This window comes from Aeromonas sp. FDAARGOS 1402 (assembly GCF_019046925.1).
Classification (GTDB): Bacteria; Pseudomonadota; Gammaproteobacteria; order Enterobacterales; family Aeromonadaceae; genus Aeromonas; species Aeromonas caviae.
The window spans coordinates 114,337-172,007 of record NZ_CP077201.1 but is presented as its reverse complement, the minus strand read 5'-3'; the positions used below and the strand labels follow the sequence as shown (position 1 = coordinate 172,007).

Genomic DNA, 57,671 nt, shown 5'->3' with positions numbered 1-57,671 from the left:
CTGCGCCCGGTGCGGCGCGTGTAATAACCTTGGATCTGGATCAGCGCGGTCCGGCGCTTCAAGGTGTAGGGTAAAAGCCCTTTTTCAGGTGTGATGCCGATGATCCCTTCCTATTCCCGCATGACGACGCTGTTGTTCTGGTGCCTGCTGGCGGCGAGCCTGCTGGCCATGGTGTTATTCGAATTCGGACCCGAGCGGCGGCTCGACATCCTGAGCCAGGCCGGTTTGTCCGTGCGTGCCCAGGATGACAGGGCCCACAAGGGCTCCTCCGTTGCCACCCTGAGTCAGGGGGGCGACAGACCCGCCATCCAGTGCACCCTGCGAAGCCAATATGCCTATCCTTTCTGCGAGCTGGTTCTGACCCTGACCGATCCCGAGCAGGGGCTGGATCTCTCCGGCTTCACCGGGGTGCGGGTGAGGCTGGATGTAGAAGGGCAGGGGGTACAGGCCTGGCGCCTTTATCTGCGCAACTACGATCCCGTCTACTCGACGCGGGAAGACGAGAGTTCCCACAAGTTCAACGAAGTGCTCTTCACCGCCAGGGATTTTGGTCGTGAGCAGGATGTCCCCCTGAATGTCTTTGCCCCCAGCTCCTGGTGGGTGCAGCAGTACGACATCCCGCTGGTCCAGCAGGGGCCGGATCTGCACCATGTTTACGCCATCGAGATCGCCTCCGATGACAAGATGCTGCCGGGGGAGTACCGGTTGCGGCTCGAGCGACTGGAGTTCTATGGCCGCTGGTGCAAGCCGGGGGACTTCTATCGCTATCTGCTGCTGGGGTGGCTTGTCTACGGCGTGCTGCTCTTCCTGGTCCAGAATCTGATGTTTGGCGATCGGCTGCGCAAGGCCAGGGAGGCGCGCCTCGCGGCTGAAGCCCTGAGTGCGAGCTTGTGCGAGCAGAACCGGCGCACCGAGGAGGAGGCCCGTTACGATCCCCTGACCGGGGCCCTCAATCGGCTCGGCGGCGAAAAGCTGCTCGGGGAGCTCGGCGAGATGCCGCTCTCCTTCATCTACATCGACATCGATCACTTCAAGGGGGTCAACGACGGTCACGGCCACCCGGTGGGGGACGAGGTGCTCAAGCACATGGTGAGCGAGCTGCTGCGCCATTGCGACAGCCTGTGCCGACTAGTGCGCTGGGGCGGGGAGGAGTTCGTGCTGGTCTGCCTCCATTACGACGAGGGACGGGCCGCCGCCCTGGCGGAGCGGCTGAGAGGGGCGCTGGAGGGGTACAGGCACTGGCCGCTGGGGCTCGGGATCACCGCCTCCTTCGGGGTGGCCGAGCGGCGCAAGGATAGCCTGGAGCAGGCGCTCAAGCGGGCCGACGAGGCGCTCTATCAGGCCAAGCAGAATGGTCGCAACCGGGTGGAGGTGGCGCCCGACTGATCCGGCGCTGGAGCCCATGGCCGTGCGGGGCTATCATGCGCCCCATCATTTATCTGAGGAGAGATGCCATGGCACAACACATTGGCGCCCTGACGCTGCTGGTGGCGGATTACGACGAGGCCATCGCCTTCTTCACCCGGGGAATGGGCTTCGAGCTACTGGAAGACACCCCCCTCGACGAGCCGGGCAAACCGGGCAAACGCTGGGTGCGGGTCGCTCCCAAGGGGGCTCCCGGCTCCGCCCTGCTGCTGGCCCGCGCGGCCAACGAGGAGCAGCGCGCCGCCATCGGTCGCCAGGGGGGCGGTCGGGTCTTCCTGTTCCTTGAGACCGACGACTTCTGGGGCGATTACGAGCGGATGCAGGCCTATGGCGTTCATTTTTGTGAACAGCCGCGCCTCGAACCTTACGGTACCGTGGTGGTGTTCGAGGACATCAGTGGCAATCGCTGGGACCTGCTGCAACTCGCTGCTGCCAACTGAATCTGAAAACGTTTATCATCCCGCCCGTCATAAAGTCATAAAAGTGTCACAGAAAGTTCTAATAATTGGCGCACCCATCTTCACAGAGGAGAGAGAAGGGATATGGCTAAGCGAATTCTGGTGGTCGAGGACGAGGCACCGATCCGCGAAATGCTCTGCTTCGTGCTTGAGCAGAAGGGATATGAAACAGTAGAAGCAGAAGATTACGCCGATGGACTGGCAAAGGTGCGCGAACCCTACCCTGAACTCATCGTGCTGGACTGGATGATGCCAGGCGGCAGCGGTATCCAGTTCCTCAAGCAGCTCAAGCAGGATGAGATGACTCGCCAGATCCCGGTGGTGATGCTGACCGCCCGGGGCGAGGAAGAGGACAAGGTGCGCGGGCTCGAGGCCGGTGCCGACGACTACATCACCAAACCCTTCTCCCCCAAGGAGCTCACCGCCCGCCTGCACGCCGTGATGCGCCGTGTCTCTCCCACCTCGGTGGACGAGGTGATCGAGGTGCAGGGGCTCAAGCTGGATCCCGTTTCCCACCGGGTCAGTGCCGAGGAGAAGGCCCTCGACATGGGGCCGACCGAATTCAAGCTGCTGCACTTCTTCATGACCCACCCCGAGCGGGTCTACAGCCGCGAGCAGTTGCTCAACAACGTCTGGGGTACCAACGTGTATGTCGAGGACAGGACGGTAGACGTACACATTCGCCGCCTGCGCAAGGCCATCGAAGAGACGGGGCACGACAGATTGATCCAGACGGTGCGCGGGGCCGGCTACCGCTTCTCGACCCGTCTCTAGGCCAGGGCCAGTGCCGCCAGCGCCTGCCGGCGGGCATTGGACCCGGCTCTTTGCTGTCTCTAGGAGATCTTAATGTTGCAACCTTACGCCTGGCGGCGACAGTTGTGGCGAATGGCGTTCTTCTACAGCCCCTTCGTCTTGGTAGGTTGGTTAATCGATCATCTCGTTCTCTGCCTGCTGGTGGCCACTGTGGTGCACCTGGTCTGGCACTACCGCTTCCAGAAGCGGCTGTCGGACTGGCTGTGGCACGATCGCAGCCTGGTGCCGCCCCACGGCAGCGGCAGTTGGGAGCACATCTTCAACGGCATCTACAAGTTGCAGCAGCGTCACCGGGCCCGGCGCCGGGAGCTGGCGGGCCTCATCCGCCGCTTTCGGGAAGGGGCGGAGGCGCTGCCCGATGCGGCCGTGGTGTTTCGCACCGACGGCAGCATCCTCTGGTGCAACCGGCTGGCGGAGCAACTGCTCGGCTTTCGCTGGCCCGAGGATGCCGGCCAGCACATCGGCAACCTGATCCGTCACCCCGCCTTCGTCGCCTATCTGGGCAAGGGGCAGTATGACGAGCCGTTCGAGATGCACTCCCCCATCAACGAGGAGAAGTTCCTCGAATTTCGCATCATGCCCTATGCGGAGGACCAGGCCATGCTGGTGGTGCGGGATGTGACCCGGCTGCGCAGCCTGGAGAAGACGCGCAAGCACTTCGTCTCCAACGTCTCTCACGAGCTGCGCACCCCCCTCACCGTGCTCAAGGGGTATCTGGAGATGACCGAGGAGCCGCCGCCCCCCGCCATGTGGGCCAAGGCGCACAAGGTGATGATGGAGCAGACGATCCGCATGGACAATCTGGTCAACCAGCTGCTCACCCTGTCGCGCATCGAGGCGGCGCCCACCGTGGATCTCTCCCATCTGGTGGACATGCCCGCCATGCTGGGGCTGCTGGAGCAGGAGGCGCGGGCGCTCTCCGGCGAGCGGGCCCACGAGATCGTCTTCATGGTCCAGCCCAATCTGCTGGTGCGCGGGGATCAGGATCAGCTGCGCAGCGCCGTCTCCAACCTGGTCTACAACGCCATCCACTACACCCCGGCGGGGCGCAAGATCACCGTGGAGTGGCGCAAGCAGGGGAGCATGGCGCTGTTTGCGGTGCAGGATGAGGGGGAGGGGATCCCCCCCGAGCATCTGGCGCGGCTCACCGAGCGGTTCTATCGGGTCGACAAGGCCCGCTCGCGCCACACCGGAGGGTCCGGGCTCGGCCTTGCCATCGTCAAGCATGCCCTGAGTCATCACGATGCCCATCTCGATATCGAGAGCCGGGTCGGTGCGGGCAGCCGCTTCAGCTTTCTCATTCCCGCCCGCATGGTGCTGGTGAAATAATATTTTGTGTCAATGTGTTAGCAACGAGAGAAGGGCTGCATCGCAGCCCTTTTTTCATCCGGGCCACTCTCGGCCCATGTCATCAAAGTGTCATATAAATTCCATAAATTTGTCACTGCCAGGCCAGATACTGGCGCCGTCTTAAAGAACGGACCTTCTGTAACACTGGAGAAGGAGTGGTGCTGGCCCACGGATCATTGCGATCGGGTGTCAACCACGTTTAGACGTCAACCTGACGATTGCCTTCTGCAACCTTGGACTTGGAGAGATTGGATGAAACTCAACAAACTGGCTGGTGTCATCGGATTCACCGCAGCAACCCTGTTTTCTGTCAGCGCTCTGGCTGCCGGTGTGGATAAAGACCTGCCGGAATACACACCGACCAGCGGCATCTCGGGCAACCTGTCCTCTGTCGGCTCGGACACCCTGGCCAACATGATGACCCTGTGGGCCGAAGAATTTAAGCGCATGTATCCCAACGTCAACGTGCAGATCCAGGCCGCCGGTTCTTCCACCGCACCGACTGCCCTGACCGAGGGCGTCGCCCAGTTTGGCCCCATGAGCCGTGCCATGAAGGCTGGTGAAGAGGAGGCATTCGAGAAGCGCTACGGCTACAAGCCGACCGCCATCCGCGTCGCTGTCGATGCCCTGGCCGTGTTCGTCAACAAGGACAACCCCATCAAGGGGCTGACCATGTCGCAGATCGACGCCATCTTCTCCAGCACCCTCAAGTGCGGCGAAGCCAAGGCGGCCACCAAGTGGTCTGATCTGGGTCTGGACGGCAGCTGGTCCGGCAAGGATCTGCAACTGTTCGGTCGCAACTCCGTGTCCGGTACCTACGGTTACTTCAAGGAACACGCCCTGTGCAACGGTGACTTCAAGAGCGGCGTGAACGAGCAGCCGGGCTCCGCCTCCGTGGTACAGTCCGTCTCCTCCTCCCTGAACGGCATCGGTTACTCCGGTATCGGCTACGTCACCTCCGGGGTGCGCGCCGTTCCGCTCTCCAAGGATGGCAAGACCTTCATCGAGGCGAGCTCCGACAACGCCATCACCGGCAAGTACCCGCTGTCGCGCTTCCTGTACGTCTACGTGAACAAGCATCCGAACAAGCCGCTCTCCCCGATGGAGCAGGAGTTTGTGAAGATGATGCTCTCCAAGGCGGGCCAGACCATCGTTGCCAAGGACGGCTATGTGCCGGTCCCGGCCAAGGTGGTTCAGGCCGACCTGAAGAAGCTGGGCATCATGTAACAACATGCCCTTGCAGAAAAACGAGCCCCATGCGGGCTCGTTTTCATTGGTGCGCCCCAGGATCTTTTTGGTCGCAGGGCGCAGCGCCCGGCTTGCGCCGGGCGGCGGCATTTCCGAGAATAGGGCAACTTCACGGCAAAGGACCCTCTCATGCGCGCATCTTCCCTCTCCAGACTGGCCCTGACGGCCTTGTGCAGCGCCCTGCTGGCCGGTTGCGCCCAGTCACCGACCGGTCGCAACCAGATGCTGCTTTTCTCCCCCCAGCAGATGAACCAGCTGGGCGCCGACTCCTTCACCCAGATGAAGCAGCAGGAGAAGGTGAGCACGGATGCCAGGATGAATGCCTATGTGGGCTGCGTGGCCAAGGCGGTGACCGCCCAGGTGCCTGCCAGCTATGGCATCACCAGCTGGGAGGTAGTGGTGTTCGACTCCAAGGAGATCAACGCCTTCGCCCTGCCCGGCGGCAAGATAGGCGTGTACAGCGGCCTGCTGAAAGTTGCCAAGAATCAGGACCAGCTCGCCACCGTCATCGGTCACGAGCTGACCCACGTGCTGGCCCAGCACTCCAACGAGCGCCTCTCCCGGGATCAATTGACCGGTATCGGGCTGGCGGTGGCGGACGCCGCCATCGGCAGCAGCGACAGCCTCGGGGGCGCTGCCACCATGGCCGCCCTGGGCCTCGGGGTCCAGGTGGGGATAGCCCTGCCTTATGGCAGAACCCAGGAGAGCGAGGCGGACCGGCTCGGTCTCGAGCTGATGGCCCGCGCCGGGTTCAACCCGGCCGAAGCCGTCACCCTGTGGCAGAACATGAGCGCCGCCTCCGGTGGCAAGGCACCGCCCCAGCTGCTCTCCACCCACCCCAGCGACCAGAGCCGGATCGCCAACCTGCAGGCCCAGCAGGCCGAAGTGCAGCCCCTGTACCAGCAGGCGAAAGCATCAGGGCTGGTTCCCCAGTGCAAGGCGTAAGCCTGCGCCTGGCGCGTCCCGCCGATGCCGCCGCCATGACGGTGATGCAGCGGGCGAGCTGGCTGGCGGCCTACGGGGAGGTGCTGGGGGCCGACATGCTGGCCCAGTTGGCGGTGACCGACCACCTGCAGATCTGGCGACATCGGCTCGCCGAGCCCGGCCCCGTTCCCATGCTGGTCTGTCAGGACGACGTGGTCATCGGCCTGCTCTACTGGCAGCCCTCCTTGGAGGAAGGCTTGATGACGGCGCGGATCCGGGCGCTCTACCTTCATCCCGATCACTGGCGTCAGGGTCATGGCAAACGGCTGTGGCAGGCGGTGGCGGTGCAGATGCGCCGGGCCGGTTGCGAGTGCGTCAGGCTCTGGCTGCTGGATGGCAATCACATCGGCGAGGGATTCTACCTGCGCCGCGGCTTCATGTTCGACGGTCAGGAGCGCACCCTGATGAGCCTCGGACAACCTTGCCAACAGCGACAAATGTTCCGTTTGCTTTGAGCTGGCTCCCGTTTTTCGTCCCCGGTCACTTTATTTTTTTTGCGAATTAATACAATGTGCCCCATCTGGACAGACTGAGGTGGCCGGGTCCACCACAAGGGAGTGTGGCATGTACTACGGATTTGACATTGGCGGCACCAAGATAGCGTTCGCTGTGTATGACGGCGCCTTGAATCTCTGTCACGAGGAGCGCATGAGCACTCCCGGCAATGATTACGAAGGGTTGCAGCAGCTGATCCGCGAGCGGGTCGAGGCGGCGGATGCGCGCTTCGGGGTGAAAGGGGCCGTCGGCATCGGGTTTCCGGGGATCCTCAATCGCCTCGACGGGAGCATAGTGGCGGCCAACCTGCCCGCCATCCATGGCCGCCATCTGGGGGCGGATCTGGCCGAGCTGCTGGGCCGACCGGTCAAGGTCGACAATGACGCCAACTGTTTCCTCTGGTCGGAAGTGCATCAGGGGGCCGCAGACGGTGCTGGCAGCGCCCTCGGCGTCACCATAGGTACCGGCATCGGCGGCGCCGTCTATCTGGCGGGCAAGCTCATCCAGGGGCGCAACTGGCTGGCGGGGGAGATAGGTCACTACCCGCTGCCCGCCACCATCCTGATGAAATACCCGGATTTGCCCCGTCCTCGCTGTGGCTGCGGGCGCCTGGTCTGTTTCGAAACCTATGCGTCGGGTACGGGCCTGGAGCGGCTATACCACCATGTTCATGGGGAACGGGTGAGCGGCCACCATATCGTCGCCCGTGCCGATGCCCGTGAGGCGGCGGCCCTCTCGACCATCGACTGCTGGCTCGAGATCATCGCCGCTGGCCTCGCCACCGCCATCTCGGTGATTGATCCCGATGTGGTGGTGCTGGGGGGCGGCCTGAGCGCCCTGCCAGCCCTCTATGAGGAGTTGCCCAAACGTCTGCCCGGCCACCTGCTGCCCGGTGTCGCCCTGCCGGCGATCCGCGAGGCCCGCTTCGGTGGAGCCGGCGGTGTGCGCGGTGCAGCCCTGCTCAATCTGTGAGATCGGACAGAGGGTCTGATCTCCCCGAACAAGGAGTCATCATGACCCGTCTTGAAATCTGTATCGACAACCTCGAATCCCTGTTCACCGCCCAGGCGGCCGGCGCCGATCGCATCGAGCTCTGCTCTGCGCTGGGGCTGGGTGGCCTCACTCCCTCCTATGGTTTCATGCAGCAGGTGGCGCGCCACGCCACCATCCCCGTCTACGCCATGATCCGGCCCCGTGCCGGGGATTTCTGTTTTGGCGAGGGGGAGTTCGACATCATGCTGCAGGATATCGCCGCCGCACGTGCCGCCGGCCTGCAAGGGGTGGTGGTCGGTCTGCTGGATGAAGATGGACGGGTACCCGAAGGCAAGCTCCGGCAACTGGTCGAGGCGGCGGGGCCGCTCGGCGTCACCTTCCACCGGGCCATCGATCTCTCCTCCGACTGGCGGCTGGATCTCGAGACGATCGTCGCAGCGGGTTGCGAGCGCATTCTGAGCTCCGGCCATGCGCCGACCGCGCTGGCGGGGCTCGAAACCCTGCAGGCCATGCACCAGGCGCTGGCGGGACGGGCCAGCCTGATGCCGGGGGCCGGGGTCAACGCCGACAACGTGCGCACCATCATCGAATTCACCGGCGTCAATGAAGTGCACATGTCCGGCATGGGCTGGCGCGGCGGCATGGTGCCCCATGGTGTGAACATGGGCACCTCTGACGATGGCCGGGTCAATATCACCGACGGCGCCAAGGTCGCAGCGGTGCGGGCACTGCTGGACAAGGCCTGATGCAGACCGTGCGGCGCCATGGTGCCCCTCTCTGTGACGACAACATGGGCACCTCTAACGACGGCCGGGTCAACATCACCGACGGCGCCAAGGTCGCGGCGGTGAGGGCACTGCTGGACAGGGCCTGATACAGACCGTGCGGCGCCATGGTGCCTCTCTCTGTGACATCAACATGGGCACCTCTGACGATGGCCGGGTCAACATCACAGACGGCGCCAAGGTTGCGGCGGTGAGGGCACTGCTGGACAAGGCCTGATACAGACCGTGCGGCGCCATGGTGCCTCTCTCTGTGACGTCAACATGGGTACCTCGGACGGATGGCCGGGTCAACATCACCGACGGCGCCAAGGTCGCAGCGGTGCGGGCGTTGCTGGACAGGGCCTGATAGAGACTGTGCGGCGATATGGTGCCTCTCTCTGTGACGTCAACATGGGCACCTCGGACGACGGCCGGGTCAATATCACCGACGGCGCCAAAGTTGCAGCGGTGCGGGCTCTGCTGGACAGGGCCTGATGCGGGCCGTGCGGCGATATGGTGCTCTGTTTTGCTCCCTTCTCCCCTTGCGGGAGAAGGGGTGGGGATGAGGGGGCCGATGTGAGGCGTCTCCCACCGGCGGGCAATTGAGGGGCGTCTTGGCAGCACGGTGCAAAAAAGTCTGTTATCATCCCGTCTCTTTTACCATCAGGACCCGGAGCAACCTCTCAATGTCCCAATACGACTCTATCGAACAGAAGGCCAGCTACGGCATCGGCCGCAACATGGGCGACCAACTGGCTCAGCAAGCCTTCGCCGGTCTGGATATCCCGGCCCTGCAACAAGGTCTGGCAGATGCCCTGAACGGCCTGGAGTTCGCGGTCAGCCGTGACGATATCAACGATGCCTTCCAGGTCATCACCGCCCGCATGCAGGAAGAGCAGGAAGCTGCCGCCAAGGCCGCTGCCGCCGAAGGCGAAGCCTTCCTGGCCGACAACGCCAAGCGCGCCGAAGTGAAGACCACCGACTCCGGTCTGCAATATGAAGTCATGGTCGAAGGCAATGGCGCCGTGCCGGTTGCCGGTCAGTCCGTGCGCGTGCACTACCACGGTACCTTCACCCACGGTGGTGTGTTCGACAGCTCCGTTGCTCGCGGCCAACCGGCCGAGTTCCCGGTGACCGGCGTGATCGCCGGTTGGGTGGAAGCGCTGCAGATGATGCCGGTTGGCTCCAAGTGGAAGCTCTACATTCCGCAGGATCTGGCCTACGGTGCCCGTGGTGCCGGCTCCATCCCGCCGTACTCTGCTCTGGTATTCGAAGTGGAGCTGCTGGACATCCTGTGATCCGGCTGGCGTGATGCAAACGGCGACCCTGAGGTCGCCGTTTGTTTTTGGACCGCCCAAACGGGCCATGTGCCTTCGGCGGGGATTTGGATATAGTCAGAGCGTCGTCCATTCCGGCCATGTGAGGGAGACACGCCATGGCAGCCATCATCGAGGTCGTCGATCTCGTCAAGCACTTCCCCGGTGTCAAGGCGGTGGACGGGCTCAGCTTTGCCATTCCCGCCGGCAGTTGTTTCGGCCTGCTCGGCCCGAACGGGGCGGGCAAGACCACGACCATCGAGCTGCTGGAGGGGATCCTCACTCCGGACAGAGGCCAGATCCTGTTTCATGGCGCCCCGCGCGGCCCGGATTATCGCTCCCGCATCGGCATCCAGTTCCAGCACACGGCGCTACAGGATTTCCTGACGGTGCGCGATACCCTGCGCCTGTTCGCCAGCCTCTACCCCAATCCCTTGCCACGGGAGCTGCTCATCGATCTGTGCGCCTTGGGCGAGTTCATCGACAGGGACAGTCGCAAGCTCTCGGGGGGCCAGCGTCAGCGCCTGCTGCTGGCTCTGGCCCTGCTCGGGGATCCCGAACTGCTGTTTCTGGATGAGCCCACCACAGGACTGGATCCCCAGGCGCGCCACCACTTCTGGCAGCGAATAGAGGCGATCAAGGCCCAGGGCAAGACGGTGGTGCTCACCACCCACTACATGGACGAAGCGCAGCAGCTGTGCGATCTGATTGCCATCGTCGATCACGGCCACCTGCTCAGTCTGGATACGCCGGCTGCCTTGCTGGCGCAACACTTCGACGGCGTGCTGGTGCGCCTTGGGGGGCACCCGGCCCTGGCTGGGCTCGGCTATCCCCTGCGTCCGGTCGGCGATCAGGTGGAGCTCTGTTGCCCCGACGTGGCGACACTGCTGCCAGCCTTGCTGGATCTTGGTGTGCCGCTCACCGGCATGCAGGTGCGCTCCCCCAATCTGGAAGATCTCTTCCTGAACCTGACCGGCCACAGCCTGCGGAGCGGCGCATGAGAGGGATGACCGAGTTCTGTCTGACCGTGGCCTCCGGGCTGTGGTACGCCTTGCCGACATGTAATCCCGGGAGTGGACGATGAAGGGATCCCTCAAGCGCATCGGGGCGCTCTTCTATGCCCGCACCCTCGAGTTCGTACGCGATCGCGCGGCCCTGGTGTGGAACCTGCTTTTCCCGCTCCTGCTGGTCATCGGCTTCTCCCTCATCTTCTCCGGCCCGCCCAAACCGCTGGTGCAGATCGGGGTGGTGGGGGAACTGCCCGCAACCTATGCCCCGCTGCGCGCCGTGCCGCTGCTCAAGATCATCCCCTATGACGAGGCGTCGAGAGGCCAGCTCAAGGTCCGTCACCATCAGCTGGACCTGCTGCTCTCACCCGCCGGGGGGCGTTACTGGATAAACCCGGACGCCCCTCAGGGGGCCATGGCCGAGTATCTGCTGCGCCAGGCGGTGCAGGAGCCCTTGCAAAGAGAGTCCCTGAGCGGGCGCGCCATCCGCTACGGAGACTGGCTGCTGCCCGGGGTGATCGGCATGAACCTGATGTTCTCCGGCCTGTTCGGGGTCGGGTTTGTCATCGTGCGTTATCGCAAGAACGGGGTGCTGAAACGGCTGCGAGCCACGCCGCTCGGCGCGCTGGAGTTTCTCTTCGCCCAGTTGCTGTCACGGGTGCTGATCACCCTGGTGGTGAGCCTGCTGGTCTTCTGCGCGGCCTACTGGCTGCTGGATGTGCCCCTCATCGGTTCGGGGTGGCTGCTGCTGGTGATCGCCCTGGCGGGAGGAACGGCCATGGCCTCCCTTGGCCTGCTCATCGCCGCTCGCCTGCAGAACGAGGAGCTGGCGAGCGGTTTGCTCAATCTCATCAGCTTGCCCATGATGTTTTTATCCGGTGTCTGGTTCTCACTGGAAGGCGCGCCCACCTGGCTGCAGCAGCTTGCGGCCAGGCTGCCCCTCAGCCAGATCATCGAAGCAGCCCGCGCCGTGATGCTGGAAGGGGCGGGATGGCAGGAGGTGGCAGGCCCTCTGGGTCAGGTCATGGTGTTCGCCCTGGTGTGCATCTCGCTGGGCGCCATGCTGTTCAAATGGAGTGCAAAATGAAACCTGTTCTGTGGTTGTTGCTGGTGGCGGCCTTGCCTGTGCAGGCAGGCACCCTGCGTTGCAAGAACGCCTTGCTGACCGAGGGAGACACCACGGCAGAGCTGCTGGTTCGCTGTGGCCAGCCGATGCTCAAGGAAGATCTCACCCGCTTCGAGGAGAACGGCTTCGGGGCGAGAGTGACGGTCAAGTATGCCGAGCGCTGGACATACAACTTCGGCAAGCGGGAATTCATGCAGTTTGTCACCGTCGAAAACGGCGTCATCACCGACATTGCGGATGGTCCACGGGGAGGATGACCTCCTGGTTTTCTGAAGCCCAGCCTGCGGGAGATGAGGTCGCCATTTCCCCGCCTTTTACCTCCTTTTCTGTTGCTTTTCCCTGCCTGTTATCGCCATTTTTCCATATGGGGTCATGCTGCCTCACTCTGGTGCTTTTGGCATAAAACCGAATCTGATGAGTCAGTTGTCAGCAGAAATGGCTGCCCCAATGCGGTGCAGCCGATTTATTTTCGAAAAATAATCCTCATGCCAAGAAGGGTTTTAAGCAGCAGGCTATTTGGCAAATAAGGGTCTACTTTTGATTCTGAGAGTGCATATTCCCCCGTTTAGATATTTTGTTCTGTTGCACCATGGTTGGGCCGGATTGCACCGATTGACAGGTTTTTCTGCGGCTGGATAAGCTGCCAAAAAGCAGGGAAACGATGGCATCTCGCTAGATTTTGATGCCTGTTCGAATCAAACCACAGGGAAGAGTGACATGAAGCAGATACACAAGGCAGGTATGGTGATGGCGCTGTCGCTGATGGCAGCCAATGCGTGGGCGGACGGTACGCTGGATGCCGTCAAGAAGAAGGGATTCGTGCAGTGCGGGGTCGGTGACGGCCTGCCCGGGTTCTCCAACCCGGATGCCAAGGGAACCTGGACCGGGCTCGACGTGGACGTGTGCCGCGCCGTGGCCGCCGCGGTACTGGGGGACGCCAGCAAGGTCAAGTATGTCTCCCTCACCGCCAAGGAGCGCTTTACCGCCCTGCAGTCCGGGGAAGTGGATCTGCTCTCGCGCAATACCACCTGGACCCTGACCCGGGATGGGTCGCTGGGCCTCACGTTCGCCGGGGTGAACTACTACGACGGGCAGGGGTTCCTGGTCAAGCAGTCCCTCGGGGTCAAGAGCGCCAAGGAGCTTGACGGTGCCGCCGTCTGTATCCAGTCCGGTACCACCACCGAGCTCAACCTGGCTGACTATTTCCGCGCCAATGGCGGCATGAAGTACACCCCAGTGGTGTTCGATACCTCGGATCAGACCGTCAAGGGCTTCGAAGCCGGCCGCTGTGACGTGCTGACTTCGGATCAGTCCCAGCTCTATGCCCTCAAGATCAAGCTCACCAAGCCAGAGGAAGCCGTGGTGCTGCCGGAGGTCATCTCCAAGGAGCCGCTGGGCCCAGCCGTGCGTCAGGGTGACGATCAGTGGTTCAAGGTGGTGCGCTGGAGCCTCAACGCCATGCTCAATGCCGAGGAGGCCGGGGTTACCAGTGCCAACGTGGACGAGATGCTCAAGTCCACCAATCCTGACATCCGTCGCCTGCTGGGGCTGGAAGAGCCCAAAGGGACTGTGCTGGGGCTGGATGACAAATGGGCCTACAACATCGTCAAACAGGTCGGCAACTACGGTGAATCCTTCGATCGCAACGTCGGTGCCGGCTCCCCCCTCAAGATTGATCGCGGCATCAATGCCCTCTGGAACAAGGGCGGTCTGATGTACGCGCCACCCATCCGCTGAGTCGACAGTCACCGGGGGGCCTGGCCCCCCATGTTTTCCCTGGCTTTGTCGGAGTCATCCTCATGGCGTTACACGCATCAAACCATAGGAAAGAACAGGGCCGCTGGTGGTATGACGCCAAGGTGCGGGCGCTGCTCTTCCAGTGCCTGGCCATCGCGGCGGTTATCGGGTTTCTGTTCTACATCGTCAACAATGCCCTGACCAATCTGGCCACCCGTGGCATCACCACAGGCTTTGATTTTCTGGGCAACACGGCCGGTTTCGGCATCTTGCAGAGCCTCATCCCCTACGACGAGACCTACACCTTCGGTCGCACCTTCGTGGTGGGTCTGCTCAACACCCTGCTGGTCTCCGTGCTCGGCATCCTGTTTGCCACCCTGCTCGGGTTCGCACTCGGGGTCGCGCGCCTGTCGCGCAACTGGCTGGTGGCCAAGATAGCGGCCGTCTACATAGAGACGTTTCGCAACATCCCGCTGCTGCTGCAGATCTTCTTCTGGTACTTCTCGGTGCTGCGTACCCTGCCTTCCCCGCGTCAGAGCGTGGATATAGGCGGGCTCGCCTTCCTCAACGTGCGGGGTTTCTATCTGCCCAAGCCCCTGTTCGAAGAGGGATTCGGCTACGTGCTCTGGGCACTGGTGCTCGCGGTGCTGCTGAGCTGGGGGCTGGGCCGCTGGGCTCGCCGCCGTCAGGCCCTGACCGGCAGGATCTTCCCGTTCTGGCGCTGTGTGGCCGCCCTGGTCATGCTGCTCCCGGGCATCACCTTCCTGCTGGCGGGCAGCCCGCTCAGCTGGAGCGTGCCTGCGCTGCAGGGGTTCAACTTCCGGGGCGGGCTGACGGTGCTGCCGGAGCTCGCGGCCCTCTTGCTGGCGCTCACCATCTATACGGCGGCCTTCATCGCCGAGATAGTGCGATCCGGCATCCTGGCCATCAGCAAGGGGCAGACGGAGGCGGCTTCCGCCCTCGGGCTCTCGCCCACCAAGACGCTGCGGCTGGTGATCATTCCCCAGGCCATGCGGGTCATCATTCCTCCCTTGACCAGCCAGTATCTGAACCTCACCAAGAACTCCTCCCTGGCGACCGCCATCGGCTACCCGGATCTGGTCTCGGTGTTCATGGGGACGACTCTCAACCAGACAGGGCAGGCCATCGAGGTCATCGCCATGACCATGGGGGTCTATCTCGTCATCAGTATCACCACCTCGGTGCTGATGAACATCTACAACCGCAGAATGACGCTGGTTGAGCGCTAGGGAGCTGTCATGTTCGTGAATGAATTGCAGGAGGCGCTGCCGCCTCCCAACCACCGTCGGGGGCCGCTCGCCTGGATAAGGCAGAACCTTTTCCCCAACTGGTGGAACGGCCTGCTGACCCTGGTGCTGGCCTATCTGTTGCTGCCACTCATCTGGTCTGCACTGGACTGGGCGCTGTTCTCGGCCACCTGGCAGGGGAGCAGCCGCGAGGCCTGCGTCCAGGGCGGTGCCTGCTGGATCTTCATCGAGAGCCGGCTGGGGCAGTATCTCTATGGCTTCTACCCGGCTGATCAGTACTGGCGCATCAACCTGACCTTCGCCGGTCTGGCGGCGCTGCTGGCCCTGCTCATCTGGCCAAAGACCCCGCGCAAGGGGTGGCTGGCGCTTTTCACCCTGCTGGTGTTCCCTGTCATCGCCTTCTTCCTCATCCATGGGGGAGCGGGGCTGGAGGTGGTGGAAACGAACCGCTGGGGCGGGCTGATGCTCACCCTGGTGCTGGCGGTGGTGGGCATAGTCGTAGCACTGCCGTTCGGCATCCTGCTGGCACTGGGGCGTCGCTCCCACATGCCGGTCATCTCCAGCCTCTGTACCGTCTACATCGAGTTCTGGCGGGCGGTGCCGCTCATTACTGTGCTCTTCATGGCGTCCGTGATGCTGCCACTGTTCATGAGTACCGAGGTGGAGCTCGACAAGCTGCTGCGGGCGCTCATCGGCATCATCCTGTTCCAGGCGGCCTATGTGGCCGAGGTGGTGAGAGGGGGGCTGCAGGCGATCCCCAAGGGGCAATATGAGGCGGGGGATGCTCTCGGGCTCTCCTACTGGAAGGTGATGGGCCTCATCATCATGCCCCAGGCCCTCAAGATCACCATTCCTTCCCTGGTGAACACCTTTATTTCCCTGTTCAAGGACACCAGCCTGGTGCTGATCATCGGGCTGTTCGATCTGCTGGCCATCTCCAAGGTGGCCCTGGCGGATCCGGCCTGGCTGGGGTATTCCACCGAAGCTTATGTCTTTATCGCCATGATCTTCTGGATGTTCTGTTTTGGCATGTCCCGCTACTCCATCTATCTGGAGCGCAAACTCAACACGGGTCACAAGCATTAGGAGTCGTTCTGATATGAAAACGGACGCAGTTGTCGAACTGAAAGAGGTCAACAAGTGGTACGGTGAGTTTCACGTGCTGCGCAACATCAACCTGCAGGTGGGCAGAGGGGAGAAGATCGTCATCTGCGGACCATCGGGCTCGGGCAAGTCCACCATGATCCGCTGCATCAACCGGCTGGAAGAGCACCAGAGCGGGGACATCCTGGTCAAGGGCACGGCCCTGACCTCGGATCTCAAGAACATCGAGACGGTGCGCCGGGAGGTGGGCATGGTGTTCCAGCACTTCAACCTCTTCCCCCATCTGACCGTGCTGGAGAACTGTTGCCTGGCGCCCATCTGGGTCAAGCAGTTGCCGCGCAAGGAGGCCGAGGAGATCGCCATGAACTTCCTGCGCCGGGTGCGGATCCCCGAACAGGCGCTCAAGTATCCGGGGCAGCTCTCCGGTGGCCAGCAGCAGCGGGTCGCCATCGCCCGCAGTCTGTGCATGAATCCCCAGGTCATGCTGTTTGACGAGCCAACCTCGGCGCTGGATCCCGAGATGGTGCGGGAGGTGCTGGATGTGATGGTGGAGCTGGCCCACGAGGGGATGACCATGCTCTGTGTCACCCACGAGATGGGGTTTGCCAAGCAGGTGGCGGACAGGGTGATCTTCATGGACCGGGGCCAGATCATCGAAGAGAACGTGCCGGATCAGTTCTTTGACAACCCCCAGTCCGATCGGACCAAGCTCTTCCTCTCCCAGATCCTGCAGCACTGAGGCAGGGCACAACCTTCAGAAAAACAGCCCGCACGCTCGAATGAGCGGCGGGCAAATGTGTACATGGAAGTCGACGACAGACAGAAAGGAGTATGTCAGCCCGGCAACAGGGTGGTGGTGCGCAGATCGCGCACGGCCAGGTTGATCTGCCTGGCCAGGCTCAGCGCCTGATGACAGCTCAACGGCTTCACATCGATGATCCCCCCTTGAAACTCAAACCGCCCCAGTGCTTCAACAATGAAACTTCCATGATGGAAACTCTTGATATAGCGAGCAATTCGACGGGGAGACCACTGCTTGAATACCTTCATGGCAAGAGACCCTGTTGTTTGGACAGGGCACACTATGCCGACGGACCGTGACACTGATGTGACACTTGATAAAGATTTGTATGAATCTGTATTGTGATCGGCTGGCGTGCAGCCCCGGCGTTGAAAAAGTAGTGAGAGTCCGGGTCCGGGGCCCGATATACTGCGGCCATTGCAGAGATAACAAAGGTGCCGCACGTGGAGTGGGTGGACATAGTAGACGAGCAGGACAGGGTGATCGGGGTGGCCGAGCGCACCAGGGTGCGTCAGGAAAACCTGCGCCATCGTGCCAGCTACATCCTGGTGCTGGATGAGGCTGAGCACATCCTGGTGCAGCGGCGCACCCCGAGCAAGGATTTTTGCCCCGGCATGCTGGATGCCTGCGCCGGTGGCGTGGTGACCACGGGGGAGGCCATGGCCCTTTCCGCCCGGCGTGAGCTGGCCGAGGAGCTGGGGATCCGCGACGTGCCCCTGCAGGATTACGGCACCTTCTATGCCGAAGGGGAGGCGAGCGGCAGCCGCTACCGGGTCTGGGGCGGCCTGTTCAGCTGTCACTATCAGGGGCCGCTGCAACTGCAGGCCGAAGAGGTGAGCGAGGTGCACTGGATGAGCCTGGGCGAGATAGCCGATCGGGCGGACGAGTTCACGCCTGACTCCCTGCTCGCCATCGCCACCTGGCAGGCAAGGCGCCTGCCATCAGGCCAGAAATAGGGGCGACAGGCGTTCGCTCCCCGATCGCGTTGTTGCTGCTCGATGGACCCCTTCGCCTTCTGGAGGAATGGGGTAGACTGGGCCTCTTTGAACCACAGAAGGATGCGTCATCATGATCACGGTCGGTCAATCCCTGCCCGCAGGGGAATTTACCTTTATCACTGCCGAGGGCAAGCAGGTGAAGGATACCCAGGCCCTGTTTGCCGACAAGCGGGTGGTGCTCTTTGCGGTGCCCGGCGCCTTCACCCCCACCTGCTCCAACGCTCACCTGCCGGGCTACGTGGTGCTGGCCGATCAGTTCAAGGCCAAGGGGGTGGAACTGTGCTGTCTGTCGGTCAACGACGCCTTCGTGATGAAGGCGTGGCAGGAGGCACAGAACGCCGCTGACATCACCATGCTGGCGGACGGCGACGGCAGCTGGACCCGGGCACTGGGTCTTGCCAAGGAGACCGGGGCCTTCGGCGGCGTGCGGGCCCAGCGTTTTGCCCTCATCGCCAACGATGGTGTGGTGGAGCGGCTCTTCGTGGAGGCGCCAGGCAAGTTCGAGGTGTCGGATGCCCAGAGCCTGCTGGCGGCGCTGTGAAAGATTAATCGGTGTTTGATTACACCTTGAAATAGCAAGCGGCCCCGTTACACTGAGGCCGCGTTTGGATGGAGCCAGGCAACTTGCCTGGCTCTCGTGTATGCCGTGGATGAGATAGAACAATATGACCCTGGCTTTTGTTGCCCTGATTGCCGGACTGGCGTTGCTGGTCTGGAGTGCCGACAAGTTCGTGGACGGCGCCGCCGCCACCGCCCGTTACGCCGGTATGCCGCCGCTGCTGATCGGCATGGTGATCATCGGTTTTGGTACCTCGGCCCCTGAGATGGTGGTCTCCGCGCTGGCGGCTTCCCAGGGCAATCCCGGGCTCGCGCTCGGCAATGCCTATGGCTCCAACATCACCAATATTGCCCTGATCCTGGGTCTGACCGCCCTGATCAGCCCCATCGCCGTCGCCTCCCAGGTGGTGCGCAAGGAGATCCCCATCCTGCTCGGCATCACCCTGCTCTCCGGCGCCCTGCTCATCGATGGCAATCTGGGCCGGATGGATGCCGCCATTCTGGGGGCCGTGTTCGCTGTGCTGATGGGCTGGTCCATCTGGGCCGGCATGAACGGCAAGGGGGATGCGCTGGATACAGATACCGAGGAGGACATCGTCTCCGAGGGCATGTCTCTCAAGAGCGCCATCCTCTGGCTCATCGTCGGCCTGGTGCTGCTGATCGGGGCTTCCCGTCTGCTGGTGTGGGGGGCGGTGACCATCGCCCAGGGCTTTGGCATCAGCGATCTGGTGATTGGCCTGACCATAGTTGCGGTGGGGACCTCCCTGCCGGAGCTGGCATCGTCCCTCATCGCCATCCGCAAGAACGAGCACGATCTGGCCCTTGGCAACGTGCTGGGTTCCAACCTGTTCAACACCCTGGCCGTGGTGGGCATCGCCGCCGGCATCCACCCGCTCGAGGTGGCGCCCGAAGTGCTTTCCCGCGACTGGAGCATCATGATGGGGCTGACCCTGTTGCTGCTGGTGATGTGTCTGGGCCGCAAGGGGCAGGGGCGCATCAACCGGCTGGAGGGGGGCGTGCTGCTCGCCTGCTTCGTCGCCTACACCGGCTGGCTGCTGACCAGCCAGTTCATCTAGTCTGGTGATGAAATGAAAGAGGGGACGCCGCGGCGTCCCCTCTTTTTTGTGCGCGGGTCCTGGTCTCAGGCCACGGCAACCAGCTTCTGCCTCTGGGCGCTGTCCAGGATCAGGATGCTCGCCTTGGGGAAGAAGTTGAAGGTGGACGCGGAGGCCCAGGTGTAGGCCCCCATCACCCGACCCACCACCAGCTCGCCGATCTCGAGATCCGGCAGCATGATGCTGTCGCGGATGACGTCCACGCTGTCGCAGGTGGGGCCGGAGAGCACCGCATTGTGCAGTTCGCCGTGGGCATAGGGCGTGCTCACCGGGTAGGTGACGTGGTCGTAGAGCTGGCCGTTGTAGCTGCCGTAGAGACCGTCATCCAGGTAGTACCAGATCTTGTCGCCGCGGTGGGCCTTGCCCATCACGCTGGAGACCGAGGTCATGGCCGGCGCGCTGATGAAGCGGCCCGGCTCGGCAATCTTCTGCACCGTGGCGGGCAGCTTGGCCAGGGCCTCGCGGATCGGGGCGCAGAAACCGTCGATGTCGAACTCGCCGCCGTCATAGTCCACCGGGAAGCCGCCGCCGATATCCAGCACCCAGGGCTTGAGTCCGAGCTCCCAGGCCTGCTCCATGATCTCGCGGCAGGCGTCGATGGCCTGCACGTGGCGACGGGCGTGGGGTACCTGGGAGCCGACGTGGAACGACAGCCCCATCACCTTGATCCCCTTGGCCTGGGCCAGTTGCAGCAACGGCAGTGCCTGCTCCGGGGTGCAGCCGAACTTCTTGGAGAGATCGACCTTGGTCTCGGGGTTGGGGAAGCTGACCCGCAGCAGCAGTTTCACTTCATCCTTGTAGGGCAGGAACTTTTCCAGCTCCAGCGGGTTGTCATAGACAAACACGGTGCAGCCGAATTCCAGGGCATAACGGATGTCGCTGTCACGCTTGATGGGATGGGTATGGATGCAGCGTCCCGGGCGAACCCCTTGGCTGCGCACCAGATCCACTTCGCCATTGGTGGCCAGATCGAAACAGGCCCCCTCTTCCTTCAAGACAGAGACCACCGCCTCGTGGGGCAGGGGCTTGAGTGCATAATGCAAGCGCACATCGGGCAGGGCGGCCGCCAGGGCCCGATACTGTTTGCGGACGGCTGCCTTGTCGAGCAGCAGCAGGGGGGAGCCGAATTGTTCAACCAACTGACGGTAATCTTGTGCGACCAGGGTCTCGTTCATTCTCTTTTGATAGTCCTTAGGGGGCGTGATATGCCCAAGCCATATGCGATTGAACCGGCGACGGCCGGCTCAGGCGAGCGGTCCGGAGGGACCCACCAGGCACATTGCATAACTCCCTTGCAAAGTGCTTAGTTATGCGCGGGATTATCGGCTTATTGAGTTTGTGTGCAAGCATTTTGATTGGATATGTCGGCAAGTTTTTCTGGTCGAGACGAAACAGGCTCTTGATACGGGAAGCGATCAGGGCCGTGATGGGGAGCACCCCCTAAGGGAGCTTGATAAGCTATTGATAGTTAACGAACTAATAACATCAGGCCTGGGGGTTGCGGCCAGGTAAAAAGGGGGCGCCGGGGCCAGGGAGTGCGAGACAGCTCACATTTTTTGGATTACCATGCCCGCTTCCTAATCCAAACTAGTTCGGATGAAGGTAGCAGGAGAGCGATGGGCAACCATCCACCGAAGAAGTGAATCTTTCAGGTACCGGGCAACCGGTGTGGACTGCTACTGGACGATACTCTGGAGAGACCCGTTGAATCGGGCGCCGAAGGAGCAAGGCACCGTGATTGCATCGCAATCTGGCGCCGGAAACTCTCAGGCAAAAGGACAGAGGGGATGGGATGGTTGTACCTGAGCTTGGAACTGTTCACGGTCTGTCACGAGAGGTCGTCAGCAAGGTAAAGAGCAGCGCAGGAACCGGAGTGTATGTAAATACATGAGCCTCTCGGTCCCAGATAAGCGAGCTGCGCATAACCCTTGATCACGACCTCGCAGCAAGAGTGTGAACACGTTTTTGGCCCGCATCCGATCGCCTCTGGCCGATCGCGACACCTATGGGAAGATCATCCTTCTCCTCCTTAATCGTTGTTTTTTAAGGAGGATGCATGTCATCAATTCAATCGGCGCTCGCCGCCATCGATAGCTTTATCTGGGGTCCCCCCCTGCTGATCCTGCTGGTCGGGACCGGTATCTATCTCACCTGGCGATTGGGTCTGCTTCAGATCGTGCGTTTGCCGCTGGCCCTCAAGCTGGTCTTTGGCCGCGATCAGGGGCAGGGCAAGCAGGGGGATGTCTCCAGCTTTGGTGCCCTGTGCACCGCCCTCTCCGCCACCATAGGCACCGGCAACATCGTCGGGGTCGCCACCGCCATCAAGCTGGGCGGCCCCGGCGCCCTGTTCTGGATGTGGATGGCTGCCCTGTTCGGCATGGCCACCAAGTACGCCGAGTGCCTGCTGGCGGTGAAATATCGCCAGCAGGACGCCAACGGCCAGATGGCGGGTGGCCCCATGTACTATCTGGAGAAGGGGCTCGGCTCCAGGCCGCTCGCCAAGCTGTTTGCCCTGTTCGGCATCGGCGTCGCCTTTTTCGGCATCGGTACCTTCCCCCAGGTCAACGCCATCAGTGATGCCATGAGCCTCTCCTTCTCGGTACCCCGTGAAGTGACCGCCGTGGTGCTGACCCTGATCGTGGCGCTGGTGACCCTGGGGGGCATCCAGTCCATCTCCAGCGTGTCGAGCAAGGTGGTGCCCTTCATGGCCATCTTCTACATCGTCGCCTGTGCCGGGGTGCTGGTGAACAATGCAGGCGCCCTGCCCGATGCGGTCATGCTGGTGATCGGGAGCGCCTTCACCGGCCATGCGGCCACCGGCGGCTTCGTCGGCGCCGGCATCATGCTGGCGATCCAGTCCGGGGTGGCGCGCGGGGTCTTCTCCAACGAGTCGGGGCTGGGCTCGGCCCCCATCGCGGCGGCGGCGGCCAAGACCGATTCCTGCGTGGAGCAGGGGCTGGTCTCCATGACCGGCACCTTCATCGACACCCTCATCATCTGTACCATGACCGGCCTGACGCTGGTGGTGACCGGGGTGTGGAGCGGCGATGCAAGCGGTGCGGCCATGACCAGTCTGGCCTTTACCCAGGGGTTGGATGCCCATGTGGGCCAGTATCTGGTGAGCATCGGCCTCCTGTTCTTCGCCTTTACCACCATCCTTGGCTGGAACTACTACGGCGAGCGCTGCACCGAGTACCTGTTCGGGGTGAAGGCGATCAAACCCTACCGCCTCATCTATCTGGTGCTGGTGGCGAGCGGTGCCTTCCTCCATCTGGACCTGATCTGGCTCTTGGCCGACATCGTCAACGGCCTGATGGCGGTGCCCAACCTCATCGGCCTCATCGGCCTGCGCCACGTGGTGATTGCCGAGACCCGCGCCTACTTCAGCCGCGACCGGGATACGGAATCCGAGCCCGAGCCGCAGACGGCCTGATGAGAAGCGGGCCTGCGGGAAGTCCTGTCACCTGGCTCCTGTCCATGGTGTCAACCGGGATCCGGGCTGGGATGGCAAAACCCGGGGCTTGATCCCGGCTCCTCTGACAATATCTGTGCGAAATACGCAAAAGCCACGACGCTCATCGTGGCTTTTTTGCATTTTACGCAATGAATGGCGGCGCTTGTCACCCAAAGAGGGTCAGGGGGAGGGAATATCTCCGGTGAGCCGCTGCGCCAGCGCCCTGCTCACCCGGCTCACCAGGGCCGCCTCATCCCCCTGCCAGCCAATGGCGTGGGCCAGGGTGGTGGAGGTGCCCGGAGCAAAGCGCAGCTCGCCCCCGGCCAGTTCGTAGAAGCGGCTCGCCATCCGGGTGCCCTCGTCCACATCCCCCGCCACCAGCAGCATGGCCTGGGCCAGCACGGCGCCGTCGTGATCCCGGCCCGGCGCCAGCCAGCGCTGGGCTGTGCCGGTCACCTTGCGCCCTCCGATCACCAGGTTGTACTGGCCGTCGCAAAACGAGCCGGGCACGAAGTCGTAGCTGCCCGCAAGACCGTGTTCCTCCAGCAGGGCGAGCAGGGGCGCCCCCAGCAGCCGGTAGTAGTGGGCCAGATCCGTGGTGGTGCGGGGCAGCATGAGGGAGAGGTTGAGGATGCCGGCGCCGTGGGGCACGGCGGTGCCGCCGCTGTCGCGCACGAACACCGGCCAGTCCTCGGCGGCCAGCTGCTCGCAGGCTGCCTGGTAGCGGGGCAAACGGGTATCCTTGCGGGTGACGATGAGGCATTGGGGGCCCTGCCAGAGGAGGGCTCTGGGCTCGCCGTCACCGGCGCACTCCCGCAGCCAGCGCTGCTCCTCGGCCAGGATCTGGTCGGGTGTCTGGTGGGCGGGCGGCGGGGGCAGCAGGGTATAAGGCATGAGAGGCATCCTTTGGCAGAGGCTGCCAAGCACAGTACGCGCGGGGGCAAACAAGGTAAAGCCCCGCATGGCGGGGCTTTGGTGCAAGGATGGCGGAGTGTCAGGCCTGTGCGGCGGCGCGCCTGGGCAGCAGCAGATTGAGCAGGATGGCGGTGAGGCCGCCGGTGGCGACGCCGTAGGAGAGCACGCTCCTGGCCAGCTCCGGCAGGTGTTGCAGCACCTCGGGCACCTGGGCCACTCCGAGACCCATGGCGAGCGACACCGCCAGGATCATCAGGGCGCGGCGGTCCAGCTCCTCCCGGGAGATGATGCGCACCCCGGCGGCGGCGATGGTGCCGAACATGACGATGGTGGCGCCGCCGAGCACGGGCTCGGGGATCTGTTGTACCAGACTCGCCACCGCCGGGAACAGGCCGAGCAGGGCCAGCATGGCGGCGATGAAGAGGCCGACGTGGCGGCTGGCCACACCGGTCAGCTGGATGACGCCGTTGTTCTGGGCGAAGGTGGACATGGGGAAGGTGGAGAAGACCGCCGCCAGCATGGAGTTGGCGCCATCGGCCAGCACGCCCCCCTTGATCCGCGCCATGTAGACCGGCCCTTCCAGCGGCTCGCCGGAGATGTCGGAGGTGGCGGTCATGTCGCCGATGGCTTCCAGCGCCGTCACCACGAAGATGATGGCGAGCGGCACGAACAACTGCCAGTCAAAGCCGAGCCCGTAGTGGAGCGGAACAGGCACCATCACCAGGGGGCCGTCGAAGGTGGGGGCTGCCACCTTGCCCAGCAGCAGCGCCACCGCATAGCCCGCCAGCATGGCGATCATGATGGCGGAGAGGCGCAGCCAGGGATTGCGACTGCGCTGCATCAGCACGATGAGGCCGAGTACCAGCAGGGAGAGAAAGAGGTTGGTGTGGCTGGCGAAGCTGCCGTCCGCCAGGGCGCCATAGCCGCCCCCCATGCTGATGAGCCCTACCTTGATGAGGGTCAGGCCGATGAGCAATACCACGATGCCGGTCACCAGCGGGGTGATGATCCGTTTGACCAGGTGCAGGAAGCGGCTCATGACGACGATGGTGAGGGCCGCTGCCAGCATGGTGCCGAACAGGGTGCCCAGCAGATCCTCGGTGGGCATGGCTGCCTGCTTGAGGGCGAGGCCGGAGGCGATGATGGGACCGAGGAAGTTGAAGCTGGTGCCCTGTACCGAGAGCAGGCCGGAACCGAGGGGGCCGAAACGGCGGGTCTGGATGAAGGAGGCGATGCCGGACATGACCAGGGACATGGAGACGATGTAGCGGGTGTCGTCGGCGGGGAGGCCGAGGGCATTGGCGATGATGAGGGGCGGGGTGATGATGGCGACAAACATGGCGAGCATATGCTGCAGGGCGGCGAACAGGGTCTGGGGCAAGGGTGGGACATCCTCGATGCCGTAGACCAGTTCGCTGTGGGCTCGCCTGGGGGGATGGGCCTCTCGGATGGCGCTTGGGGCGGCAGCCTGTTCCATAAATACCTCGAATGTGTGGGGGAAGGGGAGAAAATTGGGCGCTATTTTAGTGATTGGCATCGCGCTTTCCAGCGCTAATTGAGCGCAAACTCGTTTATTTCCTGATGGGTTGAAACGTTTTCCTGTGGCGATTAAGATCCGCCGGTTTGTGTGAGACCGATCCCTCACAAAGGGGAGGGAGGCTGATGCATCAGGATGGGGACGGTGTAGAATGAGCCCTCGGTTCGAAGATGGAGACTCTGGATGCTGAAGCTGTCGGAGTTCTGGAGTGCCCGCGCCCACTCCGAAGATTTTACCCTGACCCGGATGGGCTTCATGACGGTGCGGCTGCGGCTGCTCACCTGTCTGCTGATGGCGGGGCTCCCGAGCTGGGCCCTGGTGGACTGGCTGACCCTGCCAGCCATCCAGTTCGAGGCGCTGTTCCAGGTCAGGATCTTCTGCCTGCTGGCCCTCTCGCCCCTCATCCCCCTCTCCTATCTCATCCACTTCAAGCGCGAGCGCATGAAGCTGGCGCTGGGCTACCTGATGGCGGTGATGATGCTCTTCTCCCTCATCTGCCTGCACAGCTTCGGCGCGGATCAGGAGATGCAGGCGGGCTACATGGCCTTCCCCTATCTGCTCATCAGCCTGTTCGCCATCTTCCCCATTCCCCTCTCCCTCAGCCTGCAACTGGCGGGGGGCATTCTGGCCACCATGCTGGCGGGCAACTGGCTGCTGGTGGGCCAGCCTCTTTGGAGCGTGCAGACCCTCAACCAAGTCTGGCTGCTGGGGCTCTTTGCCATCGCCAGCGCCTGGGTGCAGTGCGGCCAGCTCAACATGCTGCTGCAACTCTATCGGGAATCCACCACGGACGAGCTGACCGGCATGATGAACCGCCGCCTGCTGATGAAGCAGCTCGAGAAGGCGAGGGCCGCCATGATCCGCAAACAGGCCCCCTTCGCGGTGCTGCTGCTGGATCTGGACCGCTTCAAGCGCATCAACGACACCTTCGGCCATCTGGCGGGGGATGCGGTGCTCAAGGAGGTGGCGGCCACCCTGTCGGAGCAGCTGGAGCCCGGCATGGTGCTCGGGCGTTACGGCGGGGAGGAGTTTGCCATCCTGTTGCCCGGTTGCACGGATCTGGCACAGGCCAAGCGGGTGGCGGAGCGGCTGCGGGTCGCGGTGGAGACGCGGTTGGTGAAAAGCCCCACCTCCGACGAGCTGCTGGAGGTGACGGTGAGCATCGGTCTGACCCTGGCCCAGCGTGGCGAGGGGGTGGAGGATCTGCTCAACCGGGCGGACGAGTGCCTCTACATGGCCAAGATGGCGGGTCGCAACTGCGTGGTGGCCGAGGCCGGCAAACCCGCTGGCGATGCTGGGCGCACAAAAACGGATGCCGCCTGAGGGCGGCATCCGGTGATGACGGGGCTGGCGTCAGGCCAGGGTGTATTTGCCGGAGAGCTGCTGGGCCAGCAGCTTGAACATGTTGAACACCGCCATGGTCTTGCCGGTCGGGGTGCCGTCCTCTGCCAGGAAGAACTCCCCCTTGAACACCAGAATGTCCCCCTTCTGCTCCACCGAGTCGGCGCGCATGCCGTGGATGAAGTCCTCGTGTTCACGAATGATCTTGTTGGCCATCTCCAGCAGGGCAGTCTCGGTGATCCGCTCTTTTTGTGGTTGCATGCTCGTCTCCTTAAACGACTACTGGGCAGGGGCACAAGGGTCGGCATGGCCGGCGCACCCCGCCTCTGATTGAAGAGGGGGCCAGCATACTGCAAAGCGGGATTTTCTGTCATTGATATGACCCCGCATTTTCCCGCTTTGCGCTCTTCCCTTATCCCAGCACCAGATTGCGCAGCCAGCGCCGCTGGCGAATGCGGCGCTGCACCAGCAGCACCTTGGAGAGCTCCTCCAGCAGGACCACCGCCACCACCCAGGAGAGGGGCCAGCCCAGCAGGCTGACCGCCACCCAGGCCAGCGGCAGGCCGATGCACCACATGCCGACGATGTCGATGAAGATGCTGTAGTTGACGTCCCCCCCCGAGCGCAGCACCCCGACGATCCCCACCATGTTGAACACCTTGAGCAGCATGCCGAGGCACATGATGGCGAGCACCTGGCCGGCCTCAGTCATCAGCTCGCCCGGTAGGTTGCCGACCCATTGCAGCAGGCTGCCCTGCATCAGCCAGACGGCGGTCCCCACCAGCAGGGCGCCGACGGGGGCAAGCAGCAGGAAGAGCTGGGAGTGCTGCCAGGCCTCGTCATACTCCTCTGCCCCGAGCCGGTGACCGAGCAGGGTGGAGCAGGCCACCGCCAGCCCGAAGAAGAGGGAGATGAGGATGCTCTCCAGCGTGCCGAGGGTGGTCATGATGGCCAGGGCGTCGGTGCCGAGGTGCGCGTAGAGGAAGCCGTAGAGCAGCATGCCGAAGGCCCAGAGCCCGTCGTGCAGCAACAGCGGCAGGGCGATCAGGGTGAAGCGCACCACCTCCTTGCGCCTGAAGGCGGCGAGCCAGTCTTGCTTGCGCGGGATGAGACGGGGCTCGGCACGCCACACATAGGCAAGCAGCAGCGCGGTCTGCAGCAGGCGCGAAAGGGTGGTGCCCCAGGCGGAACCGGCTACTCCCATGGCCTCGGCGCCGAAATGGCCGAAGATGAGGGCATAGTTGAGGATGACGTTGGCGATGATGGCGATGATGCCGATGCGGGTCGGCGCCGCGGCATTGCCCACCGAGCGCAGGGCCGACTCCAGGGGCACCACCACGGCGGTGCAGAGGATGGTGGCGCCGGTGATCATCAGGAACTCGTCGGCCAGCTCGCGCAGCGCGGGCTCCTGGCTGGCAAACCCGAGCACGCTGCCCGGTGAGAGCACATAGACGAGGGCAAAGGGCAGGCTCACCGCCAGGGCGCCCACCAGGGCCAGGGCCAGGGAGCGGCGCACCCCGGCCATCTCGCCACGGCCGAAATATTGTGCCGCCAACACCGAGACCCCGCCCGAGAGCCCCGCTATCACCAGCAGATTGAAGAAGAAGACCCGGTTGCCCAAGCCGACCGCCGCCACAGCCGTGGTGCCGAGCTGGCTCACCATCATGATGTCGATGAGGCCGAGCAGGGAGAACATCATGGATTGCAGCGAAACCGGCAGGGCCAGTCGCCACAGTCGCGTCATGAACTCGCGATCGGTGGTTTGTTTTAAAATCGCTTGCCAATAATTCATTTATGTTAACCGGGTTGGTAAAAATCAGGGTTTGTCGTGGGTATGATAGGGGTGATATCGGGAGGCTTCACTGTGAGCCTCTCTCGGCTTTCTTGTGCAAAACTATCCTGTTGAGGTGCTATGCCATTTATCAGCGAGTGTCTGGAAATCGCCCCGGCCTGCGAAGAGCGGATGCTGGGACGCGAAGGGCTGCCCCTGCTTGGGGAGGCAGGCGTCTTCCTGACCGGCCTCTCGACGATACGGGAGCACTACCTTATCCGCCGCAACCGACCGGAGTTTCATATCCTGATGGTGAGCCATGACGAGGGGGGCGCCCTGCTCACCGATGGCGGGGAGCAGCCCATCCCGGCGGGAGCCCTGGTCTTTCTCCCGGCCGCCGTGCCGGGGGGCCTCAGGCTGGTGGGGGAAGCCTGGCATACCAGTTGGATCCTGCTGGACGACGTGCCGCGCTGGCAGCATCTGCACCGGCTTGGCCATCGCATCTGGCAGGGGGAGGAGGGGGAGCAGCTCTACCACCTGCTCAGCCTGATGCAGGGGGAGGGAATACGTTCGCCGCTCCAGCCCCAGCTGCTGAGCCTGCTGCTGGCGCTCTTGGAGCGGACCCTGCAGGGGGAGGTGCGCGGCACGCCGGAGTTGCGGCTACAGGCGCTGTTTCGGCGGGTGGAGGCACGTCTGGACGAGCCCTGGAGCGTGGCCCTGCTGGCCGACCAGATGGCCTGCTCGGTGCCCCATCTGCACCGGCTCTGCCAGCAGGTGTTCGGCATGGGCCCCATGGCCTGGCTCACCGGGCTTCGCATGAACAAGGCGCGCCAGTTGCTGCTCTACACCAACTGGCCGCTGGCCGAGCTGGCGGCCCGGGTCGGATACAGCGACGGCGCCAACTTTGCCAACCGTTTTCGGCGTCTGACGGGTCAGACTCCGGGGGCCTTTCGTCGACTGGGTCGCAAACCTTTCGCAAGGGAGGTGCAAACCCTTTGAAATTGTTGGCTCAAGCCCATAGGATCGACGGGCCACACAGTCAAGGTACCGATCCATGTTTGAAGATAATAATCAGAAACGTCCCCTCTACATTCCCTACGCAGGTCCAGCCCTGCTGGAGACGCCGTTGCTCAACAAGGGCAGCGCCTTCACCAGCGAAGAACGCAGCAGCTTCAATCTGGAAGGTCTGCTGCCCCAGAACATCGAAACCATCGAAGAGCAGGCAGAGCGTGCCTATCGCCAGTTCATGGCGTTTGGCAACGACATGGACAAGCACATCTATTTGCGCAACATCCAGGATACCAACGAAACGCTCTTCTACCGCCTGCTGAACAACCACCTCACCGAAATGCTGCCGGTCATCTACACCCCGACGGTCGGCAAGGCGTGCGAGGAGTTCTCCAACATCTATCGTCGTGCCCGCGGCCTCTTCATCTCCTATCCGGACAAGGACAGGATCGATGACATGCTGCAAAACGCCACCAAGCAGAACGTCAAGGTGATCGTGGTCACCGATGGCGAACGCATCCTGGGCCTCGGGGATCAGGGCATCGGCGGCATGGGCATTCCCATCGGCAAGCTCTCCCTCTACACCGCCTGTGGCGGCATCTCCCCGGCCTACTGCCTGCCGGTGGTGCTGGATGTGGGCACCAACAACCAGCAGCTGCTGAACGACCCCTTCTACATGGGGTGGCGCCATCCGCGCATCTCCGGCGAAGAGTACGACGAGTTCGTCGACGCCTTCATTCAGGCGGTCAAGCGCCGCTGGCCGGACATCCTGCTGCAGTTCGAGGATTTCGCCCAGGGCAATGCCACCCCGCTGCTCAACCGCTACAAGGATGAGCTGTGCTGCTTCAACGATGACATTCAGGGGACCGCCGCGGTGACCCTGGGCAGCCTCATCGCCGCCTGCAAGGCCTCCGGTGCCAAGCTCTCCGAGAAGCGGGTCGCCTTCCTCGGGGCGGGCAGTGCCGGGTGCGGCATCGCCGAGCAGATCGTGGCGCAGATGAAGGCCGAAGGGCTGACCGACGCCGAGGCGCGGGGCCGGGTCTTCATGGTGGACCGATTCGGTCTCATCACCGACAAGATCCCCAACCAGCTCGACTTCCAGCGCAAGCTCTCCCAGCCGATCGAGCGGATCAAGGAGTGGCCGGTGGGGGACAACATCTCCCTGCTGGAGGTGATGGAACACGGTCGCCCGGACATCCTGATCGGGGTCTCCGGCCAGCCGGGTCTGTTTACCGAAGAGGTGGTCAAGACCATGCACAAGCACTGTGCCCGTCCCATCATCTTCCCGCTCTCCAACCCCACTTCCCGGGTGGAAGCCACCCCGGCGGATCTCATTCGCTGGACCGACGGCCAGGTGCTGGTCGCCACCGGCAGCCCGTTCGCACCGGTGGAGTACAAGGGCAAGCGCTACGTCATCGCCCAGTGCAACAACTCCTTCATCTTCCCGGGGATCGGCCTTGGGGTGATCGCCTCCGGTGCCAACCGGGTGACCGATGCCATGCTGATGTCGGCCAGCCGCGCCCTGGCGGATTGTTCACCCCTGGTGAAGGGGGAAGAGGGCTCCTTGCTGCCGGATCTGGCGGACATCCATCAGGTCTCCCGCTACATCGCCAAGATGGTGGCCAAGACCGCCATGTTGCAGGGCAAGGCGGTGCAGACCCCCGATGATGTGATCGATCAGGCCATCGAGGCGAACTTCTGGCGCCCCGAGTACCGCCGCTATCGTCGTACTTCCTTCTGATCCCAAGGGGACAGACATGCAGAAGGGATGCCTCGGCATCCCTTTTTTGTGCACGGCTGTGAAGGAAGAGGAGGTTATTGTGCCGGTTGCTCGGCGGGGGCGGGCTCGGCGGGATTGCTGACACCGGTGACCCGGATTTCGACCCGGCGATCCGGGGCCAGGCAGTCGATGAGGGCAGCCCTGGCCTTGATGGCATCACACTGGGTGCCGGTGACCGGGTTGCTCTCGCCATTGCCCTGGATGCTCACCTTGTCTGCGGGCAGCCCCTTGCCAATCAGGAAGTTGGCGACCGTGCTTGCACGGGCCTCCGACAGTGCCTGGTTGTTGGCATCCGAGCCGATGCGGTCGGTGTAGCCCATCACCATGGCGTTGCCATCCTTGGGTTTGACGTCGACGATCTGCTGGTAGAGGGCGTCGAGTGCCTGCATCCCCTCCGGTTTGAGCTCCGCCTTGCCAAAGGCAAACAGCACATCCGAACTCAGGTTGAAGGTCTGATCCACCGGCTCGGGAGCCGGGGGCGGCGGTGCCACGACCAGAGGCGCGGCCACCGGCACTGCGGCGAGGGTGCGATTGGGGTGAAGCACCAGCTCGATGGTGGCGGTACTGATGTCGCTGACCCAGCGTTTGGTACCGCTGCCCACCTTGTCGTTGTCAGGATCGTCCCCGACTCGCACCATGTAGCGGTAGCGGGTCTGGATGTCTACCCAGTCGCTCAGTCTGGCGGTCAGGCCCAGACCCGCCAGGGGAGCAAGATTGTCATCTCCCCCGTTGACGGAGTCGACGTGATAGAGATAACCGCCCCCTTCGGCAAAGACAGAGAAGATGTCCCCCAGGGGCAAACGGCCAATGACCGAAAGGGTGGCCCCCTTGCTGTTGAAGTCCTGGCCGGCAATATCCCAGTCACCGGTGGAGAGGTAGCCGAGCTCTGCCCCCAGATTCTCGTTGTAGTTGTAGCCGACAAAGGCGTTGATGGCGGTTGCGTCCTTGCCGACGTCCTGGCTGAAATCATCGATGTCATGGGCAAAGGCCCAACCACCCCCAGCCCCCACATACCAGTCGTGAACAGGTGCCGCCTGGGCGGCACTCGTCGCCAGTGCCAATGCAATCCACACAGGTTTCAGTCTTATGTTCATCGCGTATCCTCGTCGATGTTGGGTGTTATAGGGCTCCCAGCCCTTTGCTATGTATAGCCAACATTATGTATAGGCGATGTGAGCGCTTTAACCATTTAAGTGACGCATCTGTATGGAGAATCGGTGGGGCAGGCAGGTGGGCAGCCCGCGTTGGTGGTGCCGTGCGGGCATTAAAAAAGGGGCCGGAATGGCCCCTTTTTGCAACAGGTGGTCAACCTCTTATTGCTGCACTTCCTGTACGCCGGTGACGCGCACTTCGACGCGGCGATCCGGTGCCAGGCAGGCGATCAGCTGAGCCTTGGCCTTGATGCCGTCACACTGGGTACCGGTGACCGGGTTGGCTTCACCACGACCTTCGATGGATACCTTGCCAGCCGGCAGACCCTTGCCAACCAGGAAGTCGGCCACGGTGCGGGCACGGGCTTCAGACAGCTTCAGGTTGTAGGCATCGGAGCCGATGCGGTCGGTGTAACCCACCACCACGGCGCTGCCATCTTTCGGCTGGACGTCGACGATCTGCTGATACAGGGTGTTGAGCGCAGCAGCCCCTTCCGGCTTCAGGGTGGATTTGCCGAAGGCAAACAGCACGTCCGAGCTCAGGGAGAAGTTCTTGTCGACCATGACGGGTTCGGGAACCGGCTCGGGAGCCGGTGCCGGGGCCGGTGCCACATAGGTGGTGCGGTTCGGGTGCATCACCAGTTCCAGGGTGGCGACGCTCATGTCGGTTTTCCAGGTTTTCTGATCGTCACCCAGATCCCACATGTAGCGGTAGCGGGCCTGCAGGTCGATAAGGTCGGAGAGCTTGGCAGTCAGACCCAGACCCGCCAGCGGCGAGGTCCCGTTGTCGCTCTGGCCGTTGCCGTTGACGTGGTTGAAGTAGGCACCCCCTTCGGCGAAGACGGAGAAGATGTCATTCATGGGCAGGCGTGCGATACCGGACAGGGTGGCACCCTGGGTCTTGAAGTCGACGCCATCGACGCCAGCCTTGCCGGCATAGAGATAGCCGAGCTCGGCGGCAAAGTTCTCGGTGAAGTTGTAACCGCCGAACAGGGAGAGCGCGGTGGCGTCCTTGTCAGCATCCTGGCCGAAGGTATCCAGGTCGTGGCCATAGGCCCAACCTGCACCCATACCCGTGTACCAGTCGTCGGCCGCCTGAGCGGTGGTGGTTCCCATGGCTGCAATGGCCAGAGCAATCAGGGTTGGTGCCATTTTCATTTTCATCGTTTTATCCTCGTTGAGTTGCCGTGCTATGGGCGTACTGCGCACTCTTTGTTATACCGGTCGCAGATGACACTTCATGTGCGACACCGTGAGCGGATCACGGACGGCTTGAATAAAAAATGGATGGAAACCTGGATTCTCATGAAGCTGTTTCTCCATGGACAACTAACCGGGCACTGAGCACTTTTAATAGTTCATCCAATGTCTTACAAGCGTTGCTACTGTATTCTTTTGAATCAGCGTGATCAAGTTTCTGCACAGATATGCAGCGCCGACACCGGTGTCGCGGGGCCGCAATACGGGGGTAAAGGGGAGAAAAGGTGAGACAGAGAGTGTCGCTGGGGGGAGGAGAGAGACAGCAAAAGGGGATGCCGTGGCATCCCCTTTTTTACGTTACCTGAGCGAAGTCAGATTACTTTTGAACTTCTTGTACGCCGGATACGCGAACTTCTACGCGACGGTCCGGAGCCAGGCAGGAGATCAGCTGAGCCTTGGCCTTGACGCCGTCACACTTGGTGCCGGTGACCGGGTTGGCTTCGCCGCGACCTTCGATGGCAACCTTGCTGGCAGCCATACCCTTGCTGACCAGGAAGTTGGCAACGGTGCGGGCACGAGCTTCAGACAGCTTCTGGTTGTAAGCGTCGGAACCGATACGGTCGGTGTAACCAACAACAACGGCGTTGCCGTCTTTCGGCTGGAACTCAACGATTTGCTGGTACAGAGCGTTCAGGGCTTGCACGCCTTCGGCCTTCAGGCTGTCTTTGCCAAAGGCGAACAGCACGTCGGAGTTCAGGGCGAAGTTCTTCTCAACGATTTGCGGAGCCGGGGCCGGTGCTTCTTCAACAACCGGGGCCGGAGCAGGCGCTACGTAGGAAGTACGGAACGGGTGGTAAACGGCTTCCAGGGTCGCAACGCTCTGGTTGGACTTGTAGCGTACGTTGTCGGCGTGCAGGTCAGCCACGTCCCACATGTAGCGGTAGCGAGCTTGCAGATCCAGCGCGTCGTTGACCTTGTAGGTCACACCGGCACCGGCCAGCGGGGATACTTTGGTATCGCTGGTGCCCAGACCGTCGGTGTGGCCCCAGTAGGCGCCAGCTTCACCGAACAGGGAGAAATCGTTGCCCAGCGGCAGACGAGCGATACCGGACAGGGTGGCACCCTGGCTCTCGTAACGGTTGCCGTCGGTGTTGCCACGGCCGGTGTACTGGTAGCCCAGCTCGGAACCGAAGTATTCGTTGAAGTTGTAACCAACGAAGGCATTGGCAGCAGCCGCATCTTCTTCGCCAACGTTCACGCCTTCGATCTTGTTCAGACCGTTGAAGTGAGTTGCACCAACACCGGCGCCGAAGTAGATGTCGTCAGCGGCGTGAGCTGCAGTTGCACCCATGGTGGCCATAGCGATGGCGATCAGGGAAGGAGCCATTTTCATCATAAAATAATCCTCGTTGAGATGGCACGTTGTTCACGTGCTTCGCACTTTGTAATTTATGTAAGCTGCTGGCTCTGTCGACCAACGACGTTGGTGCGAACAGGGATCCTAGATCCATCCAGGAGGCACATATCTGGGTGCACAAGTGCGCGGGTTGCACTGTCGACAATGCATACTCCGCCACGAACAGCCGACGTCATTCCGATGACGTGGCGCACTTTATGCCCATTTCAAAACATGATCAAGCTCACAGATAAGGGATGGGGCAAATTGTGTCGTAGGGATAACTAGCTGTTTCTTGGGATTTATTAGTGATCCAAGTAGGCGCGATGCAGTTTCTTCTCAAGCTTCATATAAGCCTCAGCCCAAGCGTGCCGCGGGGTGGCGTCACCCGCCCTGACCGAGAGGACAGCAAGATAGTCCGCCTCAGTTGCTTCGCACAGCAAGGGTGTGAAACTGAGCAAGAAGTGACGGGCGAGGTAGGGATCGAGAGGCCAGATGTTGAGGATGGCCCGCGCCACGGGCTGGACGGCGGTGGAGCAGATGAAGTGCCGATGACCCGCTTCCAGCCATTGGGCCATCTCGGCGAGGCTTTCTTCCGGCACGATGCCGCCATCGCCTTTCTCCCTGGCCAGCGTCATCGTATGACCATTGCCCAGTGCCAGGGTGCCGTTTTCTGCCACGACGCCGTCGTGGCTGCGCAGGGGAAGCGTCGCCTGGCCTTCAAGATAGAGGCTGCAGCTGTCCGGGAGGGCCGCCAGCACGGTGGTGGCGTCCCCCTGCATGGCCATGGGCAACCAGAACGCTTCGGCCCGGGTCTGCAGACCCTGGGCGAGCTGACGGGGGAGGGAGTCCGGGTCGGAATGAAGACGGGAAATGATGCCGGGAAATGCCATGTTGATGACTCTCTTGAAAATAACCGGCGAATTATACGAGGGATGGCCGGGCAACAAGAAAGGTTTCTTTTCGAGACTGTTTACCTGAGGCGACGCAGCGATTACCATCCCCGAGGTTTGTGAAGGGTTGTCGTCGAAAGACGCTGATTATAGATAGAGGCTCGACCATAACGAGTCCGTTCAAAACTGATACACTTGACTACGAGTCGTCGCGAAAAATAAAGGTGGAGTCAATCCGCCGAACGGAGTATGGAACACATGAATTCAAATATCGTAACTGTTGGCAAGAAGATCCGTCAGATCCGCGAAGCGGTAGGCCTGAGCCGTCCCAAGTTTGCCGATCTGCTGGGCGTCCCCCCAACCACCCTGAAGAACTATGAACTGGGTTACCGTGAAGTCGGAGGCGCCTTCCTGGTTGCCCTGGCCCACCACCCCGATCTGCACAAGTTCACCCTCTGGCTGCTGGCTGACAAGAAAGTCGCCGAAATCGGCCAGATCGGTCCGGACGATATTGCCAAGGCTTGATTCAGTTCAACCTTGATAAAAATGCCGCCCTCGAGGCGGCATTTTTTATTTGTCAAAATGGATGATTATTTAATTATATAATGGGTTGTGTGCGGTCAACGGCGATTTTCACTAAATCATCTTGTCGGGCTGGATTAATCCACGGAACACTCCGACCCTTTTAATTCAGGCGGTGATCCACACAGCGAGACAACGATGAGCCAATCCATTACCAAAGCCCGAGATGGGTTTACCAGCACCTTTGGCGTGCTGGCCGCGACCCTGGGGTCTGCCGTCGGTCTCGGCAATATCTGGAAGTTTCCCTATCTGACCGGTGAGAACGGTGGCGCCGGTTTTCTGCTGGTCTATGTCATCGCCACCCTGCTGGTGGGATTGCCGGTGATGATCTCCGAGATCATGCTGGGGCGCGAGGCCAGGACGGATGCGGTCAGCGGGCTCATCAAGCTGGCTCCGAAGGGGCAACCCTGGTGGCTGATCGCCGCCATGGGGGTGAGCGCGGCCTTCCTCATCATGTCGTTCTACTCCGAGGTGGCGGCCTGGGTGTTTGCCTACATCTTCAAGGCGGCCAGCGGCGAGATCCTCTCCACCGATCCCGCCGTCACGGGTGCTGCCTTCAATTCACTCATCACGGATCCCTTGCAGAGTCTGCTCTGGCAGTGGCTGGTGCTGGCCCTGATGGGGGGGATCTTGCTGATGGGGGTCTCCAGGGGGATCGAAGCGGTCACCAAGCGGTTGATGCCACTGCTCTTCATCCTGCTGCTGGTGATAGGCGTGCGCAGCCTGACTCTGCCCGGAGCAAGCGAAGGACTGCATTTCCTGTTCTCGCCGGATTTCTCCAAGGTGACCGCAGGCGTCGTGCTGACGGCCATGGGGCTGGCGTTCTTCAAGCTCTCCATCGGGATGGGTTGCATGATGACCTATGGCAGCTACTTTCGGGACGATCAGCACATCCCTCTCACCACGGTACGGGTGATGTGCGCGGATCTCTTCGTCTCCATGCTGGCGGGGATCGCCATCTTCCCGGCGGTCTTTGCCTTTGGCTTCGAGCCGAGCGCAGGCCCCTCCCTGCTGTTCATCACCATACCCGCGGTCTTTGCCAGCATCCCGTTTGGACACCTCTTCATGGTGCTCTTCTTCGTGCTCTCCGCCATCGCAGCCACCGGGGCCATGCTCTCCATCCTGGAGGTGCCGGTCTCGGTGCTCTCCGAGCGCTTTCACATGAGCCGCACAAGGGCGACCCTGATCAACCTGTTGGTGCTGGGGGCGGTCGGCTCGACCTGTGCGCTCTCGAGCAGCACGCTGGCGGATGTGCAGGTTGGCGGGAAAACCTTCTTCGATCTGTTCGACTTCGTCTCTTCCAACGTGCTGATGCCCCTTGGCGGCATCTTCCTCTGCCTCTTTGTGGGCTGGGTATGGGGATTCGAGCGGATGACGACGGCGCTGACCAATGGAGGCAAGCTGGCGCTGCCCATCCTTAGCCCCCTGTTTTTCATCATCCGCTATGTGTCGCCGCTGCTGATCCTGGTGGTGATGCTCAAGGGGCTGGGGCTGTTCTGAGGCGCGTCGCCCGAAACAAAAAAGCGCCTATTGGCGCTCTTTTTGTCTTTTACCCCGATATGCCTTCATATCAGGCAGAGTCGTGACAGCTCCTCCTTGAGCTGCTCCAGGTTGCGCTCGACACAGGCTTCCCCCTCGTTGATGGCGTCGCTCGCGCGGTGAAAATCCATGATGGAGAGGTTGCCAAGGCGCGGGCAGAGCTGGATCTCGGGGGGATCCCCGGCCATCCGGGCACGGGTGATGCGCTCCTGCATGATGTTGATGGAGCCCGTCATCACCCCCCACATGCCGGGGGTACTGGGTTCGCGCTCGCCCCGGTTCAACCACTGGCTGAGCAGCCCCCCCTGCACGGGCTCGTCCGGTTCGTCGGTCCAGGGCTGGTGCATGTCGGTGTTGAGGTTGACGGCGATCACCACCTCGGCTCCCATGGCGCGGGCCAGGGAGATGGGGACCGGGTTGACCACGGCCCCGTCTACCAGCCAGCGATCCTCCACCCGGGTCGGGGTGAGCAGGCCGGGCATGCCGCAAGAGGCGCGCACACACTGGCGAAGCGGCCCTTCCTGCAACCAGATCTCGCGGCCGGTATCGAGTTCGGTGGCGACGCAGGCAAAGGGCAGCGGCAGGCTTTCGATGGCGGGATCCCCCAGATGGCCGGCGGCGATGCCAAATACCTTGTCACCGCGAAACAGGCCACCGGAGAGGGCAGGATCGAGCAGCCCCATGACCTGCAGGCGGCTGAAGCCGCGCACCCAGCTCTCCAGCTTGTCCAGTTCACCAGCGGCATAGGCGGCGCCGACAAAGCTGCCGATGGAGCAGCCAGCCACCAGATCCGGCTTGACGCCCAGTCGCTCCAGGGCACGGATGATGCCGATGTGGGCCCATCCTCGGGCCGCACCGCTACCCAGGGCCAATCCCAGACGGGGTTTTCGTGACACAGTTGCGTCTCCTGACATGAAGTGGGAGTCCAGCTTACTCCGGCTTCTCCTGTCCGTCATCCCGCCACGCTTCGCTGCGATTGCGGCCGTCGGCCTTGGCCTGATAGAGGGCGATATCGGCGCGGCGGATCACCTCCTGCAAGGAGATGGCCGGTGATTGACGACAGTGGCCCAGGCTGACGGTCACCTTCAGCTCGGCCGCGATGGCGCTCCAGGGATGCTCTGCTATGCACAGGCGAAGCCGCTCGGCCAAAGGGGCCAGAGGGATCGCTTCATCGGTGACGAGCAGCAGGAACTCCTCGCCGCCCCAGCGGATCAGGTGGCACTCCCGTGTCAGCAGGGACTGGCAGAGCTGCACCAGACGGATGAGTACCTGATCGCCCACCCCGTGGCCGAAACGGTCGTTGACCTGTTTGAAGTGATCGCAGTCAAACATGATGGCGCCGATGCGTTGGCGGCCTGCCAGGGCCTGGCGGTGTTCGAAGGCATCGAAGTAGTGGCGGTTGAAGGCGCTGGTCAGGGCATCGTGGCGCGACAGGTAGTTGAGGCGCCGGTTGAGGCGCTGGGCACGCAGGCTGGAGACGGTCGCCACCACCAGACAGAGAATGGTGATGAGCGCCGTCGCCGATTGCCACAACAGCGTCTGCAGCAGAGGCTGCAGCGGGATGCGATGGATGAGGGAGAGCGGTGTCTCCGGGATGGGATAGACGAGCTGCAAGGCGCCCTGTTGCCACTCATATTCCGCTGACTGCGCCGTCCTGACCGGGGGGGGCGCGGTACCGGACTGGCTGCTGGCGAGGATCTGCTGATGGGCGTTGAGCAGGAACAGGGTGCCAATCCGGGGGGCGAGGCGGTGCAGGGTCTGCGCCAGCGTGACGGTCTGGATGTCGATGCTGAGCAGGCCAATGATCTGGCCGCCCTGGGTAATGGGCTGAGAGAGGGTGATCATCTGCCCCCGTCCGGCAAAATCCTGGTAGGGGCGCGAGAGCATGGCGTGCTCCAGGTGGGGATGCCTGGCCATCGCCTCCTGCCAGTAGGCCTTGCTGTAAATCACGGGATCGAAGCGAAACTGGCTGGATGGCACCCAGGGATAGAGGTAGATGAAATTGTCCGTACCGGTGAAGTAGATCCAGGCCACGTCCCTGTCCAGCAGCTTGCTGGCCGTGGCGAGCAGGGGGGAGAGGCTGAGGGCGAGATGTATTCTGGCTTGCCGCTCGCTGCCGTCGTGGGGCAGCGGGCCCTGCCCGGTCAGGTTGCCGATGAGGGCAGGGGGCAGATCGACGGGGATGCGATCCAGGTTGATGCCGTGCTCCCCGTCGGATTGCAGCGCCTGATAGAGCTGGCGAGAGAGCACGGACTGAGGATTGCTGCGCAGGCGCTCCTCCGCCTGGCCGCGCATGGCCTCAAGGAAGGTCTCCATCCGCTGGTGCTGGCTGCTGAGCTGGGTCGCGGCGTTGATGGTGTCACGCTTGTTGATCTCGGTAACCTGGCGAAACGCATGTTGCAGGGCGAGCAGCAACAGCAGCAGGCCGAGGCCCAGCAGCAGCCACTGCAATCGGTATCTGGCAAAGGCGAGGGAGGGAATGGACATGGGCGTACCGGAAGATGGCGAGAGTCGGCATCAGTGTAAGGCAGAACCCTGACGCGCGTGCCGACAAGATGCGTTTTTGATGATCTTCTCACCGGACTGTTACGTTTTGTCACATTTATACATAGTCACGGCATAGTCAGGGGGTAACATGGTGCCATCCTTGATGAAGCTATCTCTTCTTCCTCTCTCTTTGACTGCATGGATCTTGTGATGAAAACGCGCGTGTGGCTGTGGCTTTTCCCTCTTCTTCTATTGCTGGCGGCGGGCGCCTGGCATCTGCGGCAGGCTGAACCTGCCAGCAAGCCTGCACCAAGAGAGATCAACATCAGGGCCGAAACCGTCAGGCAGAGCCTGGCCGAGCCCTCCATCAAGCTGGTGAGCAAGCTTGCGGCCAATCGCTCCGTGGCCATCAGTCCCGAGGTGACCGGCCGCATTGCCACCATCGCGGTGAGCTCCGGCCAGCAGGTCACACAGGGGCAGACCCTGATCGCCCTGGATGCGGGCAAGCAGCAGGCGGAGCTGGCCGAGCAGAGCGCCAGCGTGCGCGACGAGGCCCGCAAGCTGCGGGACATGCGCAAGCTGGTGGCGCGAGGCGCCGTCACCACCTCGGAGCTGGAGGGGCAGGAGGCGACTGTTGCCCAGGCCCAGGCCCGGGTCGATGCGGCCCGTTACGAGCTCTCCCTGCGCACCCTGGCGGCCCCCTTCGACGGCACCGTCAGCCTCATCGATCTCAGCGAAGGAGCCCTGGTCAACAGCGGCGACGTGCTCTTGCATCTGGACGAGCTGGCAAAACTGCGGCTCGATCTGGCAGTGCCCGAGCGCTACCTCTCCCTGCTGCGCCCCGGCATGGCGGTGACGGCAACCAGCTCGGCCTGGCCGGATCAATCCTTTTCCGGCGTGCTGGAGACCCTCGACAGCCGGATCTCCAGCGACACCCAGAACATCAAGGCCCGTGTCATCCTGCCCAACACCGGCGGCCAGCTGCGCCCCGGCATGCTGATGAACGTGGATCTCTCTCTGCCACCCCAGAAGATGACCCTGATCCCCGCCCAGTCGGTGGAGTACGCCGGCGAGCAGCGCTTCGTCTATCGCCTGGAGGCGGACGGACGGGTGAAGCGGGTGCCGGTGGAGCTTGGCGACACCCATGGCGAGGCCGTCTGGGTGCTCAAGGGGTTGAACGTCGGCGATCGCATCGCAGTGGAGGGGCTGGTCAATCTGCGCGACGGCGCCCAGGTACGTGATCTGGGCGAGGTGAAAGGCTGATGTGGCTCTCCGATATCTCAGTACGCCGTCCCCTGGTGGCGGTGGTCATCAGCGCCCTGCTCACCGTGTTCGGCCTGGTGGCCTTCAGCAAACTCACCGTGCGGGAGATGCCGGATGTGCAGACCCCGTCCGTCTCCATCACCACCACCTATGAGGGGGCGGCCCCCGAGGTGATGGAGAGCCAGGTCACCAAGCCCATCGAGGATCAGCTCTCCGGCATCAGCGGCATCAAGAACATCAACTCGGTGACCCGCAAGGGGCGCTCCTCCATCACGGTGGAGTTCAAGCTCGGCTGGAACATGCTGGAGGGCACCTCCGACGTGCGTGACGCCATCTCCCGGGCCAGACCCAAGCTGCCAGACGGGGCGGACGAGCCCATGGTGACCAAGGACAACGGCAACGGGGATGTGGCCATCTGGCTCAATTTCAGCAGCACCCAGATGGACCGTACCGCCATGACGGATTACGCCAATCGCATGCTGGTGGACCCCTTGAGCCTGGTGGACGGGGTGAGCGAGGTCTCTCTCTCCGGGGACCTGACCCAGGTGATGTACGTGCGGCTGCGCCCCGCCGACATGGCGGCCCGCGGCATCACGGTGGCCGACGTGCAGGATGCCCTCAAGCGGGAGAACATCGAGCTGCCGGGCGGCGAGATCCGCAACAACACCATGACCATGGCGGTGCAGATCGCACGGCTCTATCACAGTGCGGAAGATTTTCGCACCCTGCCGGTGAAAACCGCCACCAATGGTCAGAGCATCTATCTGGCGGACATTGCGGATGTGGAGGTGGGGGCCAAGAACGAAGACAGCGCCTATCAGCGCAACGGCCGCGAGAGCCTGGGGATTGGCATCGTCGCTCAATCCACAGCCAACCCCCTGGCGGTGGCCCAGGGCATCGAGAAGAAGCTCGTGGAGATGCAGCGCTTCCTGCCAGAGGGGGCCACCCTTGAGGTCGACTACGACTCCACCATCTTCATCAAGCAGGCCATCGACGAGGTGTATGAGACACTCGCCATCTGCGCCCTGCTGGTGGTCGCTGTGCTCTATCTCTTCCTCGGGCAGGGGCGCACCACGCTCATCCCCGCCATCACGGTGCCCGTCTCCCTGATTTCGGCCTTCATCGGTGCCTGGTATCTGGGCTTTTCCATCAACCTCATTACCTTGCTGGCCCTCATCCTCGCCATCGGCCTGGTGGTGGATGATGCCATCGTGGTGGTAGAGAACATCCACCACCACCTGCAACGGGGCGAGTCCCCCTTGATGGCGGCCTGGCACGGCACCCGGGAGGTGGGCTTTGCCGTCATCGCCACCACCGCCGTGCTGGTGATGGTGTTCGTGCCCATCGCCTTCATGGATGGCATGGTGGGGCGCCTCTTCACCGAGTTCGCCATCCTGCTCTCCCTGGCCGTGCTCTTCTCCTCCCTGGTGGCGCTCACCCTGACCCCGGCCATGGGCTCCTGGCTGATGCGTGCCGTGGACAAGCCCAACGCCCTGACCGCCACCCTGGACAAGGGACTTGGCTGGGTGGAGGAGCGTTATCGCCGCGTGCTGGGGGCCGTGCTGCGCCGCGCCGTCTGGATGCCCCTGGTGTTGCTGCTCTGCCTCGGCGGCATTGGCACCCTCTTTGGCAAGCTGCCCGCGAGCCTCACCCCGACCGAGGACAGGGGCGTGCTCTATGTGTTCGTGAAAGGGGCGGAGGGCACCAGCATCGAGCGGATGAAGCGCAACATGCAGCAGGTGGAGGCCGCCATCCTGCCGCTGCTCGGCAAGGGGGTGGTGCAGGCCATGAGCTTTAGCACCCCGGCCTTCGGGCGCGGCGGCGATCAGACCGGCATGGCCATCATCCAGCTCAGCGACTGGGCGGTGCGGGACGAAACGGCCACCGAGTTTGGCCGCTCCCTGAGCGGTCGCCTCGCCGGCATCCCCGACGTGATGATCCGCACCTTCCAGCCGGGGTTCAGAGGCGGCTCCACCGCGGCGGTGCAGTTCGTGCTGCAAGGCTCCGATTACGGCGAGCTCAACCAGCAGGGGCTGGCGCTCAAGGAGGCGGCGGCCCGGAGCGGGCTGATGCAGAGCCCGGATCTCGACTATGCCGAGAAGACCCCGGAGCTGCAGGTGACCATAGAGCGGGAGCGAGCCACCCAGCTCGGCATTCCGGTCTCCACCATCGCAAGCTCCCTTCAGGCCCTGCTCGGCGGCGTCAGCCAGACCACCTATGTGGACAGGGGGGAGGAGTACGACGTCTATCTGAGGGCCAACCAGACCCAGTTCAACGGCATTTCGGATGTGAGCCGCATCTATCTCAAGGCCGCCAGCGGCGAGATGGTGAGCCTCTCCACCCTGGCGACCGTCACCCAGGTGGCGAGTCCCCAGCGCCTCAACCACTACCAGCGCCAGAAGGCGGTCACCCTCACCGCGGACGTGGCCCCCGGCCACACCCTGGGGGAGGCGCTTGACTTCCTGGATGGCTGGGCCGCGGATCATCTGCCCACCGGCATGTCGGTGGATTACGCCGGCGAGTCCAAGGACTATCGCGACAACCAGGGGGAGATGGCACTGGTGTTCGGCCTGGCCCTGCTGGTGGTCTATCTGGTGCTGGTGGCCCAGTTCGAGAGCCTGCTGACCCCGGCGGTGGTGATGATGACGGTGCCGCTCGGCATCTTCGGCGGCCTGCTCGGCCTCTGGCTCACGGGGCAGGAGCTCAGCATCTACAGCCAGATAGGCATGATCATGCTCATCGGCATGGTGACCAAGAACGGCATCCTCATCGTCGAGTTCATCAACCAGCTGCGCCAGCGGGGTGAAGGGTTCGAGGAGGCGATCATCAAGGGGTCGGTGCGCCGCCTGCGCCCCATCTTGATGACCTCGCTCACCGCCATCATCGGCGCCGTGCCCCTGATGCTCTCCATGGGTGCGGGGTACGAGAGCCGGATGGCCGTGGGGACCGTGATCTTCTTCGGCTTGTCCTTGGCGACCCTGGTGACCCTGCTGGTGGTACCCGCCATCTATCACCTGATCGCCAGACGCGCGGGGATGACGGGGGCGCGGGACCGACTGGTGGACGAAATACTGGCCACGGCAATCCCGGCCAGTCCCTCCACGGTGCCGGGGGCGGTGGCCCCCGAGGGGCGGGACAAACCGGCGGCCTAGCGTGCCGACCCGGATGACAGCAAGCAGGGCGCCAATGGGCGCCCTGTTTGCTGATGAGATCCGAGTCTGTCACGCCGACCTGTCGTGCCCGCTCGAAGGCGCCCCTTCCCCTCGCGTTCTGTAGGGGCAAAAAGCCGTCGCCCCCGCCTTGCTCTGCCGGTATAATGCGCGACCCGAATTGTTCCAGGTGGTCAAAATGCAGCCGGTTACCAACCTCTTCTCCTATCCCCGTTACTGGGCCGAGTGCTACGGCACGGCGCCCTTCCTGCCCATGTCCCGTGCGGAGATGGACAAGCTCGGCTGGGACAGCTGCGACATCGTGCTGGTGACAGGCGACGCCTACGTGGATCACCCGAGCTTCGGCATGGCGGTGATCGGCCGCATGCTCGAATCCCAGGGTTTTCGGGTCGGCATCATCGCCCAGCCGGACTGGTCATCGAAGGATGACTTCATGCGCCTGGGCAAGCCCAACCTCTTCTATGGGGTGACGGCGGGCAACATGGACTCCATGATCAACCGCTACACCGCCGACAAGAAGCTGCGCCACGACGACGCCTACACCCCGGGGGATGTGGGCGGCAAGCGGCCGGATCGCGCCACCCTGGTCTACACCCAGCGCTGCAAAGAGGCCTATAAAGAGGTGCCGGTGGTCATCGGCGGCATCGAGGCATCGCTTCGCCGTATCGCCCACTACGACTACTGGTCCGAGACCATCCGTCGCTCCATCCTGATCGACGCCAAGGCCGACATCCTCATCTACGGCAACGCCGAGCGCCCCTTGGTGGAAGTGGCTCACCGCATCGCAGGCGGCGAGACCATCGACACCATGCAGGACATTCGCGGCACCGCCGTCATCCGCAAGGAGCCGCTGCCGGGCTGGCGCGGGGTGGATTCGAGCAAGCTCGACCAGATTGGCCGCATCGATCCCATCCCCAACCCCTATATGGAAGGGGCTCCTTGCTCTGATGACGAGGGTACCGCGCCGGTGGAGCAGGAAGCCAAGCCCATCCTGGTGCAGCCGCCCAAGCAAAAGCCATGGGAGAAGACCTACGTCAAGCTGCCGGCGTTCGAGCGGGTGAAGGAAGACAAGGTGCTCTACGCCCATGCGTCGCGCATCCTGCACCACGAGACCAACCCGGGCTGCGCCCGCGCCCTCTCCCAGGCCCACGGCGATCGCATCATCTGGGTCAACCCGCCTGCCTTCCCGCTCGAGACCGACGAGATGGACGGGGTGTTCGGCCTGCCGTACCAGCGGGTGCCGCACCCGGCCTATGGCAACGAGAAGATCCCGGCCTACGACATGATCAAGACCTCGGTCAACATCATGCGCGGCTGCTTCGGTGGCTGCTCCTTCTGCTCCATCACCGAGCACGAAGGGCGCATCATCCAGAGCCGCTCGGAAGAGTCGATTCTGAAAGAAATCGAAGAGATCCGCGACAAGGTGCCGGGCTTTACCGGCGTCATCTCGGATCTGGGCGGCCCCACCGCCAACATGTACCGCTTACGCTGCAAGAGCCCCAAGGCCGAGCAGACCTGTCGGCGCGCCTCCTGCGTGTGGCCGACCATCTGCCCGCACATGGACACCGACCACAGCCCGACCATCAACCTCTATCGCAAGGCGCGCGATCTCAAGGGCATCAAGAAGATCCTGATCGCCTCCGGCGTGCGTTACGACATCGCGGTGGAAGATCCGCGCTACATCAAGGAGCTGGCCAAGTACCACGTTGGCGGCTACCTCAAGATCGCGCCGGAACACACCGAGGAGGGCCCGCTCTCCAAGATGATGAAGCCGGGCATGGGCAGCTACTACAGCTTCAAGGAGCTGTTCGACAAGTATTCCAAAGAGGCGGGCAAGCAGCAGTACCTGATCCCCTACTTCATCTCCGCCCACCCGGGCACCACGGATGAAGACATGGTGAACATGGCGCTCTGGATCAAGTCCAACCGCTTCAAGCTCGATCAGGTGCAGAACTTTTACCCGTCGCCGCTCGCCAACGCCACCACCATGTATTACACCGAGAAAAACCCGCTCAACAAGGTGAGCCGCCAGGGCGGGGATGTGTTCGTGGTGAAAGGGGAGCGTCGCCGTCGCCTGCACAAGGCGCTGCTGCGCTACCACGATCCGGCCGGCTGGCCGATGATCCGCGAAGCCCTGCTGGAGATGGGCAAGGGCCACCTGATCGGTAACGGCCCCGACTGCCTGGTGCCGCCGGAAGGCCGTGGCGAAGCCAAAGCCGAGCGCAGCCGCAACAAGGGCCTGAAACCTGCCTTGACCCGCCACAGTGCCATCACCCATCAGCGCAGTAACGGGGCGGGCAACAAGGCTGCCCGCAGCGAGGCCGGTGCAGCCAATGCCCCAGCGGCCAGCAGAAATGGCGGCAAGGCCGGCAATGGCAAACCGGTGGGCTCTCAGCTCCAGAAAGGCTCGGGTAACGGCAAATCGGCCGCACAAGGCGAAGGCAAGAATGCAGGCAAGAGCAAACCGGCCGGCAAACCCGCCACTCAAGGCGGCAAGCCCGCTGCGAAAGGAAATGGATCCAAGCGACCGGCACGGTGAGTTTCCTGACTGTAAAGCGATAGAAATAAAAAAGGCGACCATCTGGTCGCCTCTTTATAATCAGATAAGGTTGATATTATCGAATTCTATTCTTCCATGATTTCTTGAATGCTAGATGTTCAGCATCAAGGCTGAGGAATTTATTAACAGTGACAATTCTTATAGTCTCATTATTGTAACGAGCAAGTTTATCAATCGCTATGAATATTTGTTTTTTAGATTTAGAGTATTCCGATATTATTTTCTCAATTGCATGGTTCTCGATGTTAGAAAAAACTATTAAATCATGAATAATTGATGGTAAATATGTTTTTTCAAGAAAGCTCATATCTAATGAAATCATATTAGCATATGCTTTCCCTGTGCCTGAGTCCTCTTTGTGAGAAAACTCATATCTATTTTCAAATAACTTTATCTCTGGTGATATTGGATTGTTTGTATAAAAAATATTTATATATTTATTCATGGTTTCATTCAGGGTTTTCTCTATATCTTTTAATGATTCAGCTGTTTTGTCTGTGATTTGTCTAGATAGGTCGCTAACATAATCATCAATGCCTTTTTTAACATTTCTAAATCTTACTTGTTCTGATATATTTTTTTCTTCAAAGGATAATTCTAACATTCTATCTATTAGACTGGATGGTTTTTCAAACAAATCAATAGACTTCAATATTTCATCTTCTAATTTTTTTATTTCAATGTTTAGTTTTTCTTCTTGTTCTACAAGTATAGCTAATTCACTGGTAAGTTCATCCTTAAGTATTCTAGTTATGCCAGAATGAAATTGGTCTATTTTTGCTAGTTTATCCAAGTCTACATCTGGGAAATATAGATTTAACTTATCAAAGTATTTTTTATTTGCAGGGTTACCAAACTTTAAATTTTCTTCTATTCGCTTTTGTCTATTCTTTATTTGATAAAGAGAATCAACCAGAATGTCTTTTTCTTTTTTAAGCTGAAAGTTTCTCTCATTTATAATCTTGCTGGTATTTATTGAGAAGAGTTCAATGTTCTTTTTGAGATCATCCATCTCTTTTTTAATGCTTTGTAATCTTATCTCACTTAAAACACTTTCTTTTTTTGTGAGTGGTTTGATGTAACCTTCTTTAAATGCTCCAGCAAGAATTGTTTTCTTATGTTGAGTGATAGTTTTCTGTCTTTCTAGTTCTTGTACAGGCAGATAGCAAGAGAATAGTTTTAATAAATTTGGTTTTATTACCTTGTATGGCTCTGATGGAAATGAGTGCAAAGGTTTGCTTGGCGTGTAGTTTTCTTTTCCCCAGATCCTAGTAAATGGATTTACTGTGGACCTAAAACTAGCCGAGCCTTCGGGGAATTTATAATGATTCTTGAGGAATTCACGGTAATCATCAATCGACTTTTCTATTAGGGTTGTTTTTTCATGAAAAAACACAATGTTAGGAGTATCTGTATTTCTAGTAAATGTATACAAAGAATTTTGAAACAAAAAATCTATTTCAACAGAAATAGAGCCAACATTCTCTATAACATCTGAGCTCAATTTAATAAAGTCGTCACCAGCTAGAGAAAAATCGATCAGCATTAACACAGATGATTTCCCTATCGAATTTGTACCATCATCTGGGCCGATTAGAGTATTTAAACCAGGGTGGAAAGTTATTTTTCCATTTACTAGCTTGTTGCATCGTATTTCTTTTAGCATTTCTTGATAATTCCCTGTTCAATATTTAATTCTATTTTCCCCAAGACATAGAGCGCATCTATTGAATAAATAAACTCATCAATTTCAATAAATTCACTTTTTGTATTCTGGTAAAGCTCTATAAGTGTCATTGTTTCGAAATTTGTCTCTAAAATAGAAAGCATCTTAAAGATAATGGAGTCTTTAAGTGGTATTGATTTATTGGGAGTTATCATGAGTAAACCTCACAATTCTGAACGAAGTAAGAAACTAATATTTCTGCTGCTTCAGGATTTTTATGTGAAGTGGAGTTTTTAAGCCAGTCTGTTAATGCAGAGAATATCTGTGTTTGATTTAAACCTTGTTTCTTTAGTTTTATGTAGTAAGTTTTAACTTGGCTATAAATTGTATCTGATGTGTATGGGGTTATTTTGTCTAAGTCAGCGAATTTTGTTTTTATTATGTGGTAAAAATATCGAATGTTACTTTTGATTTTTAACTTAACAAGGGATTCCAAAGTCGAATCTGCTTTTGATTCAATCTTCATAGCATTTAATGATAACTTTTCTATGGCATCTTCATCAATCGATATGAGAGTATTGATTACCTCATTTATTTCAAAGTCAATTGAACTATCAAACCAGCCATTTTTCAGTCTTGATAATCTTTGCAACTCTTTTTTTAATGCGACCATTTCTTGATAGCCTGCCACCGTTCTGGGATTATCAAATATTTTATGACAATCACGGCACAAGGCTATTAAGTTATCTTCATGGTCTACGTCATTATTTAAAATTTCTTCATTTTTAAGAAGTTCAATTTCATGAGGGTGAGGGCTATTAGGGTAAATATGTGCAATTTCAAAAACTTTTGTCATTGTACGCCCACTTTTTTTCATCAGAGGCTTTGTACATTTTGGACAAATCCCGCTTACTTCATCATATAAGATGAGCGACATGTTTTCTGTCGGTGATTTTCTCTTCGCATTTGAAGTTGCCACTAAATATCCTTATGTAGAATTATATGAGAGTATCGTTTATTTAAGACAGTGTTATATCCATTAATATAATTATTGTTCGTAAGTAAACCTCATCTCATAAGTTGTTATGCACACCACCTACCCCATTAACTCCACGCTACCGCCCGTGGATTACAGCTTCCAATATGCTCCCTTGACCCACGCTGGCAGCAACCCATCGCAGTTCAACAGGTTCTGGATGGCTATGGTAAGCCAAACGAAACTGTCTGAGCGAGCCTTAAAATGATGTAACCATCAGAATCTCATCGTTTTTTGAACTGGATCAGCAAATGGATTTGAAAGGGGCATATATGGTTATTTTCATTTCCCCAAAAGATGGCCACAGAAATCTGGGACACCCACCTTTTTGACAGAAATCTGGGAGACAGAAATCTGGGACACCCACCTTTTTCCACCTTTTTGACAGCGGCGTAGCCCTGTACTTGGCTTGAGGTGTCACTGCCCAGGGGGTGAGCCATGACCATTGCCCGTTCACGTCAAATCAGTTTGCAGGATACGCCTTACTACCATGTGGTCAGTCGCTGTGTGCGGCGGGCGTTTCTGTGCGGGGAAGATGCCCACTCCGGCCAGAGTTACGAGCATCGGCGCCAGTGGGTAGTGGACAAGTTGGGCCAATTGTCGCGACTGTTTGCCATCGGTGTGTGTGCCTATGCGGTGATGAGCAATCACTATCACCTGGTGCTCAAGGTCGAGCCGGATACCGCTGCCAATTGGAGCGAGCGGGAGGTGGCCGAGCGTTGGGCGGCGCTATTCCAGTGGCCGCTGCTGGTACGACGCTGGTATCAGGGGGAATCCCTGATTGAGCCTGAACTCGCTGTGGTGCAACAACTGATAGGGCAGTGGCGGGAGCGGTTACATTCCATCAGCTGGTTTGTGCGGTTGCTCAACGAAAACCTGGCTCGGCAGGCCAATCGGGAAGATGGTTGCAAGGGCCATTTTTGGGAAGGGCGCTTCAAGAGCCAGGCCCTGCTCACCGAATCAGCCCTGCTGGCCTGCATGGCCTATGTTGATCTCAATCCGATACGGGCGGCGATTGCCGACCGGCCCGAGCAGAGCGATTACACCAGCCTCAAGCAGCGTCTCGATGGTGAGCAGTCCGCCGCCCCATTGCCTCCGTTGCTGTTGCCATTCGCGCACGAAGCGCGACCCGATAGCCTGCCATATACCTTTGCGGATTACCTGATGCTGGTGGACTGGACAGGTCGCGCCATCCGAGTGGACAAACGGGGCCATATCCCAGTTTGTCTTGCCCCCATCCTGGCGCGGCTGGGGTTAGACGAGGTGCGCTGGCTCAAGCAAGTGACGCTGTTTCGGCGCCAGGGTATCAGAGTGGTGGGTGACAAAGAGCATTGTCAGCAGTTTGCCTGGCACTGTGGCCAGCGACGGTGTCATCAACCATCCCTTTGAGTGATGAATATTTGTGTCATAACAACGTCCGGTATAGCGCCAGCTCATCACCGGTGTGATCGCATCTGAATTGGCGTCATCGATGCCAAGACATTCTTTTTAATCCCCCGAGTTTCACAAATGCCATCGCACATGCTGGATGACGAGTTGTGCTGGGCGCTTGATGAGGGCTTTCTCCAAAAGATGGCTGTCCTGATAAGGCGACACATAATTGGGACAGCGCCTTTCCAAAAGGTGGCTGTCGCAGATAAGAAGAGAAGGGTTAAGGAAGATGTACTATCGGCCCTTTGTTATCAGGCCGTTTTTTCACAACGCTACGACACCGTGGGTGTTGCTTGAGCAGGTGATTTTTGCATCAGTGAAACAGAGTGGGTGATATGGTTCCTCCAATGGAACAATCCGTACACAAAGATGGCTGTCCCAAATAAAAAGGGAGCTTATCTTGCTCGGTCCATGGAGAAGGGGGGAGATGACGACGTCTCTTGGGGATCTTTTACGAGAGTCGGCAAATATGGGGATCCACCTTTGGCTCGCATGACCAAACCTGATGCCAAGGGGCGGGTTGGCCGATATCTCGAATGGGGGCAGCGTTGGCAATAAATAACAAGGGCGACCAGTTGGTCGCCCTTGTGTGATGGGCAGAAGCGCGGGCTCTGCCTGTGAAGGTGACGGTTATTGCAAATCCGTGCTCAGGCTGGGGGCGCCGAAGTTCACCAGGGTGGCATGGGAGTGCTCGAAGTACTGTGACCAGAAGTCACCGAGTGCATCCATGGTCTTGCCGGAACGATAGGCGTGTTTCACCGCGTCGGTTACCAGCCCGGCGCCCGTGACGTAGACGCGAGCGCCTTGCAGATCGGCAAACAGCCCCTTGCTCTTGGCCTGCTTGAGCTCGTCACCGACATTGAGCTGCTTGATCTTGTTGGTGGCATAGAAGCTGGTGTAATCGGAGTGCTCCAGCATGTCCGAAATGAGGAACACGACGCGGTCATTGACGCCTTGCTCGGCCTTCATATCGTCACCCACCTTGCGCAGCGAGTTCATGATCTCGCTCTTGGGGATGTCCTGGCGGGCATCACGCAGTGCTTTCACGAACTGTTTGCCAAAGCCGTTACGAAAGACCTTGGTCTGCGTCGTCAGGCAGGTGTCCAGGCCGCGCAATTTGCGCATGCTGACATCGTCCCGGATCTCCCCTTCCAGCGGCATATCCAGTTGCCCCGCGTAGGCCAGGCGAAGGTATTCGCCAGGCAAGAAGGCGGAGAAGGTATAGAGCTTGACGCGATCGCCAGCCTGCACGAACCGCTCGATCTGCCCCCAACTGCTGCGTTGCAGATCGTCAGGCATCGGAATGGTCTGGTCGATGATGACCACCAGTTCGCGACCGGTGCCCGCAGGTTTGATGTCGGTCAGGCCATTGCGTTCATAGCAGCTCTGTATGTCGTTACGCTCGGCCGCCAACGCTGCACAAGGCAGCGTCAACGCCAGTAGCAATACCTGGGTGATCTTCACGATTAGGCACTCTGCTTGGTGGGAAAGAGGCCCAGGGTCTTGAGGGCCATCTGCTGTTCACGGATATCACGCAACTGCGCTTCGTCCACCCCCAGTGCGCGGCTGGCTGCTGCCAGACTCTCTTCGGGCAGGCCAGTGACATCATGGAAATCGGCGGCCTTGACGGCAGCGCCGGTCTGGCCGGGGGCGTCAGTGGTGGGCGGGAGAGCCGCCTCTACCTGCGCAACAGCCGGTTGTACGGCGGGTGCCGGCTCGGCTTGCACTGCCGGTGCGACCTGGGGGGCCGGCTTGGGCGGCACGGTGCCTGCCTTGTACTCGATAAAGGCCAGGAAATTGCGATGGGCGGATTTCTCCCCTTCCAGCGCCCCCAGCACACCCGAGTTGGTATGGTCACGGCTCGACAACAGGGTCTGCAAGCGGCGGAGCTTGTCATCGGCATGGCTGGCAATGGCGGTGCGTTGCTGGTCCATCGCGTCCAGCATCTCTTCGGCGGTCGCGTATTCGTGTGTCAGACGCCAGGCTGTTTTGGAATGGGTGCCCGCAAAGTGGTATTTGCTGGCAAGCCAGATGCTGATCCCCTGGATGGCGATGTAGATGAGCGACAGCATGACGTAGGTGGTCAGGCTGGCCTCACGGATGGCCTGCATCTTGTCTTCGATGGTGGCCTCTTCCGCCTCGTTGTTGATGGCTTGAGACTCTTCCGGCAGATCAAACGGCGACCCCATGCTGCTGTCACTCTGTGCCGTTGTTTCGGCGCGCATGTTGTTGACCATCTCGGTTTCGATGCTGTCGAGGGTGGCTGAACGCACCACGAAGGCGCCCACTGCCATGCAGGCAACAAACGAAGCACAGACAATCAGCCAGACAAACTTGCGGCTGACGCCTGAATTCACGTCTTTCAGGCGTGCCAGCAGCTGCTCGTAGTCAGGTTTGTCAGAGTCCGAGAAGGAGTCTTCCAGATTGATGGCCTTGTTTGCCTTGAGGGTACGGGAGCGTTTTGAGGGCTCTTCCCCTTGCCACCAGTGGCGCGCCCGGGCGATCAGGCTGTTGTGATGCAGGGAGTGTCCGGCCACTTCAGCCAGGAATGCGGATGCAACGGCGAGCAGCAGAGCCGTCGCGGCTGCCAGCAGGTGGCGGTCATTGGTGGAGGCATCCATGTTCATCCAGCCTGCCAGCACGTAGGCAAAGCCCATTGCCTCGACCAGCACCAGCACCAGCACCAGAGCAAGCACCCACGCCGGGCGCGGGGAGCGGCCGGCCTCTCCTGCCTTGGCAAGGTAGTCGAGGGAGGCGTTGTAGGCATCTGTCCCCTTTAAATGCTTCTTGTATTCGCGGTAGTACACATTCGACAGGGTCACTTCATGGTTGATCCAGCCATCGCCATCGACCGAGGCCGGCTTGCGGGCGAGACGGGCCACTGTGCCGATCAGCGGCAGGCTGTGCCATACCCGGATCAGGAAGTAGGAAACATGCTCCCAATGCCGCCACACCACCACGGCGCTGACGAGGAATGAAACAATGCCAACGGTCAGCATCTGGTTGGCGAGGATCAGCGTCTTGAGCGCTGCCAAAGAAAAGTCTTCCACTAAGTTTCTCCGTTTTCTTATTTGGAATGGGTGGCGGGAATGGGTAGGTACGAAGCCACATAAGCCTCGGAACCTGCCGGATAGAACAGGGCTCCCTGGCTGACCTTGGCGTTGCCTTTGCTGAACACGAGGTCCATGCAGGACACCGACGCCTTGGGATCGCTGGTGAAGACGCGGTATAGCACCTCACTCTCGCCCTCATAGGTGTTGGCCACCGCCTTGAGGGTCTGGGGCTTCTTCTGATTCGAGGATTTGTAACCCTGAACGACTTGCAGGATCGGTTGACGATCGACCTGGGCGTTGTCACGCAAGATGGAAACCGGAGAGACAGTCACCAGGTGGCCGTTGACGGTATTGGCCCAGACGCGATTGTTATAGCCGGGCATGTACTCCTTGGTGGCATGGCGCGGGAGAGGCTTGTCGTCTGCCATGCTCAGTACCTGGCCTGCACTGCGTGGCTTATCTGCCTCACAGCTCGACATCGGCATGTCGCTTGCGTATGCGCTGCTGATCAGTGCAAAACCACTCGCCTTGGGTTTGATGTTCTGGGCCATGTTCCACTGATAGGTGCCGGCAGGCTTGCCGCCGAAGTCCACTGCGGCCTTGGCATTGGGCAGGGCCTTGGTCGTGCTGGTGTTTGAGGCGCTCTGCTTGGCGGCGGGTTGGTGAGGGGCGGTTTGCGACGTGGCCGCCACCTTGCTTGAACCGCTTGCGGACTGAGCCGCCGGTTTGGTCGCAGCCACACGAGGCTTGGCGGTATCGGAAGCCCCGTAACGCAGATAGCGGGTGTTGTTCTCTTCTGATTGGGCCCGCATGACCAGAGCCTGCTCGTTCGCCAGTTCTACAATTTCGACCCGGCGATTCTGACCGCGAAGCAAGGGGTCGCTGTTGTCTGCGATGGGACGCGAAGAACCCGCGCCTTGATAGTAAATGGAAGAGGCCGGGATCCCCGATGCGACCAGAACCTTGCCGACGGCTCGCGCACGTTGCTCGGAGAGTCGCAGATTGAGTTCTGCAGGGCCGGTGGCGTCACTGTGGCCGACGAGGAGGATACGGCGCTGATCCGAGGCGTCTACGGCTGCGGGTTTGGCATAGAGCTGGGCCAGTTTCGTGACCACGCGCAGGCCGCTTTCTGTGAGCTGGGCAGAACCACTCGAGAACATGCCGGAATCGGGGATCTGGGCCACAAGGCCGGCGTCCTGAGGGACACCGGTCACTGCGGCTGGCTCGGCAACGGTCAGTTTCTCGGTCGCGATGTTGAGATTCTCTTCCTTTGCTATCCGGTCAAGCTCTTGTAGCCTGGACTGCCACATATAGCCTGCTGCGCAGCCCAGCGCCCCACCGAGGGCAACCCCCGCGACAGCCCCTTTTTTCCCGTTGATGGCGTAGCCCGCAGCCCCTCCTGCAATCATGCCAGCCCCACAAAGCACCGGCATGCCGTAATCCTTGCCGATATCATTGACCGTGGATTTGAAATTCTGCATCTGCTGAGAGCTGCAACCCACGGCGGCAATCAATACACAGCTGAGAGGTGCAAGACGAAACGATTTATCCATAGCGATTCCTTGCCATTTATATTTAATAGCGAGATTCAGACATACCAGTGAGGCCAGAGAAAAGCGTCTTCGGGTGGAGTGAAATATCGACACTTGCTGATATAAGAGATATTAACGCGGGCTGATGTTTAATATCGGCGCCAGGCGTGCTCATTCTCGCAAGCGGCTGTGTCTGATATGTCCTGAGTGTCAGAAGAGGCAATTATCTATGCGGTTCAATAGGTATCGAGTGGCTATGATAAGCCAAACGAACCTGATCATGCGAGTGGAAAAGTGATGCAACCATAGGAAAAACATCGACTTTCCAATATCTTTGCCCATCTCCCCGACGCTGAACACAAAGAGCGATATGGCGACGCTCTTGTGGTTTGTGAAAGGCGCAGGCCGATTATCGCTATTGAGGATGAGGGCTGTTGGGGGAAGTATGTGGTCGCCCCCACTGACAGTGCTGGCGAAATAATGTTCATGGGCAGAATAACGTCTGGCAGCCCGTTTATATAATGGATTAATTGTCGATAAATATGTCTGATAACAGTTTATAGAGTGGGGCACAGGCAGTTCGAAGCATTGCAAGACCTCTGTTGAACGCATTGTTTGATAATATTGTCGAAAGGGTTTGGTCAGGAGCAATCAGATGGCGATAACAACGCGATCCCGAAGAGAGAAGATTGGCAGCGGGCTCGGGCTGGTGATGGGGCTCATCGCCTTTAACCTGATCGTGCCCCTGCTTCCGGTTGCAACAGAGATGTCGGATATGACCCGGATGATAGGTGCCATGGTCAGCGCCATGCTTTGCGCCGAGCTGGGCGCCAGGATTGGCAAGTGGCGGGATGCCAAAGAGCAGGCCGGATCGGCAGAGTAACTCGACGTGAGAAGAGCGCCAATCGCCCGAGTGCGGTGGTGTGTGCGGGTGTAACAGGCAGGGCGACTGTTGTCGCCCTGCCTGTTTTGCTATCGCGGTTTGCCGCTCAAGCGCCGCCGGGGTTTGCTGCGATGGAGGAAGGTGGCCAGGGTGTCGCGGGGCGATGCCGCATTGCATCAGAAGGCGCCTGGAGCGAGATGCGCCAAGGCTGGATCTGCGAGGGAAATCCTGAGATCGTGCAGGCAGTTATCTGGTTATCCCCTTGAGAGGAGTGCCCATGCGCATTGCCCTGATTGGCCTTGGCGATATCGCCCGGAAGGCCTATCTGCCGCTGCTTGCAAACGACGAGCGAGTCACCCCGCTGCTCTGTACCCGGAGTCCCTCGGTGCTCGGCGAACTGGCGCGCCAGTACCGGATTGGCGAGTGTTTTACCGAGGTCGATGCGCTGCTGGCGAGCCGACC

At 60.6% G+C, this 57,671-nt stretch carries 50 protein-coding genes, 4 pseudogenes and 1 riboswitch (1 of these 55 running past the window's edge); of the genes and pseudogenes, 36 read left to right on the top strand and 18 right to left on the bottom strand.

Features of this window, described 5'->3' with window-relative positions; translation table 11 throughout:
- Positions 1–99: 99 nt before the first annotated feature.
- From I6L32_RS00785 to I6L32_RS00685, 21 genes and pseudogenes are all read left to right on the top strand, one after another.
- Positions 100–1,386, top strand: coding sequence for a diguanylate cyclase (locus I6L32_RS00785; RefSeq protein ID WP_139700623.1), 1,287 nt, complete (start codon positions 100–102; stop codon positions 1,384–1,386).
- Positions 1,387–1,454: 68 nt separating this feature from the next.
- The gene (locus I6L32_RS00780; protein WP_010673470.1) at positions 1,455–1,865 is read left to right on the top strand and encodes a VOC family protein; all 411 of its coding nucleotides are present in this window, start codon (positions 1,455–1,457) and stop codon (positions 1,863–1,865) included.
- A 102-nt stretch (positions 1,866–1,967) separates the two neighbouring features.
- Positions 1,968–2,657 carry a phosphate regulon transcriptional regulator PhoB gene (phoB, locus tag I6L32_RS00775; RefSeq protein ID WP_010673471.1) on the top strand — a complete coding sequence of 230 codons (690 nt, stop codon included), beginning with the start codon at positions 1,968–1,970 and terminating at the stop codon, positions 2,655–2,657.
- Between the two features lie 72 nt (positions 2,658–2,729).
- Entirely contained in the window at positions 2,730–4,025 is a 1,296-nt protein-coding gene (phoR, locus tag I6L32_RS00770) for a phosphate regulon sensor histidine kinase PhoR (RefSeq protein ID WP_010673472.1), read from the top strand.
- Positions 4,026–4,298: 273 nt separating this feature from the next.
- On the top strand, positions 4,299–5,273 hold the full coding sequence (locus I6L32_RS00765) for a PstS family phosphate ABC transporter substrate-binding protein (RefSeq protein WP_039039286.1): 975 nt from the start codon (positions 4,299–4,301) through the stop codon (positions 5,271–5,273).
- Between the two features lie 150 nt (positions 5,274–5,423).
- Positions 5,424–6,239: a M48 family metallopeptidase gene (locus tag I6L32_RS00760; RefSeq protein WP_010673474.1), complete on the top strand. Its 816-nt coding sequence runs from the start codon at positions 5,424–5,426 to the stop codon at positions 6,237–6,239.
- Positions 6,227–6,733, top strand: a complete 507-nt coding sequence (locus I6L32_RS00755; RefSeq protein ID WP_039039287.1) for a GNAT family N-acetyltransferase — start codon at positions 6,227–6,229, stop codon at positions 6,731–6,733. Before I6L32_RS00760 ends, I6L32_RS00755 begins: the two co-directional genes overlap by 13 nt.
- Positions 6,734–6,842: 109 nt before the next feature.
- Complete coding sequence (locus I6L32_RS00750; RefSeq protein WP_216944516.1) at positions 6,843–7,745, top strand: ROK family protein; 903 nt, start codon at positions 6,843–6,845, stop codon at positions 7,743–7,745.
- A gap of 41 nt (positions 7,746–7,786) precedes the next feature.
- A complete protein-coding gene (locus I6L32_RS00745) occupies positions 7,787–8,512 on the top strand; it encodes a copper homeostasis protein CutC (RefSeq protein WP_151028551.1) in 726 nt (241 codons plus the stop codon).
- A gap of 41 nt (positions 8,513–8,553) precedes the next feature.
- Positions 8,554–8,640 (top strand): annotated as a pseudogene (locus tag I6L32_RS00740) (copper homeostasis protein CutC); the annotation flags it as partial.
- Between the two features lie 38 nt (positions 8,641–8,678).
- A pseudogene (locus I6L32_RS00735) lies at positions 8,679–8,768 on the top strand (copper homeostasis protein CutC); the annotation flags it as partial.
- A gap of 38 nt (positions 8,769–8,806) precedes the next feature.
- A pseudogene (locus tag I6L32_RS00730) lies at positions 8,807–8,897 on the top strand (copper homeostasis protein CutC); the annotation flags it as partial.
- A gap of 38 nt (positions 8,898–8,935) precedes the next feature.
- Positions 8,936–9,025, top strand: a pseudogene (locus I6L32_RS00725) (copper homeostasis protein CutC); the annotation flags it as partial.
- 191 nt (positions 9,026–9,216) lie between these two features.
- Complete coding sequence (locus tag I6L32_RS00720) at positions 9,217–9,828, top strand: FKBP-type peptidyl-prolyl cis-trans isomerase (RefSeq protein WP_010673478.1); 612 nt, start codon at positions 9,217–9,219, stop codon at positions 9,826–9,828.
- Between the two features lie 137 nt (positions 9,829–9,965).
- Complete coding sequence (locus I6L32_RS00715) at positions 9,966–10,847, top strand: ABC transporter ATP-binding protein (protein WP_102983787.1); 882 nt, start codon at positions 9,966–9,968, stop codon at positions 10,845–10,847.
- A 79-nt stretch (positions 10,848–10,926) separates the two neighbouring features.
- A complete protein-coding gene (locus I6L32_RS00710; protein ID WP_216944515.1) occupies positions 10,927–11,940 on the top strand; it encodes an ABC transporter permease in 1,014 nt (337 codons plus the stop codon).
- A complete protein-coding gene (locus tag I6L32_RS00705; protein ID WP_029313965.1) occupies positions 11,925–12,236 on the top strand; it encodes a DUF2845 domain-containing protein in 312 nt (103 codons plus the stop codon). The genes I6L32_RS00710 and I6L32_RS00705 overlap by 16 nt, the downstream gene beginning before the upstream one ends.
- 460 nt (positions 12,237–12,696) lie before the next feature.
- Complete coding sequence (locus I6L32_RS00700; protein WP_010673482.1) at positions 12,697–13,716, top strand: amino acid ABC transporter substrate-binding protein; 1,020 nt, start codon at positions 12,697–12,699, stop codon at positions 13,714–13,716.
- Positions 13,717–13,778: 62 nt separating this feature from the next.
- Positions 13,779–14,966 (top strand): amino acid ABC transporter permease, encoded by a 1,188-nt coding sequence (locus tag I6L32_RS00695; protein ID WP_048208147.1) that lies wholly within the window; start codon positions 13,779–13,781, stop codon positions 14,964–14,966.
- Positions 14,967–14,975: 9 nt separating this feature from the next.
- Entirely contained in the window at positions 14,976–16,070 is a 1,095-nt protein-coding gene (locus I6L32_RS00690) for an amino acid ABC transporter permease (protein WP_010673484.1), read from the top strand.
- Between the two features lie 13 nt (positions 16,071–16,083).
- Positions 16,084–16,827: an amino acid ABC transporter ATP-binding protein gene (locus I6L32_RS00685; protein WP_010673485.1), complete on the top strand. Its 744-nt coding sequence runs from the start codon at positions 16,084–16,086 to the stop codon at positions 16,825–16,827.
- Positions 16,828–16,922: 95 nt separating this feature from the next.
- Here the strand turns inward: I6L32_RS00685 and I6L32_RS00680 are convergent, their stop codons facing one another.
- Positions 16,923–17,138, bottom strand: a complete 216-nt coding sequence (locus tag I6L32_RS00680; RefSeq protein WP_041214719.1) for a DUF1107 family protein — start codon at positions 17,136–17,138, stop codon at positions 16,923–16,925.
- A gap of 195 nt (positions 17,139–17,333) precedes the next feature.
- On the opposite strand from I6L32_RS00680, the gene yfcD reads away from it, so the two are divergent.
- From yfcD to I6L32_RS00665, 3 genes are all read left to right on the top strand, one after another.
- A complete protein-coding gene (gene yfcD, locus I6L32_RS00675; protein WP_254203868.1) occupies positions 17,334–17,846 on the top strand; it encodes an NUDIX hydrolase YfcD in 513 nt (170 codons plus the stop codon).
- A gap of 112 nt (positions 17,847–17,958) precedes the next feature.
- The gene (locus I6L32_RS00670; RefSeq protein ID WP_043152381.1) at positions 17,959–18,429 is read left to right on the top strand and encodes a peroxiredoxin; all 471 of its coding nucleotides are present in this window, start codon (positions 17,959–17,961) and stop codon (positions 18,427–18,429) included.
- 124 nt (positions 18,430–18,553) lie between these two features.
- Entirely contained in the window at positions 18,554–19,522 is a 969-nt protein-coding gene (locus I6L32_RS00665) for a calcium/sodium antiporter (RefSeq protein ID WP_010673489.1), read from the top strand.
- Positions 19,523–19,587: 65 nt separating this feature from the next.
- Here the strand turns inward: I6L32_RS00665 and I6L32_RS00660 are convergent, their stop codons facing one another.
- On the bottom strand, positions 19,588–20,736 hold the full coding sequence (locus I6L32_RS00660) for a type III PLP-dependent enzyme (protein ID WP_216944514.1): 1,149 nt from the start codon (positions 20,734–20,736) through the stop codon (positions 19,588–19,590).
- A 506-nt stretch (positions 20,737–21,242) separates the two neighbouring features.
- Positions 21,243–21,353, top strand: a riboswitch (glycine riboswitch).
- A gap of 264 nt (positions 21,354–21,617) precedes the next feature.
- On the opposite strand from I6L32_RS00660, the gene I6L32_RS00655 reads away from it, so the two are divergent.
- Complete coding sequence (locus tag I6L32_RS00655) at positions 21,618–22,994, top strand: sodium:alanine symporter family protein (protein WP_216944513.1); 1,377 nt, start codon at positions 21,618–21,620, stop codon at positions 22,992–22,994.
- A 201-nt stretch (positions 22,995–23,195) separates the two neighbouring features.
- Here the strand turns inward: I6L32_RS00655 and I6L32_RS00650 are convergent, their stop codons facing one another.
- Complete coding sequence (locus I6L32_RS00650; protein WP_128342527.1) at positions 23,196–23,909, bottom strand: protein ligase; 714 nt, start codon at positions 23,907–23,909, stop codon at positions 23,196–23,198.
- 100 nt (positions 23,910–24,009) lie between these two features.
- Entirely contained in the window at positions 24,010–25,407 is a 1,398-nt protein-coding gene (locus I6L32_RS00645) for a nucleobase:cation symporter-2 family protein (RefSeq protein WP_124244459.1), read from the bottom strand.
- Positions 25,408–25,650: 243 nt separating this feature from the next.
- Here I6L32_RS00645 and I6L32_RS00640 point away from each other — a divergent pair, with 243 nt between their 5' ends.
- Positions 25,651–26,790, top strand: a complete 1,140-nt coding sequence (locus I6L32_RS00640; RefSeq protein WP_216944512.1) for a diguanylate cyclase — start codon at positions 25,651–25,653, stop codon at positions 26,788–26,790.
- A gap of 30 nt (positions 26,791–26,820) precedes the next feature.
- Here the strand turns inward: I6L32_RS00640 and I6L32_RS00635 are convergent, their stop codons facing one another.
- Entirely contained in the window at positions 26,821–27,069 is a 249-nt protein-coding gene (locus I6L32_RS00635) for a YciN family protein (RefSeq protein ID WP_010673495.1), read from the bottom strand.
- Positions 27,070–27,220: 151 nt separating this feature from the next.
- Positions 27,221–28,600, bottom strand: coding sequence for an MATE family efflux transporter (locus tag I6L32_RS00630; protein WP_041213343.1), 1,380 nt, complete (start codon positions 28,598–28,600; stop codon positions 27,221–27,223).
- 120 nt (positions 28,601–28,720) lie between these two features.
- Here I6L32_RS00630 and I6L32_RS00625 point away from each other — a divergent pair, with 120 nt between their 5' ends.
- Complete coding sequence (locus I6L32_RS00625) at positions 28,721–29,578, top strand: AraC family transcriptional regulator (protein WP_041213342.1); 858 nt, start codon at positions 28,721–28,723, stop codon at positions 29,576–29,578.
- 55 nt (positions 29,579–29,633) lie between these two features.
- Positions 29,634–31,328 carry an NAD-dependent malic enzyme gene (locus I6L32_RS00620; protein WP_010673498.1) on the top strand — a complete coding sequence of 565 codons (1,695 nt, stop codon included), beginning with the start codon at positions 29,634–29,636 and terminating at the stop codon, positions 31,326–31,328.
- Between the two features lie 74 nt (positions 31,329–31,402).
- Here the strand turns inward: I6L32_RS00620 and I6L32_RS00615 are convergent, their stop codons facing one another.
- The 4 genes from I6L32_RS00615 to I6L32_RS00600 form a co-directional block, all read right to left on the bottom strand.
- A complete protein-coding gene (locus I6L32_RS00615; RefSeq protein ID WP_216944511.1) occupies positions 31,403–32,461 on the bottom strand; it encodes an OmpA family protein in 1,059 nt (352 codons plus the stop codon).
- A gap of 219 nt (positions 32,462–32,680) precedes the next feature.
- Positions 32,681–33,682: a porin OmpA gene (ompA, locus tag I6L32_RS00610; protein WP_039039303.1), complete on the bottom strand. Its 1,002-nt coding sequence runs from the start codon at positions 33,680–33,682 to the stop codon at positions 32,681–32,683.
- A 412-nt stretch (positions 33,683–34,094) separates the two neighbouring features.
- Positions 34,095–35,114 (bottom strand): porin OmpA, encoded by a 1,020-nt coding sequence (gene ompA, locus I6L32_RS00605; RefSeq protein ID WP_010673501.1) that lies wholly within the window; start codon positions 35,112–35,114, stop codon positions 34,095–34,097.
- 305 nt (positions 35,115–35,419) lie between these two features.
- Entirely contained in the window at positions 35,420–36,007 is a 588-nt protein-coding gene (locus tag I6L32_RS00600) for a hypothetical protein (protein ID WP_103244459.1), read from the bottom strand.
- Between the two features lie 258 nt (positions 36,008–36,265).
- Between I6L32_RS00600 and I6L32_RS00595 the strand changes: the two genes are divergently transcribed.
- Both I6L32_RS00595 and I6L32_RS00590 read left to right on the top strand, forming a co-directional pair.
- On the top strand, positions 36,266–36,532 hold the full coding sequence (locus tag I6L32_RS00595) for a DNA-binding transcriptional regulator (protein WP_010673503.1): 267 nt from the start codon (positions 36,266–36,268) through the stop codon (positions 36,530–36,532).
- Between the two features lie 195 nt (positions 36,533–36,727).
- Positions 36,728–38,089: a sodium-dependent transporter gene (locus I6L32_RS00590; protein WP_102948779.1), complete on the top strand. Its 1,362-nt coding sequence runs from the start codon at positions 36,728–36,730 to the stop codon at positions 38,087–38,089.
- A gap of 65 nt (positions 38,090–38,154) precedes the next feature.
- On the opposite strand, the gene rssA is transcribed toward I6L32_RS00590, so the two are convergent.
- Both rssA and I6L32_RS00580 read right to left on the bottom strand, forming a co-directional pair.
- Positions 38,155–39,024 carry a patatin-like phospholipase RssA gene (rssA, locus tag I6L32_RS00585; protein ID WP_029313973.1) on the bottom strand — a complete coding sequence of 290 codons (870 nt, stop codon included), beginning with the start codon at positions 39,022–39,024 and terminating at the stop codon, positions 38,155–38,157.
- Positions 39,025–39,058: 34 nt separating this feature from the next.
- Positions 39,059–40,615, bottom strand: coding sequence for a sensor domain-containing diguanylate cyclase (locus tag I6L32_RS00580; RefSeq protein WP_216944510.1), 1,557 nt, complete (start codon positions 40,613–40,615; stop codon positions 39,059–39,061).
- 210 nt (positions 40,616–40,825) lie between these two features.
- On the opposite strand from I6L32_RS00580, the gene I6L32_RS00575 reads away from it, so the two are divergent.
- The 3 genes from I6L32_RS00575 (at position 40,826) to I6L32_RS00565 (ending at position 47,587) form a co-directional block, all read left to right on the top strand.
- On the top strand, positions 40,826–41,878 hold the full coding sequence (locus I6L32_RS00575) for an efflux RND transporter periplasmic adaptor subunit (RefSeq protein WP_052815157.1): 1,053 nt from the start codon (positions 40,826–40,828) through the stop codon (positions 41,876–41,878).
- Positions 41,878–45,030, top strand: a complete 3,153-nt coding sequence (locus I6L32_RS00570) for an efflux RND transporter permease subunit (RefSeq protein ID WP_201984393.1) — start codon at positions 41,878–41,880, stop codon at positions 45,028–45,030. The genes I6L32_RS00575 and I6L32_RS00570 overlap by 1 nt, the downstream gene beginning before the upstream one ends.
- Positions 45,031–45,226: 196 nt before the next feature.
- Positions 45,227–47,587 carry a YgiQ family radical SAM protein gene (locus I6L32_RS00565; protein ID WP_216944509.1) on the top strand — a complete coding sequence of 787 codons (2,361 nt, stop codon included), beginning with the start codon at positions 45,227–45,229 and terminating at the stop codon, positions 47,585–47,587.
- A 76-nt stretch (positions 47,588–47,663) separates the two neighbouring features.
- Here I6L32_RS00565 and I6L32_RS00560 read toward each other — a convergent pair whose 3' ends face one another.
- The 3 genes from I6L32_RS00560 to I6L32_RS00555 are packed head-to-tail and all read right to left on the bottom strand — an operon-like array spanning position 47,664 to position 50,253.
- Positions 47,664–49,274 (bottom strand): DUF2326 domain-containing protein, encoded by a 1,611-nt coding sequence (locus I6L32_RS00560; protein ID WP_139397363.1) that lies wholly within the window; start codon positions 49,272–49,274, stop codon positions 47,664–47,666.
- Positions 49,268–49,438: an ABC-three component system middle component 7 gene (locus I6L32_RS23600; RefSeq protein WP_367950694.1), complete on the bottom strand. Its 171-nt coding sequence runs from the start codon at positions 49,436–49,438 to the stop codon at positions 49,268–49,270. Before I6L32_RS23600 ends, I6L32_RS00560 begins: the two co-directional genes overlap by 7 nt.
- A gap of 47 nt (positions 49,439–49,485) precedes the next feature.
- A complete protein-coding gene (locus tag I6L32_RS00555; RefSeq protein WP_216944508.1) occupies positions 49,486–50,253 on the bottom strand; it encodes an ABC-three component system protein in 768 nt (255 codons plus the stop codon).
- Between the two features lie 495 nt (positions 50,254–50,748).
- On the opposite strand from I6L32_RS00555, the gene I6L32_RS00550 reads away from it, so the two are divergent.
- Positions 50,749–51,699 carry a transposase gene (locus I6L32_RS00550; RefSeq protein WP_216944507.1) on the top strand — a complete coding sequence of 317 codons (951 nt, stop codon included), beginning with the start codon at positions 50,749–50,751 and terminating at the stop codon, positions 51,697–51,699.
- A 672-nt stretch (positions 51,700–52,371) separates the two neighbouring features.
- On the opposite strand, the gene I6L32_RS00545 is transcribed toward I6L32_RS00550, so the two are convergent.
- From I6L32_RS00545 to I6L32_RS00535, 3 genes are read right to left on the bottom strand one after another with little or no spacing between them, the layout of a single operon-like run.
- Positions 52,372–53,205 carry a hypothetical protein gene (locus I6L32_RS00545; protein ID WP_042017295.1) on the bottom strand — a complete coding sequence of 278 codons (834 nt, stop codon included), beginning with the start codon at positions 53,203–53,205 and terminating at the stop codon, positions 52,372–52,374.
- A 2-nt stretch (positions 53,206–53,207) separates the two neighbouring features.
- Complete coding sequence (locus tag I6L32_RS00540; protein WP_102948769.1) at positions 53,208–54,791, bottom strand: hypothetical protein; 1,584 nt, start codon at positions 54,789–54,791, stop codon at positions 53,208–53,210.
- 17 nt (positions 54,792–54,808) lie between these two features.
- Positions 54,809–56,347: an OmpA family protein gene (locus tag I6L32_RS00535; protein WP_102948768.1), complete on the bottom strand. Its 1,539-nt coding sequence runs from the start codon at positions 56,345–56,347 to the stop codon at positions 54,809–54,811.
- 634 nt (positions 56,348–56,981) lie between these two features.
- On the opposite strand from I6L32_RS00535, the gene I6L32_RS00530 reads away from it, so the two are divergent.
- Positions 56,982–57,209, top strand: coding sequence for a hypothetical protein (locus I6L32_RS00530; RefSeq protein WP_041214736.1), 228 nt, complete (start codon positions 56,982–56,984; stop codon positions 57,207–57,209).
- Between the two features lie 277 nt (positions 57,210–57,486).
- Positions 57,487–57,671: the start of a Gfo/Idh/MocA family protein gene (locus I6L32_RS00525; RefSeq protein WP_216944506.1), read on the top strand. It continues 724 nt past the right edge of the window; the window shows 185 of its 909 coding nt (coding positions 1–185); it begins with the start codon at positions 57,487–57,489; the stop codon falls past the right edge of the window.

Bases quoted from the DNA above. Each gene is read 5' to 3' on its own strand.
- I6L32_RS00650 (WP_128342527.1), bottom strand. From the start codon at position 23,909: ATGCCTTATACCCTGCTGCCCCCGCCGCCCGCCCACCAGACACCCGAC.
- phoB (WP_010673471.1), top strand. From the start codon at position 1,968: ATGGCTAAGCGAATTCTGGTGGTCGAGGACGAGGCACCGATCCGCGAA.
- ompA (WP_039039303.1), bottom strand. From the start codon at position 33,682: ATGAAAATGAAAATGGCACCAACCCTGATTGCTCTGGCCATTGCAGCC.
- I6L32_RS00530 (WP_041214736.1), top strand. From the start codon at position 56,982: ATGGCGATAACAACGCGATCCCGAAGAGAGAAGATTGGCAGCGGGCTC.
- I6L32_RS00570 (WP_201984393.1), top strand. From the start codon at position 41,878: ATGTGGCTCTCCGATATCTCAGTACGCCGTCCCCTGGTGGCGGTGGTC.
- I6L32_RS00710 (WP_216944515.1), top strand. From the start codon at position 10,927: ATGAAGGGATCCCTCAAGCGCATCGGGGCGCTCTTCTATGCCCGCACC.
- I6L32_RS00705 (WP_029313965.1), top strand. From the start codon at position 11,925: ATGGAGTGCAAAATGAAACCTGTTCTGTGGTTGTTGCTGGTGGCGGCC.
- I6L32_RS00560 (WP_139397363.1), bottom strand. From the start codon at position 49,274: ATGCTAAAAGAAATACGATGCAACAAGCTAGTAAATGGAAAAATAACT.
- I6L32_RS00655 (WP_216944513.1), top strand. From the start codon at position 21,618: ATGTCATCAATTCAATCGGCGCTCGCCGCCATCGATAGCTTTATCTGG.
- I6L32_RS00720 (WP_010673478.1), top strand. From the start codon at position 9,217: ATGTCCCAATACGACTCTATCGAACAGAAGGCCAGCTACGGCATCGGC.
- I6L32_RS00625 (WP_041213342.1), top strand. From the start codon at position 28,721: ATGCCATTTATCAGCGAGTGTCTGGAAATCGCCCCGGCCTGCGAAGAG.
- I6L32_RS00660 (WP_216944514.1), bottom strand. From the start codon at position 20,736: ATGAACGAGACCCTGGTCGCACAAGATTACCGTCAGTTGGTTGAACAA.
- I6L32_RS00580 (WP_216944510.1), bottom strand. From the start codon at position 40,615: ATGTCCATTCCCTCCCTCGCCTTTGCCAGATACCGATTGCAGTGGCTG.
- I6L32_RS23600 (WP_367950694.1), bottom strand. From the start codon at position 49,438: ATGCTTTCTATTTTAGAGACAAATTTCGAAACAATGACACTTATAGAG.
- I6L32_RS00690 (WP_010673484.1), top strand. From the start codon at position 14,976: ATGTTCGTGAATGAATTGCAGGAGGCGCTGCCGCCTCCCAACCACCGT.
- I6L32_RS00745 (WP_151028551.1), top strand. From the start codon at position 7,787: ATGACCCGTCTTGAAATCTGTATCGACAACCTCGAATCCCTGTTCACC.
- I6L32_RS00640 (WP_216944512.1), top strand. From the start codon at position 25,651: ATGCTGAAGCTGTCGGAGTTCTGGAGTGCCCGCGCCCACTCCGAAGAT.
- I6L32_RS00535 (WP_102948768.1), bottom strand. From the start codon at position 56,347: ATGGATAAATCGTTTCGTCTTGCACCTCTCAGCTGTGTATTGATTGCC.
- I6L32_RS00615 (WP_216944511.1), bottom strand. From the start codon at position 32,461: ATGAACATAAGACTGAAACCTGTGTGGATTGCATTGGCACTGGCGACG.
- I6L32_RS00750 (WP_216944516.1), top strand. From the start codon at position 6,843: ATGTACTACGGATTTGACATTGGCGGCACCAAGATAGCGTTCGCTGTG.
- I6L32_RS00665 (WP_010673489.1), top strand. From the start codon at position 18,554: ATGACCCTGGCTTTTGTTGCCCTGATTGCCGGACTGGCGTTGCTGGTC.
- I6L32_RS00765 (WP_039039286.1), top strand. From the start codon at position 4,299: ATGAAACTCAACAAACTGGCTGGTGTCATCGGATTCACCGCAGCAACC.
- I6L32_RS00715 (WP_102983787.1), top strand. From the start codon at position 9,966: ATGGCAGCCATCATCGAGGTCGTCGATCTCGTCAAGCACTTCCCCGGT.
- I6L32_RS00695 (WP_048208147.1), top strand. From the start codon at position 13,779: ATGGCGTTACACGCATCAAACCATAGGAAAGAACAGGGCCGCTGGTGG.
- I6L32_RS00630 (WP_041213343.1), bottom strand. From the start codon at position 28,600: ATGAATTATTGGCAAGCGATTTTAAAACAAACCACCGATCGCGAGTTC.
- I6L32_RS00785 (WP_139700623.1), top strand. From the start codon at position 100: ATGATCCCTTCCTATTCCCGCATGACGACGCTGTTGTTCTGGTGCCTG.
- I6L32_RS00600 (WP_103244459.1), bottom strand. From the start codon at position 36,007: ATGGCATTTCCCGGCATCATTTCCCGTCTTCATTCCGACCCGGACTCC.
- I6L32_RS00645 (WP_124244459.1), bottom strand. From the start codon at position 25,407: ATGGAACAGGCTGCCGCCCCAAGCGCCATCCGAGAGGCCCATCCCCCC.
- I6L32_RS00590 (WP_102948779.1), top strand. From the start codon at position 36,728: ATGAGCCAATCCATTACCAAAGCCCGAGATGGGTTTACCAGCACCTTT.
- I6L32_RS00670 (WP_043152381.1), top strand. From the start codon at position 17,959: ATGATCACGGTCGGTCAATCCCTGCCCGCAGGGGAATTTACCTTTATC.
- I6L32_RS00620 (WP_010673498.1), top strand. From the start codon at position 29,634: ATGTTTGAAGATAATAATCAGAAACGTCCCCTCTACATTCCCTACGCA.
- I6L32_RS00685 (WP_010673485.1), top strand. From the start codon at position 16,084: ATGAAAACGGACGCAGTTGTCGAACTGAAAGAGGTCAACAAGTGGTAC.
- I6L32_RS00595 (WP_010673503.1), top strand. From the start codon at position 36,266: ATGAATTCAAATATCGTAACTGTTGGCAAGAAGATCCGTCAGATCCGC.
- phoR (WP_010673472.1), top strand. From the start codon at position 2,730: ATGTTGCAACCTTACGCCTGGCGGCGACAGTTGTGGCGAATGGCGTTC.
- I6L32_RS00700 (WP_010673482.1), top strand. From the start codon at position 12,697: ATGAAGCAGATACACAAGGCAGGTATGGTGATGGCGCTGTCGCTGATG.
- I6L32_RS00680 (WP_041214719.1), bottom strand. From the start codon at position 17,138: ATGAAGGTATTCAAGCAGTGGTCTCCCCGTCGAATTGCTCGCTATATC.
- I6L32_RS00565 (WP_216944509.1), top strand. From the start codon at position 45,227: ATGCAGCCGGTTACCAACCTCTTCTCCTATCCCCGTTACTGGGCCGAG.
- I6L32_RS00760 (WP_010673474.1), top strand. From the start codon at position 5,424: ATGCGCGCATCTTCCCTCTCCAGACTGGCCCTGACGGCCTTGTGCAGC.
- I6L32_RS00550 (WP_216944507.1), top strand. From the start codon at position 50,749: ATGACCATTGCCCGTTCACGTCAAATCAGTTTGCAGGATACGCCTTAC.
- ompA (WP_010673501.1), bottom strand. From the start codon at position 35,114: ATGATGAAAATGGCTCCTTCCCTGATCGCCATCGCTATGGCCACCATG.
- I6L32_RS00780 (WP_010673470.1), top strand. From the start codon at position 1,455: ATGGCACAACACATTGGCGCCCTGACGCTGCTGGTGGCGGATTACGAC.
- I6L32_RS00635 (WP_010673495.1), bottom strand. From the start codon at position 27,069: ATGCAACCACAAAAAGAGCGGATCACCGAGACTGCCCTGCTGGAGATG.
- I6L32_RS00575 (WP_052815157.1), top strand. From the start codon at position 40,826: ATGAAAACGCGCGTGTGGCTGTGGCTTTTCCCTCTTCTTCTATTGCTG.